This window comes from Pseudozobellia sp. WGM2, assembly GCF_017810075.1.
In the GTDB taxonomy this organism is placed as follows: domain Bacteria; phylum Bacteroidota; class Bacteroidia; order Flavobacteriales; family Flavobacteriaceae; genus JADNYK01.
Genome location: NZ_JADNYK010000006.1, coordinates 173,015 through 230,685 on the forward strand (window position 1 = coordinate 173,015; position 57,671 = coordinate 230,685).

36 protein-coding genes (2 of these 36 running past the window's edge) are annotated in these 57,671 nt (G+C 39.5%); 9 read left to right on the plus strand and 27 right to left on the minus strand.

Annotated elements, in window-relative coordinates; all coding sequences use genetic code 11:
* On the minus strand, positions 1-828 hold the 5' portion of the coding sequence (locus IV512_RS15225) for an AraC family transcriptional regulator (RefSeq protein WP_209404865.1). It extends 33 nt beyond the left edge of the window; the window shows 828 of its 861 coding nt (coding positions 1-828); the start codon lies at positions 826-828; the stop codon falls past the left edge of the window.
* A 283-nt stretch (positions 829-1,111) separates the two neighbouring features.
* Here IV512_RS15225 and IV512_RS15230 point away from each other — a divergent pair, with 283 nt between their 5' ends.
* From IV512_RS15230 to IV512_RS15250, 5 genes are all read left to right on the plus strand, one after another.
* The gene (locus tag IV512_RS15230) at positions 1,112-4,507 is read left to right on the plus strand and encodes a SusC/RagA family TonB-linked outer membrane protein (RefSeq protein WP_209404867.1); all 3,396 of its coding nucleotides are present in this window, start codon (positions 1,112-1,114) and stop codon (positions 4,505-4,507) included.
* A gap of 16 nt (positions 4,508-4,523) precedes the next feature.
* Complete coding sequence (locus IV512_RS15235; protein WP_209404869.1) at positions 4,524-6,518, plus strand: SusD/RagB family nutrient-binding outer membrane lipoprotein; 1,995 nt, start codon at positions 4,524-4,526, stop codon at positions 6,516-6,518.
* A 28-nt stretch (positions 6,519-6,546) separates the two neighbouring features.
* Positions 6,547-6,888 carry a carboxypeptidase regulatory-like domain-containing protein gene (locus tag IV512_RS15240; RefSeq protein ID WP_209404871.1) on the plus strand — a complete coding sequence of 114 codons (342 nt, stop codon included), beginning with the start codon at positions 6,547-6,549 and terminating at the stop codon, positions 6,886-6,888.
* Between the two features lie 230 nt (positions 6,889-7,118).
* Entirely contained in the window at positions 7,119-10,508 is a 3,390-nt protein-coding gene (locus IV512_RS15245) for a ThuA domain-containing protein (RefSeq protein ID WP_209404873.1), read from the plus strand.
* Positions 10,474-11,520 (plus strand): nucleoside hydrolase, encoded by a 1,047-nt coding sequence (locus tag IV512_RS15250; protein WP_209404875.1) that lies wholly within the window; start codon positions 10,474-10,476, stop codon positions 11,518-11,520. Before IV512_RS15245 ends, IV512_RS15250 begins: the two co-directional genes overlap by 35 nt.
* A gap of 76 nt (positions 11,521-11,596) precedes the next feature.
* Here the strand turns inward: IV512_RS15250 and IV512_RS15255 are convergent, their stop codons facing one another.
* The 15 genes from IV512_RS15255 to IV512_RS15325 all read right to left on the minus strand — a co-directional run bounded on the left by IV512_RS15255 (position 11,597) and on the right by IV512_RS15325 (position 31,445).
* Positions 11,597-12,601 carry a sugar kinase gene (locus IV512_RS15255; RefSeq protein ID WP_209404877.1) on the minus strand — a complete coding sequence of 335 codons (1,005 nt, stop codon included), beginning with the start codon at positions 12,599-12,601 and terminating at the stop codon, positions 11,597-11,599.
* Between the two features lie 62 nt (positions 12,602-12,663).
* Positions 12,664-13,524 carry a hypothetical protein gene (locus IV512_RS15260; protein ID WP_209404879.1) on the minus strand — a complete coding sequence of 287 codons (861 nt, stop codon included), beginning with the start codon at positions 13,522-13,524 and terminating at the stop codon, positions 12,664-12,666.
* Positions 13,525-13,545: 21 nt separating this feature from the next.
* Positions 13,546-15,867, minus strand: a complete 2,322-nt coding sequence (locus IV512_RS15265) for a chondroitinase-B domain-containing protein (protein WP_209404881.1) — start codon at positions 15,865-15,867, stop codon at positions 13,546-13,548.
* A 23-nt stretch (positions 15,868-15,890) separates the two neighbouring features.
* On the minus strand, positions 15,891-16,556 hold the full coding sequence (locus IV512_RS15270; RefSeq protein ID WP_209404882.1) for a bifunctional 4-hydroxy-2-oxoglutarate aldolase/2-dehydro-3-deoxy-phosphogluconate aldolase: 666 nt from the start codon (positions 16,554-16,556) through the stop codon (positions 15,891-15,893).
* 6 nt (positions 16,557-16,562) lie between these two features.
* Positions 16,563-17,786 carry a 6-phosphofructokinase gene (locus IV512_RS15275; protein WP_209404884.1) on the minus strand — a complete coding sequence of 408 codons (1,224 nt, stop codon included), beginning with the start codon at positions 17,784-17,786 and terminating at the stop codon, positions 16,563-16,565.
* A 6-nt stretch (positions 17,787-17,792) separates the two neighbouring features.
* Complete coding sequence (locus tag IV512_RS15280) at positions 17,793-18,833, minus strand: sugar kinase (protein ID WP_100869814.1); 1,041 nt, start codon at positions 18,831-18,833, stop codon at positions 17,793-17,795.
* A 43-nt stretch (positions 18,834-18,876) separates the two neighbouring features.
* The gene (locus tag IV512_RS15285; protein ID WP_209404886.1) at positions 18,877-19,632 is read right to left on the minus strand and encodes an SDR family NAD(P)-dependent oxidoreductase; all 756 of its coding nucleotides are present in this window, start codon (positions 19,630-19,632) and stop codon (positions 18,877-18,879) included.
* Positions 19,633-19,661: 29 nt separating this feature from the next.
* On the minus strand, positions 19,662-20,942 hold the full coding sequence (locus IV512_RS15290) for an MFS transporter (RefSeq protein ID WP_209404888.1): 1,281 nt from the start codon (positions 20,940-20,942) through the stop codon (positions 19,662-19,664).
* A gap of 219 nt (positions 20,943-21,161) precedes the next feature.
* Positions 21,162-21,887, minus strand: a complete 726-nt coding sequence (locus IV512_RS15295) for a FadR/GntR family transcriptional regulator (RefSeq protein WP_209404889.1) — start codon at positions 21,885-21,887, stop codon at positions 21,162-21,164.
* Between the two features lie 263 nt (positions 21,888-22,150).
* A complete protein-coding gene (locus IV512_RS15300; protein ID WP_209404891.1) occupies positions 22,151-23,731 on the minus strand; it encodes a RagB/SusD family nutrient uptake outer membrane protein in 1,581 nt (526 codons plus the stop codon).
* A 22-nt stretch (positions 23,732-23,753) separates the two neighbouring features.
* Entirely contained in the window at positions 23,754-26,753 is a 3,000-nt protein-coding gene (locus tag IV512_RS15305) for a TonB-dependent receptor (protein ID WP_245224852.1), read from the minus strand.
* 639 nt (positions 26,754-27,392) lie between these two features.
* Complete coding sequence (locus IV512_RS15310) at positions 27,393-28,157, minus strand: SDR family NAD(P)-dependent oxidoreductase (RefSeq protein ID WP_209404893.1); 765 nt, start codon at positions 28,155-28,157, stop codon at positions 27,393-27,395.
* A 129-nt stretch (positions 28,158-28,286) separates the two neighbouring features.
* Positions 28,287-28,658 carry a cupin domain-containing protein gene (locus tag IV512_RS15315; RefSeq protein WP_209404894.1) on the minus strand — a complete coding sequence of 124 codons (372 nt, stop codon included), beginning with the start codon at positions 28,656-28,658 and terminating at the stop codon, positions 28,287-28,289.
* A gap of 24 nt (positions 28,659-28,682) precedes the next feature.
* The gene (locus IV512_RS15320) at positions 28,683-30,917 is read right to left on the minus strand and encodes an alginate lyase family protein (protein ID WP_209404896.1); all 2,235 of its coding nucleotides are present in this window, start codon (positions 30,915-30,917) and stop codon (positions 28,683-28,685) included.
* Between the two features lie 30 nt (positions 30,918-30,947).
* On the minus strand, positions 30,948-31,445 hold the full coding sequence (locus IV512_RS15325; RefSeq protein ID WP_209404898.1) for a shikimate kinase: 498 nt from the start codon (positions 31,443-31,445) through the stop codon (positions 30,948-30,950).
* Between the two features lie 91 nt (positions 31,446-31,536).
* Here IV512_RS15325 and IV512_RS15330 point away from each other — a divergent pair, with 91 nt between their 5' ends.
* The 3 genes from IV512_RS15330 (at position 31,537) to IV512_RS15340 (ending at position 35,240) form a co-directional block, all read left to right on the plus strand.
* Positions 31,537-32,502 carry a sugar phosphate isomerase/epimerase gene (locus IV512_RS15330; protein ID WP_209404900.1) on the plus strand — a complete coding sequence of 322 codons (966 nt, stop codon included), beginning with the start codon at positions 31,537-31,539 and terminating at the stop codon, positions 32,500-32,502.
* Between the two features lie 197 nt (positions 32,503-32,699).
* Positions 32,700-34,559, plus strand: a complete 1,860-nt coding sequence (locus tag IV512_RS15335; RefSeq protein ID WP_209404902.1) for a tetratricopeptide repeat-containing sensor histidine kinase — start codon at positions 32,700-32,702, stop codon at positions 34,557-34,559.
* A gap of 12 nt (positions 34,560-34,571) precedes the next feature.
* Positions 34,572-35,240, plus strand: a complete 669-nt coding sequence (locus tag IV512_RS15340; RefSeq protein ID WP_209404904.1) for a DNA-binding response regulator — start codon at positions 34,572-34,574, stop codon at positions 35,238-35,240.
* 699 nt (positions 35,241-35,939) lie between these two features.
* Here IV512_RS15340 and IV512_RS15345 read toward each other — a convergent pair.
* From IV512_RS15345 to IV512_RS15380, 8 genes are all read right to left on the minus strand, one after another.
* Positions 35,940-37,196, minus strand: coding sequence for a bile acid:sodium symporter family protein (locus IV512_RS15345; protein WP_209404906.1), 1,257 nt, complete (start codon positions 37,194-37,196; stop codon positions 35,940-35,942).
* Positions 37,197-37,205: 9 nt separating this feature from the next.
* The gene (locus IV512_RS15350) at positions 37,206-37,871 is read right to left on the minus strand and encodes an aspartate/glutamate racemase family protein (RefSeq protein ID WP_209404908.1); all 666 of its coding nucleotides are present in this window, start codon (positions 37,869-37,871) and stop codon (positions 37,206-37,208) included.
* Positions 37,868-39,250, minus strand: a complete 1,383-nt coding sequence (locus IV512_RS15355) for a four-carbon acid sugar kinase family protein (RefSeq protein ID WP_209404910.1) — start codon at positions 39,248-39,250, stop codon at positions 37,868-37,870. The genes IV512_RS15350 and IV512_RS15355 overlap by 4 nt, the downstream gene beginning before the upstream one ends.
* Entirely contained in the window at positions 39,250-40,491 is a 1,242-nt protein-coding gene (locus IV512_RS15360) for a ribulose-bisphosphate carboxylase large subunit family protein (protein ID WP_209404912.1), read from the minus strand. Before IV512_RS15360 ends, IV512_RS15355 begins: the two co-directional genes overlap by 1 nt.
* A gap of 24 nt (positions 40,492-40,515) precedes the next feature.
* Positions 40,516-42,534 (minus strand): glycoside hydrolase family 127 protein, encoded by a 2,019-nt coding sequence (locus IV512_RS15365; protein WP_209404914.1) that lies wholly within the window; start codon positions 42,532-42,534, stop codon positions 40,516-40,518.
* A 234-nt stretch (positions 42,535-42,768) separates the two neighbouring features.
* A complete protein-coding gene (locus IV512_RS15370; protein WP_209404916.1) occupies positions 42,769-44,310 on the minus strand; it encodes a RagB/SusD family nutrient uptake outer membrane protein in 1,542 nt (513 codons plus the stop codon).
* A gap of 14 nt (positions 44,311-44,324) precedes the next feature.
* Positions 44,325-47,711, minus strand: coding sequence for a TonB-dependent receptor (locus IV512_RS15375; protein ID WP_209404918.1), 3,387 nt, complete (start codon positions 47,709-47,711; stop codon positions 44,325-44,327).
* A 187-nt stretch (positions 47,712-47,898) separates the two neighbouring features.
* Positions 47,899-49,074 carry a FecR family protein gene (locus IV512_RS15380; RefSeq protein WP_209404921.1) on the minus strand — a complete coding sequence of 392 codons (1,176 nt, stop codon included), beginning with the start codon at positions 49,072-49,074 and terminating at the stop codon, positions 47,899-47,901.
* A gap of 110 nt (positions 49,075-49,184) precedes the next feature.
* On the opposite strand from IV512_RS15380, the gene IV512_RS15385 reads away from it, so the two are divergent.
* Complete coding sequence (locus tag IV512_RS15385) at positions 49,185-49,769, plus strand: RNA polymerase sigma factor (protein ID WP_209404923.1); 585 nt, start codon at positions 49,185-49,187, stop codon at positions 49,767-49,769.
* A 29-nt stretch (positions 49,770-49,798) separates the two neighbouring features.
* Here the strand turns inward: IV512_RS15385 and IV512_RS15390 are convergent, their stop codons facing one another.
* From IV512_RS15390 to IV512_RS15400, 3 genes are all read right to left on the minus strand, one after another.
* Positions 49,799-52,138: a DUF5703 domain-containing protein gene (locus IV512_RS15390; protein ID WP_209404925.1), complete on the minus strand. Its 2,340-nt coding sequence runs from the start codon at positions 52,136-52,138 to the stop codon at positions 49,799-49,801.
* A 506-nt stretch (positions 52,139-52,644) separates the two neighbouring features.
* Positions 52,645-56,055, minus strand: a complete 3,411-nt coding sequence (locus tag IV512_RS15395; protein WP_209404927.1) for a VCBS repeat-containing protein — start codon at positions 56,053-56,055, stop codon at positions 52,645-52,647.
* Between the two features lie 258 nt (positions 56,056-56,313).
* Positions 56,314-57,671, minus strand: partial view of a RagB/SusD family nutrient uptake outer membrane protein gene (locus IV512_RS15400; RefSeq protein WP_209404929.1) — the 3' portion only. The gene runs 145 nt beyond the window's last position; the window shows 1,358 of its 1,503 coding nt (coding positions 146-1,503); its start codon lies off the right edge, out of view — the gene reads right to left on this strand; it ends in the stop codon at positions 56,314-56,316.

The following is a 57,671-nucleotide window of genomic DNA, read 5'->3' on the forward strand; positions in this document are numbered from 1 at the left end:
CATACCTACAATAGTTTTAAATTGTCTATTAAAATTAGATATATTATTAAACCCTGATTCGTAACAAACGGAAGACACCGTATTTCTGTGTTCCATTAGTAATTTACAGGCGTAACCCACACGAATTTCGTTTAGATACCTCGTAAATGTTTTTCGGTGTACTCTTTTAAAGAAACGACTAAAAGCCGATGCATTCATATTCGCTACATCAGCCACATCTTTCGAATGAATAGGAGTATTGAAATGTTTAAATATATAGGCATAAATTCTATCTAAATTTTCATTTTCCGATTTTCTAAAAGAATTTACAAAGCCCGAACTGGAAAGCGAGCGACACCTAGAATGTTTCGCCAACTTGCGAAGTATATATATAAATTTCATAGTTCTCTCGAAACCCTTTAGATTCAACAAATCTTCTAACTCATCAATAACTATAGGTGGCAAGTCAATAAATTTCACCCCTTGTTGAGCGCGATCGATCAATCTCGATATCGCTTGCATTTCAGGAGCTTCTAGAAAACCCTCTCCCAAGAAATTTTGCTTAAAATGAACAGCAATAGCTTCTGCAACCAATTCAGAACCTTTTTCAAAATACCTATCATCATTCAACCACATGTGAGGTAGATTCTTACCAATAAGCACAACCTCACCTTCCTCAAATTTCTCTATGCTATCACCTATAAAACGTGTACCGCTACTTTTTCGAATAGCAACAAGTTCAAGTTCGGGATGATGGTGCCAAATTTTTAAAAAATTAGGAAAACGATTCATACTCACAGTAAATGAGCTATGTTTTGCACTCGCACGATCTAATAGATGCAGTTTCATATTAGCATTTTGTAAACAAAGAATTAACACTTAGATATACAAAAATCTTAAAATTTCTTCAAATTACCCCAAATAAGCAAAATTAGTATCACTAGTTGTATAATTTTTAGTAGAATTTAACACATGACATCTATATTTTTGGCACTTGGGTTTATCAAATTGTTAAATTATTTTATCAACTAATATCTGCGAAAACGTTTTCGTGCATACTTAAAATTAATTAGGCAAGATATTTCCCGCATCACAAACAACAGAATTAACCCTAACTAACACATCATCAATTATGAAAAAACGCAAGAACTATGGGAATCCGCAACGGAACCTCCCAAAACTCGATTGCAGAACAGCATTTTTATTGCTGTTTATGGTAATCATTCAAAATGCTGTTTTCGCATCTTACAGTGTGCTCGACCACACTGAATTGCCCGAAGTTCAACAATCAATTACGGGTACGGTTACCGATGAAAGTGGAGTTCCGCTGCCAGGTGCTACTGTACTCGAGGTAGGCACCAGCAATGGAGTTTCTACAGATTTCGATGGAAATTATTCCATAACCTTAACGGGAGATTCACAACAACTGGAATTCTCCTATATCGGTTATGCCACCAAAACCATATCGGTAAACGGTCAATCTGTAATCAACACAGTTTTAGCAGAAGATGCCAGTGAATTAGATGAGGTAGTAGTTACTGCATTGGGTATTAAAAAAGATGCCAAGGCTTTAGGCTATTCAGTGGCCAGTGTCGATAGCGAGCGAATTTTAGCTAGTGGAACACCAGTCAATGCACTTCAGTCACTTTACGGCGCGGCCTCAGGTGTCGCGATTGCCTCTACGGCAGCAGGGCCGTCAGGTGGTATAAAGATTAATATTCGTAATGCCGTTTCTTTCGATGAAAACTCAACCACCAGACCTTTAATGGTAGTTGATGGTATTCCGATATATGATGAAAACTCGAATATTAGTGGCAATGCCCGTACAGGAAGAGACAATGGTACTGGTATCAATGACATCAATCCAGACGATATCGCATCTTTTGAAATTCTTAAAGGCGCTAAAGCCTCGGTACTTTATGGTAGTGAAGGAGCTAATGGCGTAATACTTATCACTACCAAAAGCGGCTCTAAAGCTAGGGGATTGGGCATTTCAGCTTCCTTAACGACGTCGATGGAGAAAAGCGCATTTACAGCTAATTTACAAGATCAATACGGCACGGGTCGAAGCCCTAGTAATTCCGCAAACGATGCACAGGGCTATTATATCAACGAAGCCGGTGAAAGAGCGCTGGATATTGCCGGACCCGCTTTCGGCCCTAAGTATGATCCAAATGTGAACCTTAGATGGTGGGATGGTTCTACTCGACCATGGCAAGCCACAAGACAAGATGTCTATGACCAACTTTTCAAAACCGGTTATCAACGCACTGCCAATGTCGCATTGAGTGCTGGCAGTGATAAAGGTTCAGTTCGATTTTCTTATACCAATCTAAAATATAACCCAATTATTCGTGGGTCGGAATACGATAAGAATACTTTTAGTTTCAATGCTTCCTATGATTTGAACGATAATATTTCGGTTAAATATGTAGGTAATTACTATGTGACCGGCAACTTGAACTCATCTTACGCAGGTTCATTTGATGCTCAAGGCGCTACCTCAAATTTAGGCGCTTACTCAAGAGATATAGACGTAGACTTAATACGCAGTTCTCTGGTAACCGACAATGGGTACAACTATTTTCAGAATGAAGATAGAAGACAGAATTTTATTTCCAATGGTAGGTCGTCTATAGTTAGCACGCTTTGGGATTGGACCCAGAATGAATCTATTTTTGATCGTATTCACAACATACAGTCGCTTACCTTAGATTTCACGTTCAATGATACATTTAGCGCAACCGTTTTGGGAGGTATTGACAATACAACCGAACGCACTCAATACAAAGGTAAATTACAAGACCCAACTCTAATTGGGCCAAACAGCGGCTCAGTATTTACGGATGTGAATCGTATTATCAGAAAGAGCTACGGGCAAGCAACCTTAAACTTCGATACAGATGTCAACGATTTTGGAGTCTCAGGTTTTGTAGGAGGTGTAATTAGAAATAATTATTTAGAATCTAAAGGTGCAGAAAAAATCGGTGGTTTGGTAATACCAAATTTCTTTTCTTTTTCTAATTTACCTTCTGGTATTCAACCACAATATTCATTTGATAATGGTGAAGACATACTATATAGTGTTTTAGGTTCATTGCAAATAGATTGGAAAGACCAAATATATGTTGAAGCCCAGGCACGTCAAGATTGGTCTTCAATTTTGCCTCCTGGAAACAATAGTTATTTCTACCCGGGTGCTAGTGCAACGTGGATTGCCTCGAACAGTATTGACATGCCAGCAGCTATCAAATTCTTGAAATTGAGAACTTCATGGGCCGATGTTGGTCGCCCAGGTCCCCTTTACTTTAGTAATGTGAATTTAGATGTATCACAGTCAGGAAGCGGTTTCATCTTATCACCCCCAGGAGATTTACCTCCAATTGATGATGATTTTATTCCGAACCTTAAGCCCGAAAGAAAAAGGGAATATGAGGTAGGTCTTGAAGGGTATTTCTTCGAAAACCAGAGAGTAGGTATCGACTTCTCGGTATATCACTCGAACACTTATGACCAAATTATGAAGATTACGGCTCCTCCAGGATTAGGTGTCAACAATATTCGAATTAATGCCGGAGACGTAGCCAATACAGGTTGGGAAGTAGCTCTCAAAACCAAACCTGTTTTCAGTGAAGATTTCCAATGGAATTTTGATATGACCTTTGCGGCAGGTAAAACTAAAGTTGAGCGTCTTGACGATGAGCTAACCTCTTTATCCTTATGGAGCACTAATGGCCTTAACGCAGTAGCAGAAGTGGGTGGCGAATATGGCATTATTGTTCAACAACAAGGAAATCAACATTATATCAACCCTTCTGACGATAGCGACCCGAACAATGGTGAACTAATTGTCGATTCTAACGGGCAGCGTTATTCTTACTCAAGCCAGAGTAACAGAAAAGTCGGGAAACTCTTACCAGATCTTACCGGTGGTGTTTTCAGTAGATTCAATTATAAGAATCTAAGTTTGGTCGTAAACATGGATTATTCATTTGGAGCCACAGTTATCAATGAAGCGGAAACGTACATGATGGCTGCTGGTGTTCTTGACGAGACTTTAGCCTATCGTGATGCCGCAAGCGGGGGAGTAGCCTATTATTTAAATGATGAAGGAGCAAAAATCGCAGGAACTAATCCTGGCACCGGGGCCACTTACAATGATGGTGTAGTTCTGAGTGGTGTAAATGCCAACGGAGAAGCTAATACTCAAGTTTCATCGGCACAAGATTATTATTACTCATCGTATTTCTCTAATGGGTTCTTTCCTGAAGATAGACTATTTAAAAGTGATTATGTAGCGTTAAGAAATGTTTCATTGGACTATAGAATTCCTGATTTTTCCAAAAAAATTGGTCTTAGCGATATTGTTGTTTCTTTATTTGCCAACAACCTTGCGTATATTTATAAGGCTGCTCCGAACACCATTCCTGAGTCATCTAATGGTACCGGATGGTCTAGTGGTTCTTACGGAACTACAGCTCTACCAGCTCAAAGATCTATAGGTCTATCAGTAAAGGCAAAACTTTAATTAAAAAAATAGCATAATGAAAAATTCAATATTTGTATCTATACTAGCGGTCTTTCTTCTGTTGGGCTCAGCAGGGTGTGAAGACAACCTAGAGGAACTATATCAAGATCCTGATGGCTTTTCTAAAGGCCAGGCAGACGAAGCGGGGGTAAGTATTATCGCCGGTTATTTTACTTCACAATTAACTAGAGGGTTTTTTCTTCGCGGTGAATATGGCGCACATTACCACCAGTTAAGAAGTGGGTCACGTGTAATGGGTACAGGTGTACAACTCTATTATACCACTAACACTCAGGGTGTACCCTATACCTTACAAAATGTAGAAAATGATTGGGGCTCCAATGGTTTTAATCGAACTGTATTCAACAAACTAAACAGTGATTGGATCAAACAAGTACTTTGGGCTCAAAAAGAATATAATAAGATAGCTGAGCAAGACCGCACGAATTTAGATGTCTTATTCATGCGCTTATTGCATGTTCTTAAGGGTTATGCCTACCAAAGGTCAATTGACGGTTATGATGAGGTACCCTATTTCGAAACCGGCTCTGCTGGAGCATTAGATGGTGAAAAAGCCCAATATCTAGGTCAAGAAGAAATTTACCCTATAATCATAGAAGAGTTAGGAGAAATAGAGACCTACCTCACTACTGTTGAACTGAACGCAAGTGAACAAGCGGTCTTTGGTGCACAAGACGTAATTTTTGATGGCAGTATTTTACAATGGCGTAAATACATCAACTCATTAAGGTTGCGCTGGGCAATGACGGTAAGTGAAAGATTACCCGAACTTACCAATGCTACTCTGGCCGAACTAAGCACTAAACCTTTATTCACAGAGGTGACCGATGTAGCAGGTTTAGCTGACATCGCTATAGTTGAACCCAACCGCTTGCAAGTTGAGCTGGGCATTACCCGAGCTTTTAGAGAACGTGGTGATGAAAGCCGTGCGCCCAAGCGCTACTTAGAAGATGTTATGCACTGTGTACCAACGGAAAAGAGTGTAGTGGTAAACGGGGAAACTTTATTTTATTTTGATGGGGATAACTCAAAAGAAGGATTAGCCAACGGCACGGTTGATCCACGTGTTGCGTATCTGTTCTCAAAAGATATAATGGGAAGATATATAGGTTCAGAGACCGGATGGGATAATGGCACCGACCCTAACAGTTATTTGAATAAAACATTAAGGGCATACTATATCAACCATCCAATAATGACCGACCTTAGTGTTACCGAAATTTCATTTGGAAGTGAAGATGGCGACGAGCAGAAGATAATTCTAAATGATGAGGCAGCAGCTGATCTATCTATTCGCGAAGCTTTTTTATTAAATGCTTTTAGAGATTACATAGGTAATTATAGAGATACCAATTACACTATTGGCACTGACGACAACTTGGTATCGGAATTCAACACAAGACCTCAGTACAATTTCGATTTGAGATACCCCACTCTTCATGCAGTTGAAACAGAACTTTCTTTGGCAGAAGCAGCCGTGCGCGGATTTGGATCCGGTTCAGCCGCAGATCATTATGCAAGAGCGATTGAGCTATCATGTAATTATTGGTACCAAATCAATGCCGACAATAGATACTCGAAACAAACGACACCGTCGTTTCCTAGCACTATGGACCAATCAAGAATCGAGCGTGATAGACCAGAAGAAGAGTATAGTGCTGCTGCCTATGCTGCTTTTGAAGCAAAACGGTTCGCCGGCTTGACCGATCAAGATAAGGTAATGGCTATCTTCAATCAGCTACAATTGCATTACAATATGTTCAATTTCGAAGTGCCTTGGACCACAGCTAGGCGTTTGGTTAAATATCTTGGCAACGACAACCCAGGTTCACCTTATGAGATATTTAAGTGGAAAGAGCGCTTTTTATACGACCCAAGTATTCAAGCTACCGATCCTGAAGCATGGGCTAGAATTAGTCAACACGATAATCCAGATATCCCGGTTTGGTTTACAGGTCGTGATGCCAAGTGGAAAAACGTTTTGGAATAGATTAACAACAATATTATAAAATATAAAGATGAAAAAAATATTATTTTTTATGCTAACCTTGATCTTTACCACTTCTTGCAGCAAAGACGATCAAGCTGCTATTGTAGGAACTGCGAGTGCAGATGATGGCAATGTATTATCTGGCATTACTGTAAAATTATATACTGAAGGCACCAATTTACTAATGGATACCAGCACCGATGGTGAAGGCAACTTTTCGTTCGACGGGCTAGATGTTGGCAATTACTATGTAGGAGCCACTACGGTAGTTCGCGATACTGTTTGGGACACTGGCAACACACCACAGATAATTTATGTCGGTGGCGAGATAGAGAAAGAAGTGTCTTTAACACTGACCAAAAAGCAATAACCACCAGACCAGAGCCAAGATTGACCAATTAATTTAAATTCTTGGCTCTATTTTACACTACCTGATGCTAATGATGTTACAGTTATTGGTAACTATTCAACCTTCATCAGTGTAGTAATCATTAAAAATTGTTTATGTTAGTTTCATGATTAGTTGAGTTAAGAAAGGTCGGTCAAAATTGATCGACCTTTCTATTTTAATTCATTACCAATTTTACTAAAGCCAAATACATGTCATCTCTTCTCCCCACTCATAAATTATCATCCGGTAATTTAATCATCAAAGCAACATTTTTATTATGCACTATTTTTCTTGCTGTTTCATGCCAACCCCAACAGCAAGAAATTTTGCTTTTCAGCAAAACCGCTGGTTTTAGACATCAATCTATAGAGGCAGGCATTTCTGCCCTAGAAAAATTAGGTGCAGAAAATGGATATAAAGTAACCTCTACGGAAAATGCCAACTACATCGTGGAAGATTCGCTTCAGAACTATGCCACTGTTATTTTTCTAAACACCACAAGAGATATACTGAACGATGTACAACAAGCCGATTTTGAAAGATACATTCAAGCAGGCGGAGGTTTTGTTGGTGTACACGCGGCAACCGATACTGAATATGATTGGCCTTGGTACAATAAGTTAGTAGGGGCCATTTTTGACGGTCACCCAAAAATACAAGAAGCCAAACTTCAAGTAACCGATGGCGACCACCCATCTACAAAAACATTTACCGACTCTATCTGGAGCAAAAGTGATGAGTGGTACAACTTCACGAAAATCAATCCTGATATAAATGTTGTTCTTAAAGTTGACGAAAATAGTTATGAAGGTGGCACCAATGGCGACAACCATCCTATTGCATGGTATCACGAATACGATGGTGGCCGTTCTTTTTATACCGAGTTGGGCCATACCGAAGAAACCTATGAAAACCCTAAATTTTTAGCACATCTACTAGGTGGCATAAAATATACAATTGGTGATGGCCAAATTGATTATAAGAAAGCCAAAACACAAAGAGTACCGCCAGAAGACCGTTTTGCAAAAAAAGTATTAGATTTTAACCTAAACGAACCCATGGAACTTGATGAGCTACCTGGCCAGGGTATTCTGTTCATTGAGCGAAGGGGTGCCGTCAAACTCTATGATTTCGAAACGGAAAAAACGGAGACCCTTGCGCAACTCGACCTTTTTTACGGTAACGAAGATGGGCTTTTAGGCATTGCCGTAGACCCAAACTTTACCAAGAACAATTGGATCTATCTCTTTTACACCGCACCCAGCGAGGTTTCAACACAACGAGTATCTCGTTTTACATTGAGTAACAAAGAGCTCAATTTAGATTCTGAAAAGATTTTGTTGGAAATACCAACAAATCGCCAATGCTGCCACAGTGGCGGGGCCCTTGAATTCGGACCAAACGGAAATTTATTCATTACCGTTGGCGATAATACCAACCCATTTGAATCTTCGGGCTTTGCCCCGATCGATGAGCGTGAGGGTCGCACAGATTGGGACGCTCAAAAATCAGCGGCCAACACCAATGACCTTCGTGGAAAAATACTTCGAATAAAACCGGAAGATGATGGCACCTACTCAATTCCCGAGGGAAACCTTTTTCCCGAAGGCACAGAAAAGACCCGTCCAGAAATTTATGTGATGGGCAACCGAAATCCGTTTAGACATTCCATAGACAGTAAAACCGGATATTTATATTGGGGAGACATTGGCCCAGATGCCGGTAAAGCCGACCCCAATCGTGGGCCCAGTGGTATGGGTGAATACGATCAAGCACGAAAAGCTGGTTTTTGGGGCTGGCCTTATACGAGAGGGTATAATGAACCTTATAACGATTATAATTTTACGACTAACACTTCAGGTGACAAATTCGACCCGAATAACCTGATCAATGACTCACCGAATAACACGGGATTACAGAAGCTACCACCAGCGCAACCTTCGATGATTCCGATGACGTATTACCGCTCAGAAGAATTTCCTTGGATGGGTGCCGGAGGCATCAACCCCATGGCCGGCCCGGTATATCACGCTTCTGACTACCCAAATGCTGAAAATGGGTTTCCCGAATATTTTGAAAACAAATTGTTTTTGTATGAGTGGATGCGAGATTGGATTTACGTCATCACTTTAGATGAGAACCAAGATTACGTAAAAGCCGATGCCTTTATGCCAAACACCGAGTTTTCACACCCTATGGATATGATTTTCGGTTCTGATGGAAAAATGTACGTTTTAGAATACGGCCAAAAGTGGAACTCTCAAAATTTAGATGCGCGCCTAAGTAGTATTTCCTATTTACCCGGAAATAGAAAACCGATAGCCCGATTAGCGAACGATAAAGCTGTCGGTGCCGCGCCACTTAAGGTTCAATTTTCGGGAGAACAATCATTAGATTATGACAACGATGATTTAACCTATGAATGGTATTTTGATAGTAATAAAGTTCAATCTGCCAAAATGAATCCTGAATTTACCTTCGAAAAAGAAGGTATCTACAATGTTAGAATGAATGTAACGGATAGTGAGGGCAATACCGCATCTGCGAACACCAAGATTATGGTCGGCAACGATCCGCCAGAGCTAAACTTACAAATAGAAAACAATGATTCTATTTATTGGGATGGAAAGAAAATAAATTATAAAATTTCAGTAAGCGACAAACAAGACGGTGCTACATCGGATAATTCAATAAGCGCTGCTGACGTAAAGGTTACTTTCGACTATATACCAGAAGGTAAAGACATAGTAAAAGCTACCATAGGGCATCAACGCAGCACTGACCCTGAAGGAAAAAAGGCTATAGATGGCACAGATTGTAAGGCTTGCCACGCCATTAACGAAAAAGTAAATGGCCCTAGCTATACCGAAATTGCCAAAAAATATGGCTCAGAAGATACGGGTTATTTGGTTTCTAAAATTATCAAAGGAGGTGGCGGTGTTTGGGGTGAAGGGGCGATGTCCGCCCATCCACAATTGAGTGTTGAAGAGGTTACCCAAATGGTTGATTATATCCTCTCGCTGAAACCGTCTGATGAGAAAAAACAAAACTATCTGCCGTTAGAAGGCACACTCACCTTTGATAAGCACTTATCGGCTGAAAGCGAAGGCACTTATATCTTAATGGCTTCTTATCGAGATAACGGCAACCCCCAGCAACCGGAGTCAGAATTGACTGCGAACGAACAATTTGTATTTAACAGTCAAAAAATACAAGCAGAAGATGCCAACGAAATAAGTGAAGGCATTAACAGCTGGCGCACAAACTATTCAAGGGTTGTTGGCGGCATGATTCATGATTCATATTTGCGATTCGACAATATAGACCTCGAAAATCTTAAGCATTTGAAGTATGCTACGTTCTTTAATTCCGACTACGATTTTCAAGGAACCTTAGAAATTCGGCAAGACGCATTGGATGGACCAATTATTGGCAAACAACGTATTAAGTATTTTGGACCGGAAAAAACAGCCTATTTTGAGATTGAGGTAAAACCGACAAAGGCAAATGCGACCATCTATTTGCTATACAAAAACCCTGATAAGAAACTGAACAACATCGGTCATGCCGATTATATCTCTTTTGACTATAAAAGGTAATATGACCTATAATGTTTTAAAAAAGATAATACGGAATAGAAAATTATATTTATGGTGTTTGGTGTTCGGCGTATTTAACCTTTGCTCATCACAAACAAAGGTCATTCTTGATACTGATTTTGACTCTGACGTTGATGACGTTCAGGCTTTGGGCATGTTGCACTCTTATCAGGCCGCTGGAAAAATTGATTTAATAGGGGTTGTTGTTACCAGTGACGATTCATACTCCTATAAAGCCGTTTCTGCGATCAATACATACTACGGTTCACCAAATACCCCTATCGGTTATCTTAAAAAACAAAAAGATACCAGCAATTTCTCAAAATATACGAAGCAAGTAAGTATTGAATTTTCACATCGTATAAGCTCATCCGAAGAAATACAAGAATCGTCAAAACTCTATCGGAAACTTTTATCGGAAAGCAATGACAGTTCTGTAGTTATAGTTACGATAGGCCATTTAACCAGCCTACAAAACCTCTTGCAATCGAAAGGTGATGACATATCTCCGCTTGACGGAGAACAATTGATCTATCAAAAAGTCAAAAAATGGCTATGTATGGGAGGTACTTATCCCCAAGGAAAAGAAGCCAATTTTTATCGACCTGATCCGGAATCTACAATCTATTGTATCGCTAACTGGAAGAAGGAAGTTGTTTTCTGCGGTTGGGAAGTCGGTAACCAAATACTTACCGGTGGCAATTATCTCAAAGATAATATCGACGTGCACAACCCGATATATAGAAGTTATGAGCTTTTCAATAATTTTGCTGGAAGACCCGCTTGGGATCAAGTTGCCGTTATGCTATTAGATAAAAAAATATCATCATCTATTTTCGACGTAAATACAAATGGCTACGTTTCAATAAAAAAAGATGGTAGTAACCAATGGCATTCAGGCAAGAAGAAAACCAACAAAAATCATGCTTACGTATCAATAAAAAGGAATATTAGCCCTAAGGTGATTGCCAAAACGATTGATGACCTCATTGTTGTTATACAGGTTCGTTAAAATTTGATTGGGCAATTACATTCTGTTCAATATTAACTCTACCTCAAGCCTATTATTCTCCTGAACACATCATCTATCACCTTTTAATGGCTCCCGAGGTATCACCTTCCATTAAACTGGTCACATTTTCTAAAGATACCATATTGACATCACCGGGAACGGTATGTTTTAAGGCACAGGCTGCTGAAGCAAAATTCAGGGCTTGAAGGTCGTTATCGTAGTGTAGCAAACCGTAAATGAGACCAGAAGCGAAAGCGTCACCGGTACCGACACGATCAATGACGGGGGTAATATTCAGGATTTCCGTTTTAATATACTCCTCTCCATTCCACATTTTACCCTGTATTTGCTGATGTGAAGCACTGATAGATTTTCTGGTTTTACCCACTACTTTCTTAATCTTCGGAAATTTGTCCATTAGTTTTTTGGAAGCCTCCCTAAACTTATCCTCCGGGGCCGCTACCCCGAACATTTCGTGTATTCCTCGGCTACTCGTAATTACCACATCACAGTTTTGAACCAATTCCGGCATCACCTCTTGCATGGTCTTACCATATTTCCACATATTATCACGAGAATTAATATCACCTGAAACCTTAACGCCCATTTTGTTGGCAGTTTTGATAGCCTCTAAGCAGCATTTTGCCGCTCCCTCAGAAATAGCAGGGGTAATGCCTGTCCAATGAAACCAGTCTGCACCTTTAAGAGCCTTCTGCCAATCTATCATAGAAGGTTCTATTAGTGAAAAAGCGGAGCCCTCCCTTTCATAGATTACCTCACTTGATCGATGCGCCGCTCCTTTTTCCAAAAAGTACTTCCCCAGCATGTTGCCGCCATAAATCACATGTTCGGTACTTAACCAGTGCTTACGTAAGAACTGGGTAGCCGCCTTACCCAAAGCATTGTTCGGAAAACGCGTCACATGGGACGCTTTCATGCCCAAATAAGCACACGAAATGGCTACGTTCGCTTCACCGCCACCATAGACGAGTTCTAAAGATGTTGCTTGGGCAAATTTAGAATAGCCCGGTGGGGATAATCGCATCATTACCTCCCCAAACGTGATTAGCTTTTTAGGCATCCTAGCTTTCAGTTTTAATTCCTTTACAAAAGTGAGGGCAAATTCTCAAGATCGAATAAGCACTATTTTTTATCATCGGTACTGGTAGGCTTATGTGTCTTAAGCCATTCTTGACCTTCTTTTGTCAAGAAAAAATCCATCCACATATAATTCATTCTCTTATTATCATGCACTGTAACACCATGGCTGGAGCCAATAGGAATATGTAACAACGAGTATTGCTTTAATTCTGTTGAGGCATCATCTGCATGCACGATAATATCATTTTCTGAAAGCCCTAAGAAAAGTTGGTCTAGCATCGGGTGCTCATGAGCACCAACTTTATCCGGCCCCATGGCCTCGACCGTACCCAATGAAACCCTAGGAACAATATCAGCCGGAAGCACCGTTCTACTAGTTGTGTTAGGACTCTTTATTTTTTCGGTATATGGTTCGCAATCTACGAATCTTGTGTAGAAGAGGTCATATTTGTTCTTCTCCGGAAAATTCTTCAAATCTTCTAGGTCTTGTTTCGACAACTTCTTGGTAAACTGTAAAAAATGTAGTTGTTCGTTCTCTGGCACTTGTATTTTAATACTATTACTTCCGTTCATGGGTATGGCAATAGATTCAGGTGCAACATCTTGAATTATTGTATCTGTTTTTATAGTTGCGTTGCCGGTCATAAACAAAAACATCGTCACATTTTCATCTGTTAGACTGATTGTTTTTGTCATCGGCCCCTGATAGGCAATATGCTCAATTTTCGTTTCGGCTATTTCACCCTTCAGCAACTCTTCTGTAAAAACGGACTCTCCATCTGGCATTACCATATTCATATCTTGAACGACTATTTCAGGTGAACTGTTGCAGGATGAAAAAAGAACCGCAAATACAAAACATAGACTAATGAAGTAATTTCTAAAAATTTGAAAACTGTTCATGGTTTAAACTTTTTGATATCGTTAATACAACAATTTCAACTCAATATTCTGTTGCACTTCAATTTTTCCTGAGTTTGAAATTTCATTACCGGAATGGGTATTGTTTTTGGCACCCCATAACAACGCCACTAATTTCACTTGGTTGTTTTGAAAAGTATTATCCTCTAAATTCACATTTATAATACCTGGTGTTTTAATCAATGTAGAACTTTTATCGCTACTTCCACAAGCCGTGAATGTTGAGTTTTTCACTGTTAAGTAACCACCAATAGTAGACTCGTCATACCCGCCGCGGTAGAAATGAATTACATTTTGGTCTACATTTTTAAACTCGCAAGAATCGAAAGTTACCATCTCAGCATTATAGTTGCCTTTTTCTTCAGCTGCGAGAACAAATCCGTTTTTACAATTTTGAATTAAAGAGTTTTTGAAATCAAGGGAATCGGCGAAGGAACCCGTAGTCGCTTTCAATACATATTCAAAATCTTCAATGACACAGTTTTCGATGTATAAATTATATGCAGATGACATATTTTTCTCCAGTGGGGCAAAAGCCAATTGATTCTCTTGCCCCGTAAGAGTAACATTATTCATATGCAACACTCCTTTTGGATTCATTTGGAAGGCAGCTGTATTTTCTTTTCCCTCATATACTAGTTGCACCTTATCATTTGACTTACTGCGAATGGTGATGTTTTTGTCAATTTTAAGGGAAGTTTTCAAAGTATAAACCTCATCAGAAAGTTCAACAACATCTCCATCTTTAGCCTGAGCAATAGTATTTTGCAGTTCACCCTCTGCCGATGTAGCACTCAATATATTCGGTTCGGAAGCCTCTTTATCGGGAGAAAACCATTCTGGGCCATACTTAGTTCTATCAATTTCATAGTTATTGGCCCTGGACAAATCAGCTATCGCCCCCACTCTATTTTTATCACCTCTTGATGAACCAAAAAGATCTTTTTCTATTCTTTTAAAATCATAACCATCGAATACTTCGGCGAGTATATCGTCTTGCCCCTCTTCAGGAACGAACAACCATTCGTTTACCTGCTTCACTTTGACCTTTTCATTCTGTAAAGATTCAAATTGATTAAATGCACTGCCATAATTATCAAGAATATTATTTTCGAAAAGAACACCATTAATATCATCATGATTTACTACTGGCGACTTATCTGCTTTGGTATTGTAAATAAAGTTATTGGCTATGGTGGTGCGAATTGGAGGGGCCGAACGAATTTCACTTGCGGGAAGCACATCGGCACTCGCCTTGTTTTGCCCAACCCCAATTTGCCAAGGTGATAAACAGTCGACCCAAGTATTATACGCAACTACCGCATCTGTAACTTGCTTGTATCGATTTAATGATGATTTCGGGATACCGTTCATAACAGCCAGCGGACTTCTGAACTCTTCGCCCCTGATTTTATAGAAATAGTTATTGGTGATCCAATGCCCGGTATTGACCAACCTAATACCGCCATAGAAGTTAGAATCATCGCCACCGATGAAAATATTACCATCTACAGTGGCATAATCGGCATGTCTAAGTACCAGTGAGCCTTCACATTTATAAAATATGTTATTGGTAAACGAGTTAAAATTCGTCTTATCTGAAATAATCTCTACCTCCCCATTACAGGCCTCAAAAAAATTATTGGAAACGTTCACGTAACCTGGCGTCATTGAGGTTTCACTACCGCCTGTTCTTAACGTCTCCGCTCTTGGACCGCCCTTTCTTGGTCTTGGGCCAAAATAATTATTTACAATTTGATGATGATTGTTCGTGTTTTCATTACCGGTGTGATAGACCATTAATGTAACCCCATCATTTGATTTACCTGCAATATAACTATGGTCGAGCTGATTGTGTTTTCCATAAAACTCGACCCACCTATCATTTTCCCATCTATTTGGTCGAGTAAAGCCATCAATAACACAACTCGTCACCCTAGAGTTATTCGCTATACTGTCTTTGCCAATTTTAAATCGGATAATACCTTTTTCCGGCGAATATCCATTTCGAAAATAAAGTCCGTTGACAACTAGATATTCACCCCCTAAGTGAAGATTTGACTGCCCTTCAAAAAAGACTTTTCCCGGTGTTTCGGCCCGTAAGGTTATAGGCTTGTTCTCTGTACCCAAACCGTACAACTTCATTTGAACATCCTTATAAATTCCATCAGCTATAACGATTTCGCTACCAGGCCCTACTTCACTTAATGCCTGCCTTAGCTCATCGCTATTTTTGACTAAAACCCCTGTAGATGCCGATTTTTCACCACATGAAAACAATAGCAGAAAAATTGCTAGAGCCATAAATTTATTTTGAATTCTCATTTCTTAAGAGTTTTAATCGAGTTCTACTTTATTTTTTGAATGGTATTCAAAGTACTTTCAACAAGCACTTTTAAACCATTAAAGTCTTGTGCATTCAGAATTTCTTTGGAGATGAGTTTAGACCCCATTCCAACACAGGTAACGCCTGCATCGAACCAACCTTTTAAATTTTCTTCATCAGTGCTTACCCCACCGGTCGGCATAATGCTTGTCCATGGTTGTGGACCTTTTATTGCTTTTACAAATCCGGGACCGTAGGTAGAACCAGGAAAAAGTTTCACCACTTCACAACCGAGCTCTTCGGCAGCATTAATTTCAGTGAGAGATCCACAGCCAGGTGACCATAATACTTTTCTACGATTGCAGACCTTAGCGATATCTTCCCTTAAAGATGGGGTTACAATGAAGTTTGCGCCCATCTGCATGAACATTGAAGCTGCACCTGCATCGGTTATCGAACCTACACCCATAATCATACCCGGAAGTTCTTTTACTGCGTATTTGTTCAGTTCCAAAAATACCTCATAAGCAAAATCACCTCTGGCCGTAAATTCCATTAATCGTGCACCGCCATCAAAACAGGCTTTAAGCACCTTCTTTCCCAATGCTATATCAGGATGGTAAAAGAGAGGCACCATGCCTGTATCTTTCATCGAATTTACTACTTCAATTCTTGAATATTGTGCCATAATCAGCTACGCTCTATTTAAAATCTTATTAAAATCATATTTCTCAGGATGGTCTAGATATGCTTTTGCACGGTCATAGTCCGATTCGGTCAAGTAATTCAAATTTTGAAAGCAGAGTCTAGCAAATTCCGAATTGATATCTACTAATCTAGGTTCAATTTTACCTTCTTCATTTTGAAGATCGGTCAAGAAAAGTGGGGTTACCTCTCCACGTGAATTCGCGGTTACTATACATCCACTTAACCCCTCATCAAATAATTTCTTGACCCCGATACCGAGCAGGGTACATAAGGTCAGATCAAAACCGATGGGCCGGCAACAACGCAATTCATAACCCAATTCGACCGGTCTACTTTTAATCGTTATACCCAATTCTTTTAAACGTGCCTGAACCAGTACATTAAAAATATGTGACTTGCTCACATTACCCAATTCTGGGTGACCATGATCATCATAGGTAAAATTGATACCACAATTATCAAGTTCCGATTTCGGCATAATATGAAACACCCCTTCACTGACCAAGGCAACACCGTATTTGACATTCTCAATTTTTCGTTTTACCATCGACGAGATAATCAAACGAACTACCTTGTCGAAAGTAATATTGGTCTTGTCAAACATCTCAGGTATAACCATCATTGGAAAATGACAACTAGTGGCGATACCGAATGCCAAATGGCCCGCCGATCTACCCATAGTAGACATAACGAACCAGTTATTACTGGTTCGGGCATCTTCATACGTAGTATTGCCTATGCGCACCCCTTCATCTTTTGCCGAATGAAAACCGAACGTGGGGTTTCTATCTGGTAACGGAAGGTCATTATCGATAGTTTTGGGAACATGAATATTTGCTATGGCAATATTCTCTTTAGCTAGATAGGCCGTAATTCTATTGGCTGAAGAAGCAGTATCATCGCCACCGATACTTACCATTAACTTGACATTATTATCTAAGAACAAACGAGTATTCAACTTTTCGTTCTTAGGCTTAAAGCGGCTCATAATCAAAGTAGAGCCCCCGCGACTAAAAATACGATCCGCATGAGCGAAATCGAACTCTTTAATTTGTGGTTCTTCTGAAAAAATACCCTTAAAACCTTCATGTAGACCCAGTACACGATAACCGTCTTTTAAAAAAATTTTGGCTACGGTACTTATAACCGCGTTGATACCGGGGGCTGGGCCCCCACCACAGAAAATTAATATAGATTTTTTCGAACTCATGGCGTTTTATCTCGCTACCCTTCCAGAGGCATCTCCACTCATTAACTTTTCAACCTCAGCTACTGTAGCCAAGTTGGCGTCACCTTTAATGGTATGCTTAAGGCACGAGGCGGCCACTGCGAAGTTTAAAGCATTCTGATCGTCTTCAGGATACTTCAACAACCCATAAATCAATCCGCCCATAAACGAGTCGCCTCCCCCTACACGGTCAACGATATCTGTTATCTGATATTGGGGAGATTCGTACATGTTCTCACCATCGTATAGCACACCGGCCCAGGTATTATGAGAGGCACTAATAGAACCTCTCAACGTTGTGATCACTTTTTTGGCCTTCGGGAATTTCTTCATCATCTGTTTACACACCGAAAGAAAAGCCTCCGCTTTTACATCGTGACCATGTTTATGAACATCTAGACCTTCGGGATGAATGCCAAAATGCTTTTCAGCATCTTCTTCATTACCCAAAACAATATCGCAATATGCTGTAAGCTCGGTCATAATCGCTTCTCGGTCACCACCATAATTCCAAAGTTTGGCTCGATAGTTCAAGTCCGTAGAAATTGTGATTCCTCTCTCGCTGGCAGCTTTTACGGCTTCAAGACAAGCATCTGCCGCACCTTGTGAAATGGCAGGCGTAATACCCGTCCAGTGAAACCACTCAACTCCCTCAAAAACATTGTCCCAATCGACCATTCCCTTTTCAATTTCCGCCATTGCGGAATGGGCTCTGTCATAGACTACTTTACTTCCTCTCGAAACGGCCCCGGTCTCCAAGAAATATATTCCTAGACGGTCGCCTCCATAGATAATCTTATCGACACCTACGCCTCTTTTTCGCATTTCCATCATGGCACATTCGCCAATATCATTCTTTGGCAAACGCGTCACAAAATCTACGGGAACACCATAATTGGCAAGCGATACGGCTACATTCGACTCTCCTCCTCCATATATAACATCAAAAGAATTGGACTGAGAAAATCTTAAAAATCCCTGAGGAGCCAACCTCAACATTATCTCACCGAAGGTTACTACTTTTTTCATTTCAAATGGTATTGCTCTATTATTGTTCGTTAGTTGGTACTATTTAGATACCTAAAGCTTGACCTCCGCCAATCTGAATAGTTTCAGCTGTAATAAACTTTGCATCGCTACTCGCTAAAAAAGATACCACACCGGCTACATCTTCGGGTTGACCTAATCTGCCTAGCATGATGCTATTTGCCCAAGAAGCGAAAACTTCTGGTTTCGTCGCTTTGATCTGAGCGTGAAAAGGGGTGTCAATCGTACCGGGAGATACCGCATTTACCCTAATACCGTACTCCGCCAAATCTTTTGCCAAAGCTTTGGTAATGGTATGAACACCGGCTTTAGATGTTCCATAGATTCCTGCTCCAGGCCCACCGGCTGTCCAAGCTGCGTTTGAAGTATAATTGATGATAGAGGCATCTTCTCCCTTTTTAAGGAAAGGAATTGCCGCTCTTGACGCAAAAAATGTCGAGTCGAGGTTTAATGCCATTACGGATCGATAAAATTCGGTAGTCATTTCCTCGAATCTTGATCTTCCTCCTAGACCACCTGCATTGTTAACAAGGGTATCTATTTTACCATATTTCTCGCCGATTGCCTTTATATTCTTGGTAACGGCTTCTTCATTGGTAACATCAAAACCATAATATTCGGCAGTTATACCTGCATCAGTAAGTTCTTTTACTCTCTCCGCACCTGCTTTATCATCTATGCCATTAAGAATAACGGTGTACCCATCTTTTCCTAATCTTTTCGCTACGGCAAACCCAATACCACCGGTCGCTCCTGTTATCACTGCTACTTTTGCTTTCATCTTACTATTATTAATGTTTATTATCTTATTTATACTGATTCAATTTCTACTGGTCGTATTCTTTTAATTAAAGCGTAAATCGACAACACCGCCAATGGAGACAATACTGCAATCACAATAAATGCCGGAGTGTACGATACGGATGCTATCATTGGAATCAATGAATTCATAATGATAACAGAGACGGCAGCGACCGTACCGGCCAAGCCCGCCAATGTGCCTACCGATGGCCCACGAAAGAGGTCACTTGAAATCGTCTGAATATTGCCGATGGCAAATTGGAAGCCAAACAGCACGATGGCGACGATATAGATAAAAGTCATTGGGTTATTTTCGGTCACCAAGAAAATTATTCCCAGTAAGCCTGAGAAAATCAATGCCCCGCCAATGGTTATCGTAATCTTTCTTGCAGCATCTACTGTTTTTGTCTCCATTAATTTACCGCTGTACCAACCACCGATGATACTACCTGCCATACCGCCCAAGTACGATATCCAAATTGTAGATCCGATTTCTTCTATACTAAAACCGAATTTAGAGTTTAGGTAAAGTGGCATCCACCCCACAAAAAGCCACCATATCGGTTCTATAAAAAAGCGGGACATGAGTACGCCCCACGATTCTTTGTAACTCAAAATTTTTGCTACGGAAAGCCCTTTCTCTTTATCTTCGATTGTTGGATCCAAGACTATTTTATCTGCAAGGATCAATTTCTGCTCTTCTTCCGTTATCCATGGATGCCTTTCTGGTTTTGCTTTATTAATGAACAACCACGGAATTACCCAAAGCAAACCGATAGCACCAATAATTATAAAGGTGGAGCGCCACCCGAAGTGACTGTATAAATAGGCAATCAAAACAGGTGCGATAACACTACCCAATGATGCGCCCGCATTAAAAATACCTTGGGCGATAGCCCTTTGCTTGACCGGAAACCATTCCCCATTACTTTTTACCGCTCCTGGCCAGTTACCCGCTTCTCCCAGACCCAACATAGCCCTAAAAAGCGTTAACGAAACAAGACCTCTAGCAAAAGCATGTAGTACCGACGCCACCGACCATACCACTATCGAAACGACAAAACCCATACGCGTACCTATCATATCGTACAGCTTACCCGATAGAAACTTACCGGCCGCATAGGTAATCATGAAGACGTTTAGCATGATGGCGTAGTCTCCCTCATCCATACCCAAATCTTTGCCCATTTCGGGCCACATAACACCGAATGCGGTACGATCTATATAATTAATGACCGTTGCCAAACATATTAGGGCAATAACGTACCATCTAAGTCCTTTAACCTTCATTTTGAACCTTTTATATTAATTCTTTGTGCTATAATCAAGACAATAGTCGCCTTGCCCCGTATATGGAGTGTTCTACGGGCAAAGCCCGTTAAATCAATTACTCAAATGCTTTTTCGTATGGAACGGCAACACCTATGAGACAAGCATCGCCACGGTCAGATAAGATTTAAGTATTATTTCCCTTCAGTTAAATATTCGTAAAAGACAGACCGTGCACTTCTATCCTTTATTCACAACATTTCTATTCTCACCATAAATGTAATCGTACAACTTAGTGAAATGAGACTTCATTTTTTCTTTGGCCATTTGTGGGTTTTGGTCCCTTATAGCATTGTAAATATCTTCGTGTTTTCTTATTTGAGCCAGGGCCACATCGCCTTGACATACCTTATCCTCTTCATAAGCCACAATAATTTCTGGGGTAATCAGCAACATCAGCGCATTCATAGTACTGTTCTTACATGCCGAGGCAATCGCCAAGTGAAACAATAAATCTTCCTCTACACAGGCTTCACCACTAACCATTTTAATCTTATAGGCATCCAAGGTTTCTTTGATTCTTTGTAAATCTTCCTCGGTACGACGTAAAGCCGCCATTTTTACAATTTTAAGCTCAAGTAAAATTCTGGTCTCTACCAACGATTTAAAGTCTTGCTCTGCCAGACCCAAAATATCTTCGATCATACCGTTCATGGCAATTTGGCCAATCTCAGCGATAAAGGTGCCACTTTGGGGCTTACTATATAGAATACCGTAAAACTCCAATTTCTGTAGAGCTGAGCGAACATTACTTCTACTTACTTCGAATTTTTCGGCTAGAACCCGTTCTGCTGGAAGTTTGTCTCCCGGTTCTAGATTCTTATAATTGATCAAATCACGAATTTTGGAAATAATATCGTTTTGAATTTCCCTGTTCTCATTCTTTGTCAATAATTCTAATTTCATAAATGCCAAATTAAATTCAGAAATTGGTTAACCAGTTTGGTTTGTTAAAATTATAAAAAAACACCTAGCTAAAAAAGTATTATTCAATTAATACATCGCAAATTTTCAGCCTATTTTTTAAGGATTTAGAAAATCTACCGATCTTTTGAAAATCGGTAGACCTCTTCCAAAAAAACTAACTCAAACAACTTCTCTTTGCATCACGTATTTTACTATTATTTCTACTCAAATAATTATCAAAAACCATAAACTCTCTATAGAACCTAATAACCAGGATTCTGTGTTAAATTCGGGTTTATGATTATCTCAGATTGAGGAATCGGAAATAGGTAATCTTTCGCCGGGTCAAAAGACTTCGGACCTGGACCGACTCCAGATTCTGTAGACACCTCTGATTCTAAACCATTAGGGCCGAACACTTCATCACCTAATTTTCTTCTGGCAATATCATACCATCTCTTCATCTCATAAGCAAATTCTAACCTACGCTCATCTAAAATTCTAGTTCTAAACTGATCTTGAGACAAGCCAACAAAATCTTCAGGAAATTCACTTGGCGTATTTCCATTGGAAATTCCACCAGCTCTAGCCCTAGCCATTACTCGATTGGCCCAAGCTTCGGCATCAGCCATATTGCCCAATTCGTTTGCCGCTTCAGCCCCTATCATTAAAACCTCGGCATAGCGCATCATCATATAATTAGAATGTGATGATCTACCATTACCATCTTGTTGAGGTAATTTACTTGCCATTCGGGTATATTTGGCAACATGAGGTCGGTTTACAGCAGTACCATCTCCATCGGTGAATATGGTATAGGGTACAACCACACCATTGTGTACGGCAGTAGAATCAAAAGTAACCGCTCTTCTATAATCTTTATGATCCCAAGTGGTATACACTTTAAGAGCAGGCACCTCTACAGACCAGCCACCGCCCATATCATACTGTTCATCAGATCGAATACCCGTGAATGCCGCTTGATAGTCTCTACCTTGATCTCCATCTGATGTACCGGTATAATCCAGAACAAAAATCGGCTCTAAAGATTCATCGATTTTAATAGCATCATACAAATCTTGAAAATCTGGCTCTAAGCCTAAATTATAGGTGCCCTCATTATCAATAATCTCTTTAGCTTCATCATAAGAATTCTGCCACTCCTCTAAAGTTAGGTATACCAAGGCCAAATAGGCGCTAGCAGCCGACTTCGCAGGTATGGCCCTGGAAGGTTGGGTATTGGGCAGATTTTCTTTTGCAAATTCTAAATCTGCTATGATATTTTCATAAACGGTAGCCGCAGGGGTTCTAGGTGCAACAACCGCTTCAGACAATACAGTGGTATCGTCTAAGTAAGGAATGTCGCCAAATTGTCTTACCAAATGAAAATAAGCGAATGCCCTGGCAAAACGCGCTCTAGCAATAACCTCATTCTTTTCCGTTTCGTCGCCTTCGGTCAATAATTTACCTGCGGCTACGGCCTCATTGGCAGCACCGATAATTTGATAAACCTTTGGCCAATAAACATTACTACCGCCTGCAATTAAGCCATTATCGGCTTGAACGGTGAAATTGTCATGATCAATTCGCTCTTGAGCCCCGGTTCTACCTATGGCCATCATGTCGCTACGGAACATAAGAGCCTGTGTCATTTCCCTAGACATAAAGTTTCTATGTACCATATGTGCATATGCACCGCTCGTAAAGCCTTCTACCTGTTCTAAGCTTAAAGAGTTGAAATAGCTAGAGGGACTTAATTCCGTAATCGGGTCTTCTTCTAAATCTGAGCATCCTATGATTGAGACCCCCATCAACAATAGGGTTAAAATTTTGTATGTCTTCATGATGTTTTCTTTTTAATTGCAATTAAAATTTTAAGCTGAGTGCGAAGTTGACAGATTTGATTGTTGGATAATTTCCGAAATCATGCCCCTGCACAACATTGGCGGATCCCGTATCTCCACCACCACTTCCGAAATAGCTTACTTCGGGATCAAGACCGGTATACTTTGTAAACGTTAGCAAATTCTGTGCACTGATAGATAGTCTAAGGTTATCTACTCCGATCTTCTCAATTATATCGGAAGGAAAAGTATAGCCTAAAGCTATGTTCTTAAGCCTTACATAACTACCGTCTTCAATGAATCGAGAAGATATTTCTCTATCCCTGATTTTATTGGAAGGTATATTTGAATCTGTATTAGTGGGAGACCAAGCATCGAAAACATCTGTAATCGAGTTTGAATCACCATTAAATAACTGCACGTTGGTAAGGTTTATAATTTCACCACCCTGAGAGCCTTGAAAAAAGATATTTAAATCTAAGTTTTTATATCTGAAATTATTTGTGAAACCAAAAGTGAAGTCAGGGTTAGGGTCTCCAATAATTTTTTGATCACCCGTATCAATTTCACCACTACCGTCTACATCGGTAAACAACGGGTCGCCAGCTTCAGCAAAACCACCTTTAAGCGCCGTACCCGCAGGCAAATCACCTCCTTGGTAAACTCCTTGATATTCAAGCCCCCAGAAAAGACCGATAGCCTCACCTTCTCTTAAAATATAAGTGTCTTTACCTGCAAAATAACCTGGAGCAGCACTATCGATTATATCACCGTTATTAAGTTTAACAACTTCATTTTTGTTAGTAGCAAGATTGAAATCGGTCGTCCAACTGAAATTTTCTTTACTTACGTTTCTGGTACTTAAAGTAATTTCAAAACCTTTATTATTAATCTCCCCTACGTTAGAGAAAACCTCTAAATCTACTGCCCCACTATAGGCGGGAGATGTTGCGGTTTCGAGCAATAAATCTTTAGTATCAATATTGTAATAATCTAGTGAAAGTGCAATTCTATTATTGATCAGACCTAAATCAAGACCTAGATTAGTCTGATATGACGATTCCCATTTTAAATCTGGATTAGCTTCTTGAGAAACTGAAACAGTTGGGTCTGACTCTATAGCCGTTGCCGGAGTAACAGCCAGTTCGGCCAATGATTGATAAGGAGATATCGCTTGATTACCCGTAACCCCATAACTAGCTCTTAATTTTAAGTTGGAAATGGTCTCACTGTCCTTCAAAAAGTTTTCGTTCGATATCTTCCAACCAATAGCACCAGAAGGGAAAATTGCATATTTCTCATTTTCGGCGAAGTTCGATGCACCATCTCTTCTTACGGTAGCGGTCAATAAATATTTATCGCCGTAATCATAATTCAACCTACCAAATTGAGATTGAATTTCAGATTCAGAAATTGATGAGGTAACCCTACGGGTTTGAACTTGACCAGCGGCTAAATTATAAAAAAGGAAGTCGTCGGAAAGCAGTTCCTGAGTTAGTGCTGAAAATCGTATCGTATTTGTCTTTTGATAAGAGTAACCTCCTAATAAAGTTAAATTACCCTTACCTAACTCTGCGTTGTAAGTTAAATAATTTTCACTCAAAAGGTTGGTACTTCTTCTGTTCGCCAAACTTGCAAAACCAGTGGAAAGCTGAAAAGTTTGTGGCTTGAAAGCACCTACAGTCTCGTTAACCGTACTATAACCAAAGGTAGTTTTAAAGCTTAGGTTGTCTAATATATCGTAATTCGCATAAAGGTTGGTTCTGTAATTATCCGTCTTAGTTTCATTGACCAATTCGTTGGCCACCGCAAATGGATTTTCTACACCATCTCCAACAGAATTTTGTGTAAAATTACCATCGTCGTCATATATACCCCTATCCGGAGTGAATCTAAAGGCAAGTGAAATAACATCATCACCACCACCATTGGCAGTTTCGCCCGTAGACTGTGTAAGCACACCATTTTTGGTACCTCTACTACCAAAAAGGTTCATACCCAATTTTAGCTTATCGGTAACTTGTGCATCTATGTTAGACAAGAAAGTTAATTTTTCAAAATCGGAGTTGGTTACAATACCATCTTGTTTAAAGTAGTTTGCCGAGGCATAAAAATTTATGTTCTCACTACCCCCTGAGAAAGAAAATTGGTGATTGGCCGTACTACCTGAGTTGTATATTACATCTTGCCAATCGGTGTTTTCCGGCCCCTGAACATAGGCAGGGTTGATAATTTGTTGATATCTGGCAAATTCATCTGCATTCAACAAATCTAGCCTGTTCGCCGTATTTTGAATAGAATATGCGGTATTGACCTCTACTGAAATTTTACCGGTTCTACCTTTTTTGGTAGTCACTAATACAACCCCACCAGAACCTCTAGAACCGTAAATTGCGGTTGCCGAAGCATCCTTCAAGACTTCTATAGATTCAATATCATTTGGTTGCGGCATCGTTGCGCCGACAAAACCATCAACTACAATGAGCGGACCACTATTTGCCCCAATAGATGTGTTACCCCTTACCTTAATTGCAATAGGAGCACCGGGTTCACCACCATTGTTAGACTGAACAACGACCCCCGCCGCACGGCCCTGAAGGGCTTGCTCGGCGCTTGCCAATGGAAATGCAGTCAATTCTTCAGATTTTACCGAAGAAACAGAGCCTGTAATATCGCTTTTTTTCTGAGATCCGTAACCCACTACAACTACCTCGTCTAGCTGGCTTGCATCTTCTGCGAGTATCACATCGAGAGTTTGCTGATTATCAATAGTAATACTCTTGCTCGAATAGCCCAACGAAGAAAATTCTAAAACATCCCCTGCATTTACATTGATGGAAAAATTGCCATCAAAATCTGTTGAAGTACCCGTAGTAGTATTCTGAATAACGACATTGACACCCGGTATCGGTACATTAGTCTCGTCGTTTACCGTACCGGTCAATGTATAACCGTCTTGTGCAAATAATGATATGCTGAGCAACAGCATCATCGTTAGTGTTAATCTAGTTTTTAAATTCATTTGTGTTAAATTAAGTTTGTTGAATCGAAATCACCTAAGCTCGTTTCAAGCCCGATGAATAAATGTGATTTGAGAATCACATCAAAATCTTCAATTTACTAACCACACTTTTTCAGTTGAGTTGAATGAAAAACCCTATTTTTGCAGGAAATGTGTTTATAGTAATATGTACATGTTTAGAGTATTACTTCCCTTCAGAATGAAGTAATCATTTTAAAAAGGATGGGCGTGCACCCGTCCTTTTTTTATTTTTCGCATTTAGCATTCCATCTTAATATTGTTTAGTTAGTACCATTCTTGAGTCCGCCTTATTGGTTTTCCATACTGGTTAACCAATTTGGTTTACCAAATATATACTAATTAAATCTTAATAGAAAATTAAATTCAAATAAATTTTAAGGTATTTTTAGCAAATTGAAAATTTTAACATTCTCAAACCTCGTAAATTCACAATCAGCTTGCTTAAATCTAAGAAAACAACAGTTCGATACCGAAATTCACCATAATGAGAGCTGTTTCGAAAACGACACAAATATGTGTAGAAAGTAATAAAGCCTCTTTCCTGCAACAGTTTAAATTTCTCGAAAGGTTTAATCGGCATCCGTCTTACTTAATCAGAACCTATGCTACTTCAAAAGCCTACATATTATATACACCGCCATTAATATCGAGTGTAGCTCCGGTAATAAAGCCATTATACTCAGATGCCAAGTATAAAACAGCCCTTGCCACATCATCTGCATTGCCCGCCCGTTGAATTGGAATACCAGAAACAGTCGCAGTAGCAGACTCTTTTGTAGTGTGCGTGTCGTGAAATGAAGTACCTAAAATTAGACCTGGTGCGACAGCATTCACTCGTATTCCTTCCGAACCCAATTCAGAGGAAAGTGCTCTAGTAAATGTTAATATAGCCCCCTTACTGGTAGAATAGGCAAGCGAACCTGAATGACCACCTTTTCGCCCAGCGAGCGATGCTAAATTCACAATACTGCTGTTCTCATTTTTTGATAGATGAGTAGAGGCGGCTCTGGTAACATACATCATAGAGGTTAAGTTAATATCCATAACTCTGTGCCAGAATTCCGGTTCTATTTCATTAAGTTTTTTGCGGGCAATAAGTGATCCCGCATTATTGATCAAAATATCTAAACCTCCAAACGCATCCACAGCTTGTTGAACTATTGCATTCGCATCTGCTTCTTTAGTTAAATCAGCACTTATAGCAATGGCTTTTTGCCCTTTGGCGGCAGCGTACTCCGTTAATTGGTTTGCAGTATCTTTACTTGAAAAATAGTGTATGGCTACATTAGCCCCGCTATCAATAAAGTGCTTAGTGATAGCTTCGCCAATTCCTTGGGCACCTGCAGTGACAATCACGTTCTTTCCTGATATTTTGTTGTTCATCAAATACCCTTAACAGTTATTTCTACAGATGAATACCTAAATTAATATTCGCTTAATAATATTCTCAGTTTACCTATATTCAAGCTACAGAACAAAAATTGTCCGTCCGGTAATTTACCAGTATTTTAATTACTTATCTCCAAAATAAGATACCTCTCCCCCACTTAAAAAGTCTTCTCTCACAGGACTAAAAGTGTCTATTAATATACCTTCTTCCAAACAGACTGCACTGTGCAATAAATTAGGTTCAATGTATACTCCATCTCCTGCTTCCACGATTTGCTTTACACCATCAATTTCAAATTCAAATTTACCCGCAACACAATAGGTTGCTTGCGTATGAAAATGCTGGTGTGGCGTGCCCAATGCACCTTTTTCGAATTTCACTTTCACCATCATAATCTGGTTATCATAACCCAAGAATTTTCTGGATACTCCCCCCCCAAGGGCCTCCCATTCCATCTCTTTAGTAATGATGTATTTTTCACTAAATCTATTCATGTTGATCTATTTTATTAAGATTAATTAATTGTAATAATAAGAACCTACCCATGTATGATTCTTGTTATTGATTTTCAACTTATGGCTTTCTTCTTTTGAACCATTATTGTTTGCTACGATAAATAATTTTGATTTATCGTTTACAAGAGTTATTCGAATGGCAGTATAAGCATCAGTATCAACGAGCACCTCTACTTTTTTTATGCTACTATTAGAATTTATGGCCAATTCTGAAATGGGACTGTAGCTGCCGTGTGCTTCTATTACTGAAGCGAAAAGGGTATTTTTTGTATTTTCTCTTCTTAACAATAAACCCGCATCGCGTCTCAAATTGAACTCAGGGTCGTTAGCTCCAATTCTTGTAAAAATTAAATTATCATTAGCATGGGTTACTGAAGTTAGGGTATGAAATTCACCCTCATTTAACCACGATAATTTACTGTTATCGTCAGAAGCTTTCGCAGCCCCTTCTACAAATAAATGTTGATAGCCATGGTTATTTCCTAATACATCTAATGATTTAGGTGTTTGATACTCAAAATTTGCTTGTATTACCTGACCTTTGAAATAGTAGGGGAAGTCATATTTGTTCACCTTGTTAGAAGTTACCCTCATCAAATCCAACATGTACGGTTGTTCTAAATCTTCATCTGTTATTAGGGCCATAGTGCGATGCATTTGGGTGCCTGGGTATGCATTCTTTTCTTTCGCACTTGCAATTTTTATGTTCGCTTTTGAATCATCAAAGAAATACAGTTCGGAATGATATTTACTACCAATTTCAAATTTTCCATCAAAATGAGAAGCCTCGTTTTGCGTAATTGTATTGTGGGCTATGGTCTGTTTCGCCCATGTTTTATTTTCTTTTAAGTAATTGCCCCCTCCTTTTTGTTCAATATTCACGAATCTAGCAAGACCATAATCTTGAATAACTTCTTCTCCTTTTGCATAAAGAGAATATGAGAGCTTGTCATAATGCCCATGGCTTGATCCTTGAGATGCATATTTAAATACAAGTTCAATATCCTTACTTCTCAAGATAGCAACCCCCCCTTGTTTGCCCTCGGGGCCATCTGATAAATTGATCGATTTTTTTTCAAATGGTTTTGCCTTTCCATTTTTTACCCCCAGCGCAACCGCTAAACCAGAATCATCGAGCAATACGCTTTCTTGTTCTTGTGCCACGGACAATAAACTTGCATCTTGATTTCCGTAACGATAGGCAATATCTACGGCCGTAACCAATTCTCTTGCGTAATATGACATGCCTTTTTGCCCATCATTTAGAGGAAAAAATTCACCATCGGCATCTGTAAGGTTTAGAAGTGCAGTAACCGATTTTAATAGAACACTATCCTTGAACTTAAATATTTCCAGTTCTGGTTTTACATTTTCAAGCCCCGTGGCAAAGATGAGAAATGGGTACATGGCATACCGCTGATAATATGGCCCTTCATTATAATATCCATCAGGAGAAAAGGGTTCCTCTATATTCGCCAAAAAACCGGCTTTTCCATCTTGATTTAAAAACCCGCCATCATCGTCTTTTGCCTTGGCATCTAGTTTCAAATCTTTTATACCATATAAAGCTCGATCAATTAATTCTTGATCGTTCATTACCAAACCGATCATGCCCACCGCTGCATTGCCCCAAGTACTATGGTTATGGACTCTTTGGTAAAATTGCGGACTATCTACAGAAATGTGGTCTGCGAAAGGTTTAAAAAGATTGTTTTCGAGCGTGTTGCGCTCTTCTTTAGACAGATAGTTATAAATGCAATCGTAAGCCTGACTCATATAAACCAACCAATTGGAATCGTTCAGGCATTGCCAGAACAACTTACCTCTGGCATAAGACCGTGTTTTAGGGTGCAATGGCAAATCTTTGTACATGGCCTCATACTGAAAAAGCATCTCTTTGATATACTTGGCGTACTTCTCATCTTGAAGCACTTGATAGAGTACTCCTGCTTTTTGAGCAATCAAAAAGTTTTTTTTATGCTTTTCATGCGTATAACCTCCGGAGTAATCTTTCGGTATTGGCGTATTTATGCCTTGAGCAATCTCTGCATCTACTTCTTTTTTCTCACGCTCCAATGTAGCATCAAAGAGGGGTATGTTGCCTAATTCCGCCCTTATGTTTCGAACTCCTTCCTTGGTTAAAATCAAGCTAGGGTGTTCTTGAGAGAGACCATTTACAGATGCAAACAGAGTAACAATCAAAAAAGCGAAGAAAGAAGTTCTAGAAAATTGTCTCATAGTATAGATTAAGTTGTCATGGTCTATAAATCAACCATATTTTCGCGCTAGATACTTTAAAATGGTATCTACCATTTCCTGTGGCGTTGAAGATATATCTACGGCAAGGGCTCTTTTAGGTATTTCCAAAACTTGAAAATCAGACTCCAAGGATGATTCGGTCAGTGGTTGAGTCAGGCCTTTCTCTAAACGCTGATTCACCTCTTCATACGTGCCACGCATAAATACCCAATCAATTTCGTGACCGATATTCTTCGCCAGCAATAGCCGCTGTTCCTTTTTTAAAATGGAACAAGAAACAACACAGCCCTTTTTATAGAATTCTTTATCGATTAGGTCTGTAATTGCGGTCAACCAATTATTAGAAATGGAAGCGCTATCTTTTTTAGCTTCGAGCAGTTCTTCTTTGAATAATATATCTGCGTCGAAAAATGGGACCTCTAATCTATTGGCCACCTTTTCACCTATAACACTCTTTCCGGTACCACAAACTCCAACTAAAACTACAATATGATTGTTCTTTTTCATCAAAAATAAAAATTGGTTAACCAATTTGGATAACCAAATATAATTATAATTAATCAATAACAAAAAGTTAACTTCAAAAAACTTTTATTCTATGAGCAAAGACCCTAAGTTATTCTCCCGCAGAGGTTTTATACAAAAATCAGGCTTGGTGACGGCTGGTATTCCTTTAATGCCCATGGCAAATTCATTGCCACTGGCATCGCCAAATAAAAGTAATTTGAAAGTTCATTTATTCTCAAAACATTTACAATTTCTAAATTACTTCGACATGTCGGAGGCAGCTGCCGATATGGGCTTCGACGGTTTAGATCTTACTGTGAGACCTCATGGACACGTACAACCCGATCAGGTTATCGAAAAACTGCCGAAAGCAGTTGAAGCCATGTTAAATATGGGATTGCAGCCTGACTTACTGACTACAAATATTTTAGACGCTCAAAGAGATACTGATGTAACTCTGTTGCAAACAGCTAGCCAGCTCGGGTTTAAACACTATCGTATGGGCTGGTTCAAATATGAGGAGGAAAAACCCATACCACTACAAATCAAAGAATTAACCGATCGGTTCTCTAAACTAGAAAAATTTAATGCTCGGTTAGGGCTTAAAGGTTCGTATCAAAACCATGCAGGAAAATATGTTGGTGCCCCGATTTGGGACACCTACCAAATTATTAAAGATTTTACCTCGAGGCACATAGGTTCACAATATGATATTAGACATGCTGTAGTCGAAGGAGGTAGCAGTTGGGAACTCGGTCTAAAACTCATCAAGAATCATATCAATACCATAGCTATTAAAGACTTCAAATGGGGCCAAGTCAACGGTGTTTGGAAACCGATAAATACACCACTCGGAGAAGGAATGGTAGATTTCAAGCGGTACTTTACACTTCTAAAAAAATATGGTATTCAAGTGCCTGTCTCCTTACATCTCGAATATGACCTAGGAGGAGCCGAACACGGTATGTCAAAAATTTCCATTGATAGAAAGGAAATCTTTAAACAAATGAAAAAAGATCTGACTTATTTAAAAATGACTTGGGAACAAGCTGGATGATTTACTAAATACGCTCTATTCTATTTTTGATACCGATAAATCCATCTAAAAAATTAAAAACAATTTTGAGTAATTTGGCACAGCTAACCAATTATGCCACTTCAGTTTAATAATCTCCATCACTCTTGAAAAAGATAGCACTTGTAGTTTCATTCGTCCTATTTATTTTTTGTCAACCTCGAGATGAAGGTAACCTTATGAACACGGCTATTGAAAGCGATAGCATATCGTATTACTACCAACGCGCAAAAAACAAAGAACTTTCCCTTGAAGATAGAAGTGACGCTATACAACATGCGTATTCGAAACTAAACCCTAGAGTTTACGATTCAATCTTCGGTGAAGTGCTCTATTACAAAAACTATATACACTTAAATTTGGGGCAATACGATAGTCTTTTAAACAATAGTAATATACTTCTACTGCACAAGACAGAGATCAATAGCTCTACGGTTTTGGCCAAACATTACTATTTACTTGCCTATTACTATCAGCAAATCACCCGTGATTACGGCAAAGCCATAGAAAACTACACTGCTTCAAAAAACTATGCCCTGAAATTGAACGACAGTAGCTTAGCAGGCAAAAACTTGATGAATATTGGAGTCATACAAAAAAATCAAAACGATTTTTTTGGCAGTAAAGAAACATTGGTAGAGGCCTTGACATTTCTCAAAGAACCCCCATTAACCACCCACTGCTACAATACTTTGGCCACTAATCATAGAAAACTCTTAAACTATGAAGAAGCTATCGACTGTTATGGCAAGGCTATCTCAGAGGCAAGCGGCACCGAAGAGAAGTTGCTCTATGAAAATAATCTTGCCGCCACCTATATCGATAATGCACAGTACGATGAGGCCTTATCACTTTTAAATACCATTTCAAAAAGCTCCGAAAGGTTGAAAAATAAAAAACTTCATGCCCGTATGTTAGACAATCTAGCTTACGCACGGTGGCTTTCAGGGGCACAGGTAAATCAACAAGAGTTTCTTACACCGGTTCGAATTCGTAAAGAGGAGAATGACCGTCGAGGGCTCTTAGCTAGTTATACTCACCTAGGAGAGTTCTTTAGCAAAACACGACCGAAAATGGCCAAGACCTATTTCGATTCGGTCATTCAATTATCACGAAAGTTGAAAATTCCCCGAGCAGAGACAGATGCCTTGCAATTTCTGATGCCGCTCGAACCTACAAATATCAATTTGCGAAATCGCTATGTTTATTTGCAAGACAGCCTGTACGAACAAGAGCTAAAAGTTAAGACCCAGTTTGCAAAATACATTTACGACGACCAACTCAAACAAGAATCGATTCAACGTTTACAACGTATTAATTTAGAACATGAACTAGAAGCTACAAAACAGCGAAGCCAGAGCATTCTTTTGATTTCCGGTTTGGTCGTCGTCATTCTTGCCGCACTTTTCATCAGCCTCTTTATGGCTCAACGCAGTAAAAGACTAAAGCAGAAGAACCGCACTGCCAAAATTGAAGCTGCCTACGAGACTGAAGCTGCCCTTTCAAGAAAGCTTCATGATGATTTTGGAGGAAAACTGAACCACGCCATGGTGTTACTGCAGAACGGAAGCGATAGGAAAGATGTACTTGATATGGTAGGAGTCCTGTACGACCAAAGTAGAAGGTTCTCTAGGGAAATTAATGATGTAGATACCGGACCAAGCTATAAAGACAACTTATTCGGCGTGCTTGAAGCCTATTCGAAAAACATCCAACTTTTTGTTACCGGAAGCAAAGAAATAGATTGGACCCGCATATCGCCACTTTCAAAAAAAACGCTGTATAAAGTACTGCAAGAATTAATGATCAATATGCAAAAGCATAGTGAGGCCACCATGGTCTTTATCGACTTTAACCAAACAAATCAAAGTTTAAAAGTCGCGTATTCCGATAACGGTGTTGGCACTGCAAAAACACCCATTAAAAATAAAAATGGACTTCTGAATACAGAAAAGCGTATTCATGCCGTAAAAGGAACCCTTACTTTTGATTCAAACAAAGGTGAAGGTTTCACCGCCAACATTAAGATTCCGAATTAAAATAGTGCGGTTATGTTCAAAAAAATTTTGGTTTCCGAAGATTTTCAAGACACGAACAAGGGTATCGTCAATGCGCTTGAAAGTAGATTGCAAGTTGACTGTATTATACAAGAAGAATTGTATTGCGACAATACTTTTAACCGTTTTAAGACCGCAATCGCCGAAGGCACACCCTATGAATTACTGATTACCGACCTATCATTTAAAGAGGGGCCCATTACCCGAAAACTTACCTCTGGGCAAGAATTGATCAAAGAGGTTAGACAAATTGATCCCTCCATTAATATAATTGTCAACTCAATGGTAGATGACCCTGTTGAAATAAATACCTTGTTCACAGAACAAAAAATAAATGGTTACGTATGCAAAGGCCGCAACGGGTTGAATGAATTGATAACCGCTATACATGAGGTTGACCAAAACAGAACTTATGTATCTCCGCAAATTAATCTAAAAAAAGCCAATACTGTTTTTGAACTAGATGAGTACGATCTGATAATTTTAAAAGATCTCGCCGACGGCTTTACCAAAAAAGAAATATCGGAAAAGCTTAAGAAAAAAAATGTCTCTCCTAATAGTGAAAGTACCATTGATAAGAAAGTAAGTCGCTTATTCGATCAGTTTGAAGCAAGAAACACCCATCACCTTATTGCCAAGCTGATAAAACAAGGTAAAATATGACCGGCAGTATCTTAATAGGCATTAAATCAAAAACTTCGCCACCTTACGGAAATCTGTAAAGTATATAAAATTATTGAGTCTAGGTTTGTGATGTGTTAACAAATCGACCATATATCAACTCTACATTGAGAAATTAGACCGGCCTGCTAACCAATGATTGGGGGATCATTCAATTATGCAGGTTCGGTCTTTTTAATCAAATAGGGTATAGCAGGTCACTCACTAAAACTCAGCTCTATGAAAAACCTCACCTATTTGCTATTACTACCTGCGCAAGTAAGCGACTCAAAAGCTGAATTGACTAATGTAGCCTCCGCAATCAATTGGTGATATGTTGCGGTAATAATTGAGGGATTAGTCATATTAGCTATAATTGCTATTCTCTTTAAAGCCCATAGAAATTATCAATCGGATAAAAACAAATATGAGTACTTAAAAAACAACGACATACCTAATAAAGAGTCCGATGCTTTTGCACGAAGTACCCAAGAGGCTAAAAAATTACACAAAGTACTTTGCCACAAGTGTCACCCTGACCGGTTTGAAGATGAACATCAAAAAAAGATAGCGCATAGACTCTTTCAAGAAATGTCAATTTCAAGAAACAATCTGGCTAAACTTATGAAGTTAAAAGCCAAAGCAGAAGAAGAACTTGGGGTGAAAGTATAGTAAAATGGTTTTTCAGTTAAATCTAATCTATCATCTCTCGTTCCTTTTGCGCCAATAATTGGCCAACATTGACCCTGAAATATTCATCCAAGGGCTGAAAACAGCCGCCGCCAGACCAAGTGTCGCAAGTTTACCCATAGACCCTGCCAAACCTGAAGCCATGCCTCCATTTTGCAATCCGACTTCAAAGGCTATGGTCTGACTCTGTTTTTTATTAAGTCCAGTTGCCCTGCTCAGCCAATAGCCGAAGAAATAACCTGCGCTGTTGTGCAATACCGCCGCTACAAAAAGTAAAGCACCTATTTCGAGTAAATGGTCACGCCCAGCTGCCGTGGTTACCAATGTAAAATAAACGATACCGAACATCGAGATATAAGGCATTATTACATCTAATTTTGCGTACTTTTTAGAGAGGAAATTATATAGGCACCCAACGAGGACCGCACCACATAAAAAATTGATAATCTCAAAAATAGTCGCCACTGTACTTATATCTGACGAGATGAGCGTGTTCATAAAAAGCAAGGCCATCAACAACCAAATTGCAGAAAATAATGCTACATAGTAAATTTTCTTTCTTAAACCTGGACCATAATTTTTTAGCACATCGTGAATCATGGCCGCCAATAAGGGTACCAATACAATCTTGACGATTGACATCATCATATTAAAAAAATCAATTTCTATAAATGTACCAGCAAACAGTTTCATTAAGAAAGTGGTCATTATGGGTGCTGTTAGCGTAGAAATAGCCGTTACCGTAACCGATAGCACTAAATCGCCTTTGGCGATATAGGTCATCACGTTAGAGGCGAGACCGCTACTACAAGACCCTATAAGTACAATGCCGGCTGCGATTTCAGCATCAAACCCAAAAGTTTTGGCTATACCAAAGCCAATTAATGGCATTATGGTAAATTGGCCCAATAGGGCAATAAGAACACCCTTTCCTGATTTTTTAATACCAGTAAAATCTTTGATGCTCATTTGAGTGCCCATACCGAACATCACCAATTGTATAATAATAAGAATAAGCCATTTATTGCGAAGATCTACGCCACCCATATTCAAAAAGAACTCTGGTGACACCATACCTGCAATTACTGCGGCAATTATCCAAAAGGTGTATTGATAGCCTTCAAGTGATTTTAGATATCCCACACCAATTGCCAAACTTGCAGCACCCAAAATCAATGTCACTTTCCATAGTACCGGTATTTCTTGAAATCCGCCAATGGCAGATAAAACAAACAGTAAAAGTGCGGTCCAAAGAAAGTATTTTCGCATGAAACTAGCTTATTTGAAGTAAGTTTCGGCAAGTTTTTTCATGGCAATGCCAGGACTTGCCAAAATAGGAATCGATTTCTCTTCTGAACTTAAAGTATCAACCACACGGGCCATAGATGCCTGTGCCAAAACAATCACATCGACCTCTTTTATCAGAGATTTGAGACCTTCTCTGACCATCTCATCATGCTTTTCGGAGTTGCCATTCATTAAGAAATCAAAAGCACCTTCGCACAGTTTAGAAACAATTTTCACCTTTTTACCAACTGCTTCAGCTCTTCTCTTGACCAAATCACTGGTCGGCCCTAAAGTAGTGGGCAAAGTAGCTATGACCCCAATTTTATCGCCTATTCTAACAGCTTCGTCGGCCATGGCCAAATCGACTCGAATGACCGGTACGCTACATAATGTAGCAGCTGTTTCAATGGCCGAACCGATTGAAGAGCACGTAGCCAATATCACATCGGCACCAGCGGCCTCGGCCCCTTGAATATGGCTCACCACCCTTGAAGCCGTTGTTGGTGTTAACCTACCTTTTTTGATAACATCTTTAATAACACTATCATCGGCGATATTGAAGGTTTCTACATTCGTTAAATATTCATTGGTCAATTGCTGAAAAACGGGCACCAATGTGGCCGAGGTATGCACGAAACCTAACGTTTTTGTCTTCATAATTTCTCTCCTTTTAAAACCTTTAAAAAATAATCGGGGGTACCCACCTGCCCTCCTTTAAAATTCAATTCCAATCCGTTTACTTGACTGTAATCCGAAATTGCTTTGCACAATGGTGCTCCTGGTGCCAAAGGCGCAATCATCTCGAGCGCTATGATGTCAAGCTCCGAAGCCGCATGACTTGAAGTATCACCACCTGCAAACAAAATCCGTTTGATATTGACCTCTGCTATGACTTTCTTGGCAATTTGACCCAAAATATTACCATATACTTTACTACATTGTTTTTGAACATCATCTGCAGCCAGACCTTGTTCTCTAAAGTACGATTCAGTAACTGCGATACGTGGATCCTGGGGCCCGATACTGGTATGTACAATGGTGCACTTACCTAAATTAAAATTATCTATGATTTGATGTGCTGCTTCTTCTATAATATTAGAGCGACAATCTTCATCAACAGCATTGGCATCTAATGCAATTTGAACGAACCCCATATCTGTAGCATATTCAATTTGTTCTGCGGTAACAGGGGAACAACTACCTGACAATACCAATATCGGACCTACATCTGCCAATACATCAAATGAAACATTTCCTTCTAAAATCTTACTCTTTTTCCAAGCTAGACCCAAGGCCATCTCCACCCCCGATGAGCCTACGGAAAATAATGTCTTGGTTTGTGCCAGTTGATGAAAAACCGTACCGATGGTGTCGAGGTGTACGTTATTCAATCCATCAAAAAATAAAATATCCGCTTTGTTCTCTGCAACCGACTCCAAAATGGTTTCCGTGCCCTTTTCTATAATATTGACATTTACAAGTGCGATTGATTGATTGGTCTGTTTAGCCAAATGCAGAGTTAAATCAGACTCATGGGCAGGTGTTACCGGATGATTGCTCATCGAAGGATGTCGATCAACACGATAAATCTGACCGTTACCAAAAGTTCCCATTTTTGCGAACAAGTTACCGAAAATGCAATACCTGCCCAAGTGGGGCGCAGCAGGCAATATCATTGCCGTTTGCTGTTCGAAGACCTCCCTACCTATCGCTATAGCCTTACCCATATTACCCACATGGGGTGCCGAATCAAAGGTGGAGCATACCTTATAATGAAAATGTTGCGGATTCATCTTTTTTATAGCCTCGAAAACAGGAAGCAGTTCTTCGTTCATTTCATCAGGTGACATCGAGCGGCTTTTACCGGCTACCCCAATGGCTCGAACATCAGAAAATCGTTCTAAATCTTTCTCTTCGGGCTTTCGCAGAAAAAGCACGGTTCGTACTCCGGCTAAGGTCAGGTACTCCAAAGCATCGGTAGAACCGGTAAAATCATCACCGTAAAATGTTAAAAGTAATTGCTCTGGTTGCTGCATTATTTAGCGAACTTTTTTACCGATGCGGCAAATTCGGGTGAGTTTTGAGCCGTTTCTTCAATTGATTGGCCATTTACAGCACCTTCCCATGCTCTTTTTATTGCGGTAACACCCGCCGTAGGCCCCATAGGGTGGGCCAGTATGCCTCCACCCGCCATATAAAGCAAATCTGTAGTTTGGGTTCTTTTATAGGTTTCAAAAGCCTGTCCGCCCCATTGACCTGAAGATACTACGGGTAGAATATTGTTTCCTCCCAAAAAGGCCTTTAAACAACTTTTAATCGAGGTAACCACCGAGTCATCAGATTCCCAAAACTTGTTTTGAATACCGTTCACATGTAGTTGGTCTACCCCGGCCAACCTCTGAATTTTTTGATACGCCGGAAATTCGATACCCAACAAAGGGTGTCTGTTCATCATGCCCCATCCGTTACGATGCCCGTGAATAACAAGCTGCCCCATATCACATATTTTTTTTGTAGCTGCAAGACCCACACTATTGATGCTTATCATGGCACAGCTTCCCTTTTCATTAAGAATCAAGTCGTATTTATGTTGCATTTCATCAACCTCGTCGCTAATATTGAAGGCATACATCACTTTTTTACCAGTTCGCTGTTCTCCATCGCGTACCTCTTTCATAATCGCCTTCACTCGATCATCAAAAAATGAATTAGCGGCAGAGCCCATTAACTCGTCGTCTTTAATAAAATCAATACCCGCCTCGATCAAGCTTTTTACCAAAGAAGCGGTTTCTTCTACCGACATGCCTATACTTGGCTTGATAATCGTTCCTATCAAAGGTCTGCTCGATACGCTACACGATTCCTTTGAACCCTTGATACCGAATCTTGGGCCGCGATAATGCCTGCTAAAAGATTCAGGCACCTGAATATCTATCAATTTTAATCCGGTGAACTGGCTTATCTCATATAAATTGCCTTGTAAAGTGCTTACCAAAACAGGTAGGTTATACCCGAAATTTTCAATGGACCAACTTACCTTTACTTTGGCTCGTTGATATTTCTTATTCGGAACGTTATTGCCCGGAATTGAAGGCTCAGCAACCTCTTCTAACAATTGAATATCTTCTACACGTGCGGCAAAGCGTTTTTTCAGGGCTTCTGTCTCTCCGGGAACGGAAACAAAAGTTCCTGATGATTGTTCCCCGGCCAATACCGCCGCAGCATCTTCAACTTTATAGGGCGTCTCAATGTAATACTCGGCTAAAATTCTTTCCATACCAATCGCATCAACACATTTTAATCAATACCCCATCCAAACGGTCATTTCATTTTTCGAACGATTGCCCCAGCTATAGTAGGGCACCAATGTAACATCAATCGTTTCTTTTGAGCTGGAAATTGGTTGGTACAAGGTCTTGCTCCAGTCCTCTGTTTTAACAAACGCCTTGGCGTCGATGCCCACAACTTCTCTATTATCAATTTTAATCGTCTTCGTCTTAAACTCTGAATCGACATTCAAAAGAATTTTATTAATGTCTACGGATGTTGACATATCTTCTGATTCCAAACAATAAACTAGTGGTCCTCGCTTAACGGCCAATTGATTTTTTGTCTCTTCTACTAACGGATTGGCTTCCATCAATCGAACCGGCATAGGAATATCCAGTTCTATAACATCACCTTTTTTCCATTTTCTATTAATTTCCGAGTAGCTTCCAGCTACAATCGATTCTTCAGTATTTGCATTATTTACAGCTATGGTCGAACCCTCGCTCCAGCCAGGTATTCTCAAAAAGAAAGCAAACTCTTTTTTCGGCGCTTTTACTATTTTCAAGGTCACCTTACCATCCCATGGATAATTTGACTCTTGCTGCACTTCAACAACATCACCGCTCAAAGTAGAGGTTTTTATGTTATTGCTTCCATATAAATTAACGTAAAGACCATTTTCCGAAAGGTTATAAGCGTAATTATTGACTTGGGCCAAGGTTCGGGTCACATTGGGTGCACAACAATTCGATTTTGAAATATAACCCTCGCGAAAATCTCCCCAACGTTGCTCAAAGGGAAGTTGATTCGAAACATTTAAAGGATTATTATAACAGAACTCTTTACCTTCAAGACTGATACCCGACAGTACACTATTGTAGAGTGCTAACTCTACGATATCGGCATATTTGGCATCTGCAGTAAGTTGCAACATACGCCAGTTCCATAAAACATTACCAATATTGGCGCAGGTTTCAGTGTGGGCCGTAGCGTTCGGCAATTGAAAAGGTCGGCCATATGCTTGATGTACTTTCTGAACAATAGAAGGTTTATACACCGTTCCATCTGGTGAAACCCCATCGTAGAGAGAGCCACATGCGCCAGTAATATACATTTTACGATACGCGACATCTTCCCAGATCGACTGTAAATTTTCAAGTAGTTTTTTTTCTCCTGTCTCGGCATACAAATCGGCAATACCCGCATATAGGTAATTGGCGCGAACCGCATGGCCCATAGCCGTGGTCTGTTCCCTAAACGGAATTCTATCTTGGTTATCGTCGGTTCCGTCGTTTGTGGTACCCCTGATATCTATCAAGTTGTTTGCCAACTCTAAATATCGGGCATCTTTTGTGGTGCGATACATTTCAACAATTCCCATATAATGTGACGGGCAAATAGCATTACGTGCCAATTCTGGAGAAGCCTTTTTATAAAAATCGTACAGAAAGTCAGCCACCCCTTTAGCTACATTCAAAAAACTTTCCTTACCCGTAGCTCTATAATGCACACACGCAGCAGTCATCAGGTGACCCATATTGTATTTCTCGAAACCTAATTGTTTCTGCAATTGTTCTGGCCCCAAAGTACCCCAACGTTCTTCGATCAGTACAGGAGTGTTCAGATAACCATCTTTTCGTTGGGCTTTTTCAAAGAGGGCAATAGCCATATCCATCTCCTTATCCAACTCAGGGTTTTTGGTTATCGCATACGCGGATGCCATACCTTCAATTATTTTATAGAAATCACCATCATGAAAAGAGGGCCCCCTATGTTTGCCCTCCATCAAACCTGCCGCAATCTCAAAATTGGCGTAGGCATGGTTGACCGAATCATTTTGATAGAGGTCCAACATGTAGGGCAATGTATTTTGGGTCTCAATATCAAACTGCTCTTTCCAAAAACCACTGGTCCATTTTACATCTTCAAGATTCACACTTTTTAGCTTTGTAAAGGGGCTGTTCGTGTTGGCGACCAAACCATTATCTTGCCCAAAGGCCAAGGTTCCGAAAAACATTAAAAGTAAGATGAAAGTGATGTTTTTTGTCATTATCTTTTTTTGTTCATTACAGTTATTAACTACTTTAAACCATTGAGCTATCGCAATGGCATTTCTATTTTATTCGATTTGCATCCCGCGCTATAATTTCTAAAACATTGACGTCTATCCACATAAAGAAATGGATAAGTTTTGTTTTCAAAAGATACGTCCGGATTTTGCCCAATTGCATCTCCGGACGATCTTAACTAAACTAACTCCAACTCACTATCTTTATGACTTAGATCAATATCCATCATTTTGAACCAATTCTGGATTGGAATCAAGTTCTGCCTGAGGAAACGGCAGTTTGTAAAAATGGTCTTTGAACACCATAATATTTCCGTTCGTGGTGGGCATACCATCCAATTCAGACTGTGCAATCTTCCAACGTTTCAAATCAAAATATCTCAACCCTTCCAATGCTAATTCTACCCTTCTTTCATTTCGAATAAACTCACGCAAAGAGCCTTGGTCGGCAAACGCCCCTCGGTCAACCGCCGGCATATTCACTCCCGTTCTACCCCTTACTTCATCTATGGCCTCATAAACCGACGCATCTGGCCCATTGGCCTCATTTTTAGCTTCCGCGTACATCAGTAAAATATCTGCATAGCGTAAATGCACAAAATCATTATCGGACTCAAATGCATCTTCAGAGGTTAATGGCATAACATCTAGGTCTACGTATTTCTCCATCACGAAACCCGTTGACGAAGAGAAAATAGGAACATCGTTGGGCCAAGATTCGTTAGGCAACTTGATGGTCATATCTAACCGAGGGTCTCTGTTTTGATAGTTTTCAGAAGGTAAGGAAGTCGAACTTGGGTCATCGCCGTTAGACATCTGATATACATCTGCCAAATCTGCAAACGGCTGCAAATAATACTGTTGCCCCAATTCAAGATAAATACCTGCTGGAACCGGGTCTACCCTATGCACATTGTTCATGCTGTATTTTGTAGAAAATAAAATTTCGGTATTGACGCTCGGGTTCGCTTGACCACCTTTCAGAAAGATATCTTTGTAGCTGTCGGCCAATTGAAATTTACCTCCATCGATCACCTCTTTTAGAACATTGGCGGCCTCATCCCATTTCTCTTGTGTCAGCAACACTCTGCCCAATAGGCCCTGCGCACTACCCTTAACGGCATGGCCCGAATACGGTACATCTGGCAAGTTGGCGATGGCAAAATTCAGGTCATCTTCTATCAATTGATAAATATCTGCAGAAGAACTTTTAGGCACCACCATTTCATCAAGGTTATCAGGAAAACCTACATAGAGCGGAGCATCGCCCCATAACTGAACCACATCAAAATATGCCAAAGCCCTTACAAACCTAACTTCAGCCTTATAGACCTCGAGATCACTCTCGGTAAGCAGAGGGTCTTCAAGGGCATTATCTGCATTGGCCAGAAAGTAATTACAAGCCGTTACAGCCTTATAAGGCTGTAAAAACATGTTGTTCAAAGCACCACCTGAAACTGCGCTAAGGGCACCAATAGTCATTTCATAAAGAAATCGTTGCTCAAAATTCGGAAGTGCATTTGCGGCATTGTCTGAAAGACATTCGAAATAAACTCTTTCATAACCTAGATAGTTCTCGGTTAGTGTCGCATAAACCCCAGCTAGCCCGGTCACAACGTGGTCTTCAGTTTGCCAAAAAGTCTCACTTGATAAACTGTCCAATGGATTTTTCTCTAGAAAATCGTCATCACAAGACCAGATTACGCAAGCTACTACCGCTCCTATGAAAAAATTGTATATTTTTTTATATGTTTTCATAATCATCATATCAACTAAAATTTAACATTAAGACCAAGATTGAGTATTCTCGCCTGAGGCCAACTCAAAAACACAGTTGAAAAACTGGAAAGGTGTCGCTCAGGATCTTGATTTTTGAAATCAGTCCATGTAATGAGATTATCGGCAGAAACATATAATTTCAAATTCTGCACATGAAACTTCTGGGTAACTTCAGTGGGCAAATTATAGGAAAGCATCACGTTTTTTAATCTCAAATATGAAGTATCGTGCAGATTATAGGTAGAGGCACTATAAGCAGCAACACCCGTGTACCCATCTATATGCAACGCTGGCATTTCGTTGGTGGGGTTATCGGGGGTCCATGCGTTACGCCAATCTTTTGTTGGCGGAATACCCGACCCAAATGGTGAATTGGGGGTCCAGAACTGCAAGAGGGCCTTTCTACCTTGAACTCCTTGAAAGAAAAGATTAAGGCCAAAATTCTTGTACTCAAAATTAAAACCAAAAGAGTAGGTGAAATCAGGATATCTGCCACCAATCGGTACGCGATCATCTGCATCGATATCGCCATCACCGTCAATATCTTTCATTTTTAAATCTCCGGCCCTTGGGTTTTGGTTCGCTTCATGAGTCGGGTAATTGCCACTGGCAATATCGTTTTCTTGAAAAATACCATCCCATACATATAAATTGAATTCATCATAGGGGTAACCCACATCTCTTATCGTACTGCCCGTGCTCGGCGTATAAATTGACACCACCTCATTTTTATACTTGGTCAACAAAAAGTTCGCATTGTAGAACAAATCACCAACATTGTTTCTATGGGTTAGTTCAAATTCAAAGCCCTTATTGCGCATCTCTCCATTGTTGACCGTTGGGTTGTTTAGCCCGGTGCTTCTAGGTATTTGCACTGATGCGAGAATATCAAAAGTATTTTTATTGAAATAGTCGAAAGATACGCCTAGTAATGAATTCTTTATATTGATATCGACACCTATATCCGTAACTTCGGTAGTCTCCCACTGCAGGCTTTGATCTCTGAAGGTGGTGAGGTTCGCGCCTTGCAGAACCTCATTTTCTTCGTCAAACGGGTATACCGAATTGATAGAAAGGTTATTCTGATATAGGTAAGATCCTATATTTTGGTTACCCAACCTACCATAGGAAGCTCTTATCTTAAACTGGTCTAACCATGTTAGGTTACTTTTGATGAAATTCTCTTCGGAAATTACCCAGCCTGCCGATGCAGATGGAAATAGGCCCCATCGATAATCAGGCGAAACTTTAGAAGTACCATCATACCTTAAATTAGCCTCGAAGAGATATTTTTCTTTAAAATTATAGGCCAACCTACCGAAATAAGACCGTATGGCCCACTCTTCAGGGCGCTCTAATGCTGCCAACCGAAAATGGGTATTGAACAATTTCTCTCCATCGGAAGAATAGGCCTGAATATCTGTAAGATTCGGGGCAACGGTATTGGGTCTGTTGGCCCTTAATATTCTTCGGTTAAAACTGACTTGTTCATAACCTGCCATTGCAGACAGGTTGTGGTCTTCGCCCAGTTTAGTGTCATAGGCCAAGGTCGAAAAAATAGTTGGTGTAGATTCGGTCATGTGCTCATCGGTCAAACCGGGCACCTCTGCGCTTATAGCATCAAAGTTCTGGTTGTTCGGAAGCACTTCAACCCCATCATCAGGAAAGATATCTACATTATGCCAGAAATAGGTTTTATACGATTTTTGGTGCATCTTGAAATACCGATATTGATAATTAACCGCAAATTTGGTATTCCAGGTCAGACCTTTAAAAGGCTTGATTTCAAAATTCAGGTGCGCATTCAGATTATTTGTATTGAAGTACTGACTACCGATTAAATCGAATACCTCTTGGGGCGACTGACGATATTGTATGGCCTGTTCACCAACGTAGGCTTCACCTGCCACACGACCATCAGGAAGGTAAGGTGGGCTAAGAGGAGAAGTGGCATAGATATACATTGGCACAAATAGGTTCATCATCGGTGGTCGAGTATCTTCGGTACTGGTCAAGTTAAATGAGGTACTCATGGTCAACCAGTCGCTTACATCGATGGAGTAATTAAAAAGTCCATTATAACGGTCGAAGTCGTAGCCGGGAGCCATGGCATCTTGGGTCAATGCAGAAACCGAAAAATTATAGACACTGCGTTCTCCGCCACCCGAAATCGACAAGTTATGATTATGAACGGTGGCATCTTTGAACCAATAATCTACCGAGTTAAAATTCCATGGATACGTACCATTCTGATATTTTTCTATTTCCGACTGTGGATAATAGGTTTCCCCCGGAAAAGAGCGGTTATATGCCGTATTGAACATTTGCATATACTCGGCAGAATTATCAACAAAATCGGGTAATGCAGTAGGCGATTGAATGGAGATGTTCCCCCTATAACTAACAACCGGCTTACCTTTCTCCCCCTTTTTGGTGGTAACTAGAATAACCCCGTTCGCAGCTCTGGCCCCGTAAATTGCTGATGAGGCAGCATCCTTTAAAACAGTTATATTTTCTATCATATCAGGAGCAAGGTTGGTCAATGATCCTGCAGCCCCGTCAATTAATATCAATGGATCGTTACTACCTCCATAAGATCCCACGCCCCTGACTTGTATGATGGGATTATTTTGACCTGGTTCGGCACTAGGTTGAATAATTTCGACCCCTGAAATGCGGCCCTGTAAGAGGTTTGCAGAATTCGTTGCCGGTCTTTGAATGAGAACATCGCCGGCCACGTCGTCTACCGCACCTGTTAGATTTACTTTTTTCTGTGCACCATAGCCCACGATAACCACCTCATCTAAACTTGAAGCATCTTCTTGAAGGGTAATTGAAATGTTGGTCTGGTCACCTACGGCTATCTCTTGGGTGGCAAAACCGATATAAGAAATGGATAGAACCGCATTTTGGTCAGTTACCGCTATGGTGAAATTGCCATCAAAATCGGTTTGAGTACCATTCGAAGTGCCCTTCTCGATAACATTAGCCCCTGGCAAAGGCTGCCCATTTTGATCGATAACGATACCAGAAACCTCTTCTTGCACCTGTTCAATAATATTTGCCTTCTCTACTGATTGCTCTATTAAAACCGTATTATTATCGGTCACCTTTACATTAAAATGACCACTCGACAAACTCCTTTTTAAAAGTTTATTGGCGAGTATGCTACCTTTCTTTACTTCTACCTTCGGATAATTATCAAAGATTCCCTCTTGATAAATAAACTTGTAGTCAGTCTGATTCATAATGAGGTCAAAAACTTCGTCAACGCTCAATATCTTATCGACATCTATTTGAACTTTTGAATTTTGCGACAAAATAGAATTTGGAGCAAAACTCAATACCGTGGTCAGCGATAGAAATATAAAAGTTCTCATAATATTGATTAACAGCCCCCTCCTGAAAAGGAAAAGGACATTTTGCAAATTAATTTTCATAAATTTGGTGGTTATTAGTTAGTTGAACATTTTAATTAATTAGTAATCGATTATTGGGGATTTGAGTCATATACTTTCCAGGTGTTCGCTCTGTCCCCTTTATAATTTTACTATCTTCTTTAAGATTTCATTTTAAAATAATTTTCTTCTCATTTATCTCATAATTTTCGATTATACTTAAGGTTTTAATAGCGGACAATATTTCTTGAAGGTTTTGTTGTTTGCCAAGCACTCCCTTAAAAGTTACATTTTCCAATTCTTTATTTTCAAAAACTACCTCTACATTATACCAGCGAGATATAACCTTCATAATATCCTTTAGAGGCTTATCTCTAAAACTGAAAATTCCGTTTTTCCAAGAAATTTCGTTAAACACATTTACCTTGTACACATCAAGTGTATGGTTTTGTGTATTCAGTCTTAATTGTTGCTCAGGTATCAACCTTTGATTGAAATCATCATTTTTTATCGCTACGGACCCCTCTACGAGAGTCGTAAATATATTGACCTCATCCCTATACGCCTTGATGTTAAATTCTGTGCCCAAAACCTCTATCTCTTGGCTTTTATTTATCACTCTGAATTTAGCCCCTTTGTTTTTAGAGCTTGGCGACACATTAAAATAAGCCTCGCCATATACCAGCTCTACTTCTCTTGCCTCCCCCAACCTAAAACTAACCGGGTATCTCAATTTTGATTCAGAGTTTAACCAAACCTGCGTACCATCAGACAATTTTATATAGAATTGACCTCCTCGAGGTATGGTCAAATCGTTGTATTTAATATCGGCGTGATTCGGCTCGACATTGTCATATACAATCTGTTCTCCATCACTTTTTGCATTATGCATATCGTAATAACTGGCCTTGCCTAATTCTACAACCGATCCATCATCTAAAGTTAGAATAGCCTTATCGGTGCCAGGTTCGATGGTTTCGTTCACGATTACCTCAATAAGAATTTTTTCTACATCCTTCTCGAGAGAATTCGTCTTATAAAAGAGTGTTGATAAGAGAACTCCAATAGTTACCGCGGCGGCAGCATAGTAAAAGACCTTTCGTTTTTTTTCGATTTTGACTGCCTTTTTCTCATGTGCCATCTCTTCCGCCAATTTGTTCTTTACTTTATTTGTATCGAACCTCTTCATGTCATAATCGATTGCATAATTTGTCTTAACGTAAACCTTAAAAACCCTTTCATGACTTGGGTTTTTCATCCAATGCTCCAACTCCTCAAGTTCAGAAATTGATGCCTGATTGTTTATGAATTTTACAATAAGGTTCTCCGCTTTTTGGGTAATCATTTAATCCACCTCTTTAAAATAATACGTTTCATTTTTTCATTACCCTACTTATTTATGATTTTTTTTTAAATTTTATTAATATTTATGCTTCAATATTATTAATTTACCACATGAGCGAGAATTACGACGACAACCAACAACTAATTACAGCCCTTAAAGAAGGTCGGGCTGCAGCATTCAACCATCTGGTAGATATGTATCACCATAAGCTTTGTATTTATGCTTTTAGTCTCATTCATGACCAAGATGCTGCCGAGGATATTGTGCAAAATGTTTTTGTGCGTACTTGGCAAAAGCGAAATAAACTAAAATCCAATTTTTCAATCAAGAGCTTTTTATATAGGTCGGTCTACAATGAGTTCATCGACCAGTACCGCAAGCAAAAACCTTTTTTTCCGTTAGAGAAGAAATATATAGATGCCATATCTGAGATAGTTGAAGAAGAAAAACCTTCGCTAGAGCGCATTTTGAAACTGGTAAGGCAAGAGATTCAGAAGCTACCCCCAAAATGCAAAGAAGTGTTTTTGTTAAGTAAAGAAGAAGGTCTTAGTAATATTGAGATAGCTGAATACAAAAATGTTTCTATAAAAGCCGTAGAAGGCCACTTGCGCAAAGCCTTTAACTTACTTCGTAAAAGCTTTGACGGTAAATTAGATGGTTATTTTTTCTTGATGTTCGGTTTTGATAAGAAGTAATATTATTTCTTCAAACAGCATTTTTAAGGTTAGAAATTAAAATCATTCAACAGAACAATGTCCTTTGTTCTCTCAGTAGGCGTTACCGTTATATTCTCGACCTTCCCTTGTCTATAAGACACTTCAACAACCGTATTCTTTGGAGCATGAAGCTTGAAATCGACATCCCATTTTTTTGGCCAAGCTGGAAATAGGTAAATCTTATCATTTACGTTTTGAAGAAGCATTTCTTGCAATGCGATCATACCAGATCCTCCCCAATTATGGTCAGGCACCCAATCATGGCCCGGCCCCCAAAAGGTTGGGAATCGCCTATCGGCATCCTGTAGCTTTTTTATAATTTCTCGAGCAGCTTCTTTAATCAAACCCAATCGTGCACAAAAAATAGGGTCTTGATGCCAGCTTGTATAATCCTTTTGACCTTCAACATCAGCACCATAAAACCATGTGTTTCTAGCAATGTCTAAATCTTCACGACCAACCCCGTGCACCCCCCAAGGGTATACAGAATACAACTGTGGCAGCTCAACATTGTTTATACGCTCCCATGACTTGGCTGGGGCAATAGTCTTTTTACCTTCTTGCATTCGAAAATGAATACCCTCGGGCAGTCGCTCATACAATTCTACGACATACTTACGGCTCGATTCTCCAAGTAAAGTTTCGGGTAGGTTTAATAGGGCCTTGATTACACTTTTCATACCTAAAACCACCGTTATTGGATTCGTGGCCATTTTGTAGGTTTCACCTGCCGTAGAAGGATAAAAAATTAATTTACCCTCTTGATTTAAACTTTGCGTCGTTCGCTGCTCGCTCAGGTATTGATAATGCTCATCATAAAAACGCAGACAACTTTCGATTAAGGGCACGTATTTTTTAATATCCACATTCTTGAAAGAATAGGCGTCCAATATCATTTGACAGAACTCGAAAGAAGTATCCCACTGATATTCTATCCAAGAATTATATTCCATGCCAGGATCAAAATATTCAGGTCTCTTCCAACCGTATTCGAACCCTACCGGTAATCCGAAACTTTCCATCTGCTCGGTAAAACTTGCCCCGTCATGCCCCCAATAATAATCGGTTCTAAGTTCAGCATTATTTAAAGCATTGGCATAAAAATCGAATTGTGGCACCATCATCTCGATATCACCACTTTTTAGCATCGGCCAATATACAAGACGTTGGTTTTGGGCCGTCGCACTACCCCCGCCCCAACTTCTGTAATCGGGAGTATAGGTCATGGTCGAATCGACAAATTCGGGATCCGTAGTAAACAATCCGCCATTGAATTTCGTGGGAAAGCTGCCAAAGGCGTTACAACCCAACTGATACCTAAAGACTTGATAATTGCGAGCTATTTGCCACTCCTTGGCTTTAGGATCGGGGTCGTCTTTATTGATAACTATATGACTTCTGTTCCAGTAATCCTTCCACCAATCAATACTCTTTGCCCTATTCGGCTTTTTAGATTTTGTCAGATGTTGCTCTACTTTCTTTAAACTGTTCACCCATTGTTGTTCTGAACTTGTTTGCTCGGTATGCATGACCACCTTTATATGGTGATTACGTGCAGGCCGAACAGATTTGAGATACCAGCCTTTAAAATCGGTAGAAGCATAGCGCCCAGTTACAGTTTTAAAAGGTTTCATATTTTTACCCGACATGCGACCGCCGAAGGTGAGGTTTTCTAAAGGATTCCACAGTTTTTTCTTTACCGAATCAAGTCTTTGCTGCTTTACCACTAAATCAAAAGCAGTTTCCCCAGAATTGCGATGGTAAAATAGAACGCCCCCATCTGCAAAATCGACTTTATCTTTTTTTACTATTGTGGCGAACGGTGCGCCTAAATAGGTTCTGCACATATTTCTTTCAAGACCCGTAAGTTCTCGATCTTCATTACGCCACCCTTCATAGCTCGCGATAGCTTCTACTTTTTGATTTGATTGAATGTTAATATTCGATACAGGATTAAAAACATCCGCCCATACATCGATAGAAACTTCTAGGTCTTCTTTAGAAGCTTTTATCTGAACATACCCCTCTTTTAATTTTAACTCTTGCTTAAAATCATCAGGGTTATCGAGAGGATTTGGTGATAGTTCAATTCGTAATCTCCCAAGTTTAGGAAAGGAATTTAGTTCGTCAAATGTTCCACTACGGCTTAAGTAAATAAGCAAATCACCGTCTTCGACCCAAACATTCATACCAACATCGCCCCCACCACATGGCATGGATTCCAATGCATTTTTACTCGGCGTATTCCAGATAACATTATATTGTTCTAACGGTATAGATTTCTTTTGCCCCTGTATGGTGAGAACATAAAATACTAGCAGAATTAACGGCAGTTTGTGTATACGCATAGCTTGGATGCTGAGTAAAAAAGCACCCTATAAATTTAGAGTTTTAACCCATAAGAAAATTACAGGACTACTTGTAATACGAATGACAAATGAGAAACCCTTCCTTTGGCCTAAAGGTTTATGTCAATGACATATGACAATTTTAATAATTATCATTTTAAAATCACTGTATGATACTACTTTTATTGAATTTCAAAATTTGAGAAACTATATATCATTTGAAGTCATCGATGTTATTCGGTAAATTTTCTCATAATTTCATATTTCGCATTTAAAATCGAAAGCTGGTTCATCCCCGCTTTACTCACTTTACGCCATATGGCCCATATGATTTATCATAGAATTACTTCTCTAGCAAAATGGATTTGATTTCGACCTGTTTGACGGGTGCGATTGAAATCGGCAATCTTATTAACCTGTTGTAGCTATTAAAGTATAATGAGTAGACCGTTATTTTTATAAGCCCTACTCTCTACATACCAATTTCCTTTAATTCAAGTTCAATCTTAGTTGAACTCTATCACCTGTACTTGTGCATCGTTTTTTCCAAAAACAAGAGTTCTCTTATTTTCTTTCGCAGCATTCAATATGCGTGCATTTTTCACTTCTCCTTTTACGAACAGACCACTTTCACTTGTAGGCACTGTTGCAAACCCACCTTTACCATCACCCATTAACAGAACACCATAACTTGCATCATTTCTTGGCGTTTCAACTTCCGATTGATATAAATTACCGGATAAGAGAGCATCCTGATGCCCATCATCATTAAAATCATGTATTAAGATACTATTGACCGATGAAAATTGCGCCATTCCCTCTATTGGGCGGGTTTTAAATTTAAAATTCCCCAGATTCTCAACGTAGGTCGTGGCAAATGTGGTTGCACCATAATGCAAAGCGTCTTCTAAATTTTCCTTTCCATAAACGGTTTGAATATCGGCACTGGCAAATTCATGATAACTGGCAAACTTTTGTTTTACCATAGGCATTTGATTAGACGAGCATTCTCTGCCACGAAGCGGATACGGAACCCCATCTTCATAAAAACCAAGAACAATATCGAGACTGCCATTCTTATCAAAATCATTGGCGAACACCTCAAAAGGCTCTTCGGGTGAAGCTTTGTATTTATAGTTTAACCCTAAATTACCGACAATAAAATCTTGGTCTCCATCTTGGTCAAAATCTGCAGCAGCCACACTATACCACCAACCCGAACTGCCCGTAAGACCTGATAAATCGCCCAAATCCACCAATCCTTTTTTAGTATTTTTCAAGACTTTTATTTCCATCCATTCACCCACAACAATCAAATCTAAATTACCATCATTATCAAAATCCACGGATTTTGCGTCTGAGACCATTCCAAACTCCTTCAAAAACGGGGCTACATTTTCGGTATCATCTACGAACGATATAAGCCCTTCCACACTATTATTCTTCAAAATATAGCTGTTTGCCGAAAATGGATATTTGCCAGGCACTAACTTTCCTCCAATAAATAAATCTAAATCACCATCACCGTCTATATCAATAGTCTCCACACATGAACCACTAACACGAATATCGGGTATGGCGTTTGCGCTTTTTGAAAAACTGCCATCTCCGTTGTTTACATAAAATCGATCTTGATAGTACACATGCTTTTCTTCTTCTTCATTACCACCCGATACTACATACAGGTCTAAATCGCCATCACTATCGGCATCAAAAAAGTTGGAAGCAATATCTTCATGTCTTCGGTCTTTCTCCCATAAAGAACTTAAAATAGGCCTAAAACTACCATCTTGCTGCTGAATAAAAAGAGAAGCTGCTTGGTTTTTGGCACCTCCCACGTAAAAATCGTCAAGCCCATCATTGTTAACATCTCCATGACTTAAGGCAGGGCCGTTCTGTGAGAACTTATGTGGCAATAGACTTTCCCTTTCAAAATCATCAAATTGATTTTCAGTGTGCTTAAAGTTTAGGTCCAATGCATCTGTTACATCTAAAAACATTGTTTTCTCTGGTGTTGTCACTAACGGTATTTTATCAAGAGCTTCGTTATACGAAAGGGTTATTTGCTTATTGGCCGCTATGTCTTCGATAATTTGAGTTTTGCCATTTGGCCAAACAACCGTCAATTTTTTTACTTCTTCTGCTGTATTAAGGCCAAAGTGTAAAATATTATCCACCGAAGATTGAAATCCGCGAGACACATAGAGCTGTTTCGTTTGCCTTATTTCATCAGTTTCAATAGTTACCTTAGCACCAAGACCGCTGGTGTTACCTGATGCGCCTTTAAGCTTTATTTTTAAGTAATTGTTTTCAGCAGCTACTTCTCTAGAATTATTTCTATACATGGAGGCCATATCATTGATATTATTGGTCACAATATCTAAATCGCCATCATTATCCAAATCTGAATAAACAGCTCCGGTAGCACATGTGAGCGTTGTTAAGCCCCAATCAAGATTCATTGATGAAAAGGTAAAATCTTTATTATTTAAAAAGAGCTGGTTTACTTCCGCCTTTTTTGGCATCCGGTTCAATAAATCATCATAATATATTTTAATTAGTGAGTCTTTATTTTGAACTAATTCCAGATTTTTATGTAACGCTGCCAATTTCTTTTCTTTATAGATAAGGAAGTCGTTATTTCCGAAAGACCTCACGATTCCGTTTGAAACAAACAGATCTTGCCATCCATCATTGTTCATATCAAATAAGAGCGGTGCCCAACTCCAATTGGTATTGGACACGCCAGCGAATTTTCCAATTTCTGAAAATATAGGTGTATCGTTATTAATAATTTTTCCTGTATTCAGCTGTAAGGTATTGAACATGTACTGATGGTGTAATCCCATATCAACCAACTCTTGAAAACGTTTCGGGTTCATTCCGCTCATACTCGTTTTCAAGTCATAGTTATTATCGGATACCATGTCTAATGAGATAAAATCGAGCCATCCATCATTATTGATATCACCTAGGTCGTTACCCATCGAAAAGTTTGAAATATGATTGGTTGCTTCCTTCACAACTTCTTTAAAAGAGCCATTTTGCAGATTAATATACATATGGTCTCTTTCTGAGTAGTCATGACCTACTATTATATCTGGCCAATTATCATTGTTTATATCACCAATAGCGATGCCAAGGCCAAAACCTATTGAGTTATTGATAATTCCGCTTTCTTTAGAAACATCTATAAATTTTCCGTTGTTGTTTTGAAACAAGCGTTCGCTGCTGTATTGAGATTTTTTGTTTATCAACCGTTTCAAATTGGCTTGAACTTCTGATGGCCCGATACCATGATTGATTAAGAACATATCTAAATCACCATCTTTATCGTAATCGAAAAAGGCACTTTGGGTCGAATAATGCGGTAGGTCTAATCCATATTCTGAAGCTTCTTCTTTAAAAATAGGTATACCTTGCTCATTATTGCCCTGATTAATATATAGCTCGTTTTTTCGTTGTTCCGGATTTGGGTAATCACCAGATTTACAAACGTAAATATCCAGCAAGCCATCAGCATTTATATCTACCATTGTAACACCCGTAGGAAACCCATTGCCACCCTTTACTTTGGATACTACAGTTGTCTCCTCAAACACCAAGTCCCCTTTATTTATAAAAAGTTTATTGGAATACATATTGGAAATAAAGTAAATATCGGGGAGGTCATCATTATTGAGGTCCCCTACGGCAACCCCACCCCCATTGTAGAGATACTCGTAAATAAAACCGTTTACAGTAGGGGTTTCATTGATTAAATTGATAAAATTTAATTTTGTCGCCTGAGGACTTAATAGTGTGAAAAGTGTATCCTTTTTTTGGTCTTGCTCATTTGAAGACGAGTTCGAATGCTTCTTATCACCACAACGAATAAAAATAAAAACTAATATTAAACCATATAAATATTTGCTCATTGTATGTGAGTGTTGATTTGATAAAACATCCACCAAATTAAAATCTGTTGTATCAGCAGGTTCTCCCTTAAAACAATAATATGAATTAATTTAAAGAAAATGGACCAATGGGAACAGAGTTCATATCACGGCTTGTCTTTAGACCCTCAACGGCCATCTTATAACCCCTACTTTATAAATTTAAAAAAGGAGTATGAGTGATTCAACTCATACTCCCATAATGAATAGTTTCACTATTGCATTTAACTAACTCAAAAATTAATAACCTGGATTTTGTTGGAGGGTTCCACCACTAATGTCTATTTCTGATTGAGGGATTGGAAATATTTCATTGACTCCATCAGTGAAACCAGCGCCTTTAGACGTTTGGTATTTTTCGGCATATGCCCTCAGCACTTCCCCTGCCCGTTTCTGCCGCACCAATTCAAAAAACCTTTCGTACTCCTGTCCGAATTCTACTCTCTGTTCGTGCCAAATAATTTCTCTAAGTGCCTCTTTATTCGTTTCAGTGATTTCTGGTAATATATCAGGGTCACCAGCTCTGGCTCGAGCTCTAACTTCTTCAAGAGCCTCTAACGCCATCGTCGTATTGCCATTTTCATTCGCTGCTTCTGCGTACCATAACAAAACTTTACCCAGTCTCATGTAAATATCATCTCTACCAGGGTTATGGGCACCATTGACATATTCGTCTCGTAAGACATAATATTTTTTAGTTAAGTACCCGGTAGTACTATTTCCTACATCTGCAGTTTCACCATCGGGCATAATATCGCCGCTCTCATATACAGTATGGCCTAGCCTAGGGTCGCCAGATTCAAACGTTTCTACAAAATCTTGAGTGGGCAGATCAAAACCCCATCCATTTCTTGCCCTGCTTCCATGAACCGTATAGAGTAAATTTTGTGCGGTAACAGATCCACCGTCATTAAAAAATTGAACTTGAAAGATATGTTCAGAACTATTTTCCCCTGCTCTTGTAAACATGCCATAGTAATCAGGGTCTAATTCATATTCTCCTGAATTGATTACTGTGGCAAAATTGGTTTCTGCTTCGGCAAAATTGTCCATATACAAATATGCCTTTGCCAAATAAGCCAATGCCGCACCTTTGGTTGCCCTACCCCTGTCGGCATCATCATATTCGCTAGCTTCTGGTAAAACCGCAATCGCAGCTTCTAAATCAGCGATTATTTGTTCATAAACTTGTTGTCTCGGGGTACGAGTCAAATCATACGCCTCGAGATCTGCATCTAACACCAGAGGTACATCACCGAATGTTTTGACCAAGTTCATATAGTACCATGCTCTTAAAAATCTAGCCTCTGCCAAATATCTACCTTTAAGGCTTTCATCCATCTCAATTTCAGAAACTTTGTCTAAAATCAAATTCGCCCTATGTATGCCCACATACTGACTATTCCACGCAGCAGATAGTGCACTGTTATTCGTGGGTATATTAAACAATGCAATTTGTTGTGCATATAATTGATCAGAACCAGATTCGCCGCCCTTTTCAGCGTCATCAGAAGCAACGTTGGCCATTACCCAGTGCGCATATCCCGCGCCATAATTACCACAGCACCACATATTTCCATTTAATGGCTCATAGGCCG

What these genes read in the sequence shown, in the direction of transcription:
- IV512_RS15240 (WP_209404871.1), top strand. Translation starts at nt 6,547, where the DNA reads ATGAAAAAAATATTATTTTTTATGCTAACCTTGATCTTTACCACTTCT.
- IV512_RS15275 (WP_209404884.1), bottom strand. Translation starts at nt 17,786, where the DNA reads ATGAGTTCGAAAAAATCTATATTAATTTTCTGTGGTGGGGGCCCAGCC.
- IV512_RS15235 (WP_209404869.1), top strand. Translation starts at nt 4,524, where the DNA reads ATGAAAAATTCAATATTTGTATCTATACTAGCGGTCTTTCTTCTGTTG.
- IV512_RS15230 (WP_209404867.1), top strand. Translation starts at nt 1,112, where the DNA reads ATGAAAAAACGCAAGAACTATGGGAATCCGCAACGGAACCTCCCAAAA.
- IV512_RS15250 (WP_209404875.1), top strand. Translation starts at nt 10,474, where the DNA reads ATGCCGATTATATCTCTTTTGACTATAAAAGGTAATATGACCTATAAT.
- IV512_RS15260 (WP_209404879.1), bottom strand. Translation starts at nt 13,524, where the DNA reads ATGAACAGTTTTCAAATTTTTAGAAATTACTTCATTAGTCTATGTTTT.
- IV512_RS15350 (WP_209404908.1), bottom strand. Translation starts at nt 37,871, where the DNA reads ATGAAGACAAAAACGTTAGGTTTCGTGCATACCTCGGCCACATTGGTG.
- IV512_RS15370 (WP_209404916.1), bottom strand. Translation starts at nt 44,310, where the DNA reads ATGAAAACATATAAAAAAATATACAATTTTTTCATAGGAGCGGTAGTA.
- IV512_RS15245 (WP_209404873.1), top strand. Translation starts at nt 7,119, where the DNA reads ATGTCATCTCTTCTCCCCACTCATAAATTATCATCCGGTAATTTAATC.
- IV512_RS15340 (WP_209404904.1), top strand. Translation starts at nt 34,572, where the DNA reads ATGTTCAAAAAAATTTTGGTTTCCGAAGATTTTCAAGACACGAACAAG.
- IV512_RS15295 (WP_209404889.1), bottom strand. Translation starts at nt 21,887, where the DNA reads ATGAAATTAGAATTATTGACAAAGAATGAGAACAGGGAAATTCAAAAC.
- IV512_RS15300 (WP_209404891.1), bottom strand. Translation starts at nt 23,731, where the DNA reads ATGAAGACATACAAAATTTTAACCCTATTGTTGATGGGGGTCTCAATC.
- IV512_RS15285 (WP_209404886.1), bottom strand. Translation starts at nt 19,632, where the DNA reads ATGAAAGCAAAAGTAGCAGTGATAACAGGAGCGACCGGTGGTATTGGG.
- IV512_RS15390 (WP_209404925.1), bottom strand. Translation starts at nt 52,138, where the DNA reads ATGCGTATACACAAACTGCCGTTAATTCTGCTAGTATTTTATGTTCTC.
- IV512_RS15310 (WP_209404893.1), bottom strand. Translation starts at nt 28,157, where the DNA reads ATGAACAACAAAATATCAGGAAAGAACGTGATTGTCACTGCAGGTGCC.
- IV512_RS15265 (WP_209404881.1), bottom strand. Translation starts at nt 15,867, where the DNA reads ATGAGAATTCAAAATAAATTTATGGCTCTAGCAATTTTTCTGCTATTG.
- IV512_RS15365 (WP_209404914.1), bottom strand. Translation starts at nt 42,534, where the DNA reads ATGACAAAAAACATCACTTTCATCTTACTTTTAATGTTTTTCGGAACC.
- IV512_RS15380 (WP_209404921.1), bottom strand. Translation starts at nt 49,074, where the DNA reads ATGATTACCCAAAAAGCGGAGAACCTTATTGTAAAATTCATAAACAAT.
- IV512_RS15330 (WP_209404900.1), top strand. Translation starts at nt 31,537, where the DNA reads ATGAGCAAAGACCCTAAGTTATTCTCCCGCAGAGGTTTTATACAAAAA.
- IV512_RS15255 (WP_209404877.1), bottom strand. Translation starts at nt 12,601, where the DNA reads ATGCCTAAAAAGCTAATCACGTTTGGGGAGGTAATGATGCGATTATCC.
- IV512_RS15375 (WP_209404918.1), bottom strand. Translation starts at nt 47,711, where the DNA reads ATGAGAACTTTTATATTTCTATCGCTGACCACGGTATTGAGTTTTGCT.
- IV512_RS15290 (WP_209404888.1), bottom strand. Translation starts at nt 20,942, where the DNA reads ATGAAGGTTAAAGGACTTAGATGGTACGTTATTGCCCTAATATGTTTG.
- IV512_RS15270 (WP_209404882.1), bottom strand. Translation starts at nt 16,556, where the DNA reads ATGGCACAATATTCAAGAATTGAAGTAGTAAATTCGATGAAAGATACA.
- IV512_RS15345 (WP_209404906.1), bottom strand. Translation starts at nt 37,196, where the DNA reads ATGCGAAAATACTTTCTTTGGACCGCACTTTTACTGTTTGTTTTATCT.
- IV512_RS15305 (WP_245224852.1), bottom strand. Translation starts at nt 26,753, where the DNA reads ATGAATTTAAAAACTAGATTAACACTAACGATGATGCTGTTGCTCAGC.
- IV512_RS15355 (WP_209404910.1), bottom strand. Translation starts at nt 39,250, where the DNA reads ATGCAGCAACCAGAGCAATTACTTTTAACATTTTACGGTGATGATTTT.
- IV512_RS15280 (WP_100869814.1), bottom strand. Translation starts at nt 18,833, where the DNA reads ATGAAAAAAGTAGTAACCTTCGGTGAGATAATGTTGAGGTTGGCTCCT.
- IV512_RS15385 (WP_209404923.1), top strand. Translation starts at nt 49,185, where the DNA reads ATGAGCGAGAATTACGACGACAACCAACAACTAATTACAGCCCTTAAA.
- IV512_RS15395 (WP_209404927.1), bottom strand. Translation starts at nt 56,055, where the DNA reads ATGAGCAAATATTTATATGGTTTAATATTAGTTTTTATTTTTATTCGT.
- IV512_RS15325 (WP_209404898.1), bottom strand. Translation starts at nt 31,445, where the DNA reads ATGAAAAAGAACAATCATATTGTAGTTTTAGTTGGAGTTTGTGGTACC.
- IV512_RS15335 (WP_209404902.1), top strand. Translation starts at nt 32,700, where the DNA reads ATGAACACGGCTATTGAAAGCGATAGCATATCGTATTACTACCAACGC.
- IV512_RS15320 (WP_209404896.1), bottom strand. Translation starts at nt 30,917, where the DNA reads ATGAGACAATTTTCTAGAACTTCTTTCTTCGCTTTTTTGATTGTTACT.
- IV512_RS15360 (WP_209404912.1), bottom strand. Translation starts at nt 40,491, where the DNA reads ATGGAAAGAATTTTAGCCGAGTATTACATTGAGACGCCCTATAAAGTT.
- IV512_RS15315 (WP_209404894.1), bottom strand. Translation starts at nt 28,658, where the DNA reads ATGAATAGATTTAGTGAAAAATACATCATTACTAAAGAGATGGAATGG.